This window comes from Pseudomonas sp. MYb541, from assembly GCF_037479595.1.
In the GTDB taxonomy this organism is placed as follows: domain Bacteria; phylum Pseudomonadota; class Gammaproteobacteria; order Pseudomonadales; family Pseudomonadaceae; genus Aquipseudomonas; species Aquipseudomonas canadensis.
On record NZ_JBBGYS010000004.1, the window covers coordinates 114,655 to 172,325 of the forward strand.

Genomic DNA, 57,671 nt, shown 5'->3' on the forward strand with positions numbered 1-57,671 from the left:
TTACAGGTGGTCATTTTATTTTGCTGAGCGGTGGCAGCAAAGCCTTGGGAACACAGCAGCAGGCCCATCATCAACAGCGGGATTCGCAGCATCTTCATGGAGTTTTCTCCCTGTTACCGCACCGAAGGGCACGGACTACCCAGCAGTGTAGTCAAAGCCTGTTACAACTTCACCGGGTACGGATATGCGTCCGTCGATACTGCTCCGGCGTACAGCCCGCCTGGCGCTGGAACATGGCGATAAAGGCCGAGGCGGTGCTGTAGCCCAGGTCAAACGCCACATGTTGCACGCTGCGTGGGCTGTCGAGGGCTTCGATGGCCGCCAGGTAGCGCAGACGCTGGCGCCATTCGCCGAAGCTCATGCCCAGTTCCCGCACAAACAGGCGCGCCAGGGTGCGTTCGCTCACGTGGACTTGTTCGGCCCAGTGCGCCAAGGGGCGGTTGTCGGCGGGGTCGGCCTGCATGCCTTCGAGTACGCCGAGCAAGCCAGGGTGGCGGGCGTATGGCAGGAAGCATTCATGGATCGGCGCCTGCTTGAGCTGGTCTACCAGCACCTGGGCCAGGCGGATGTCGGACTCGGTCTGCGGCATGTTCACGTCACGCTGGGCAAAATCGCTGAGGATGGCCTTGAGAATGTCGCTGATGGCCAGGGTGCAAGGCTGCTGGGGCAGTTGCTCACAAAGTTCCGGCGCCAGCCCCACCGAGTGATAGACGATCGCCTCGGCATTGTAGGAGCTGTGTTCGGTGTGAGGTGGCACCCACACCGCGTATTGCGGCGGCGACATGAAGCGGTTGCCGGCCACTTCCATGCGCATCACGCCGCTGGCCGAGTAATCCAGCGAGCCCCAGAAATGCTGGTGCGGCGTGCATTCGGTGTCAGGCGCGAAATCCGAATAACGGAAGTACACCGGGCTCGGCAACCGGGGGAAATCCGCAAGACGTACGTTGTGCTTGGCCATATTGTCTGGATACAGAGGTGGTTTGTCTGGATCGCAGTATAGGCTTCGATCCAGACAATGGATAATCCTGCCTCATCAACACACTTGGTTACTTTCGATGCAATACGCTTATCCCTTGCTGGCCATTTTCATCTGGGCCGGCAACACCGTCGTCAACAAGCTGGCTGTGGGCGCACTGTTCCCGGCGGAAATTGGCTTTTACCGCTGGTTGCTGGCGGCGCTGCTGTTCACGCCGTTCATGATCAAGCCGGTGATCGCCAACTGGGCGCTGATCCGTCCGAACCTGGGCAAGGTGTTCATCCTCGGCGTGTTGGGCATGGCGGTTTACCAAAGCCTGGCGTATTACGCCGCGTCGCTCACCACCGCGACCAACATGGGCATCATCCTGTCGTTGATGCCGTTGATGGCACTGACGGCGGCGATCATCAGCCTCGGCCAGCGCCTCACCTACGGCGCGATGACCGGTGCCGTGCTGTCATTCGCTGGCGTGGTGGTGGTGGTTTCCGCCGGCAGCCTCGACGCACTGCTGCAGCACGGGGTCAACCTGGGGGACGGCATGATGCTGGTCGCGACCCTGGCCTACGCGGTCTACAGCACTCTGCTGAAAAAATGGCAGCTGCGCCTGCCGCCGCTGGTGTTGCTGTATCTGCAGGTGCTGGTGGCGGTGGTGGTGCTGTTCCCGCTGTTTCTGTTTTCGGCGAAGGCTGGCTTGGGTTGGGCGAACACTCCACTGGTGCTGTATGCGTGCCTGTTGGCCTCGATGGTCGCGCCGCTGGCGTGGATGCATTCGGTGAAGACCTTGGGCCCGAGCCGCACCACGCTGTTTTTCAACCTGCTGCCATTGATCACCGCGCTGATTGCGGCGGTGGTGTTGAAGGAAGAGTTGGCGCTATACCACCTGGTGGGCGGCCTGCTGACCTTGGGCGGGGTAATTCTGTCGGAGCGTTGGACCACGCCGGTGCGTTAAACCCCGGCTTCCTTCAGGCGCCGGGCATGCTCGACAAACAGTCGGATCGGCTCGGCGCCCTTGCCCACCAGCCCCAGGGACTGGTTGACGATATCGAAGTGGTCCAGGGGGTAGTCATCGCCGATCACCAACCCCAGGTGTGAACTGTAGCGCCCGACCATGCCGTCACACTGGCCCTTTTCGCGCACGAAGCTGCGGGCGAACAGGCGGCAACTGCGGTTCGTACCATCGAACAGGTTACGACCGCGGTCGGTAATGCCCGGCTGCAAGGTGCCGGACCATGAGTAATAACGCACGCCATTGACCTCTTCGGGCCCCTGCCCACCCCATGTCTGCGGCAGCCCCTGTGGATAATGCTGATTGAACAGCGCCACGCCCGCACTGGTCAGCGAGTGATGGGAGGCCTGCAGATCCGCCTTGAAGCGTGGCCCGCGATAGCCGGTTTCCAGCACGCCCATCAGCCAGGCGACTCCGTGAAACAGCGCGCTCATGATCCGCCCCTTCACGCCATCCACCGGGTAATTGAGGTGAATGTGGTCCGCCAACTCCGAGCCGTGGTTGGGCCCGGCCACGGACGTCACCGACGCCACCCATTCCGGGCGCTTGGCCGCCGCATACCGGGCGGTGAGCGAGCCCTGGCTGTGGCCGATCAAGTTGACCTTGTCGGCCCCCGTTTCACGGCGGATGCGCTCGATCTGCACCAGCAATTGCTCGCCGCGCACTTCGCTGGAATCCAGCGGCGCCACCTGCACGGGAAACACCTGCGCCCCGCCCGCCCGCAGCGCGGGGACGATACCGTACCAATAAGGAAACCACCCCAGGCGCACGAACCCGAGCATGCCAGGGACCAGCACCAGGGGGTAACGCGTGGCTAACGACTGCGGCATGGGCCGAACGTCCTTGATCAGGAAAGACTCACCAGAGGCTAGCCCAGTCCCGCGACGCAGTGATGACATAAATCCGATAAAACTTTTTGCGTGACGCAGGACTCACAACTTGGAGCGATCACGCCGGCAGAGCGTGGCGCAAAACCGGATTAGTACCAGGAGATTGAGATGACCGAAGCAAACTTGACTGACGTTGCGACCCTGCGCAGCCGCGCCCGCCAGAACGTCGAAAACGGTGCAGTGACCGAAGGTTATGACGCCGACCGCGAAGAAATCATCCGCCTGCTCAACGCATCGCTGGCCACCGAACTGGTCTGCGTGCTGCGCTACAAGCGCCACTACTTCATGGCCAGCGGCATTAAGGCTGCAGTCGCCGCGCAGGAATTCCTCGAGCACGCTACCCAGGAAGCCGAACACGCCGACAAGCTCGCAGAGCGCATCGTGCAGTTGGGCGGTGAGCCGGAGTTCAACCCGGACCTGCTGTCGAAGAATTCCCACGCACAGTACGTGGCAGGCAATAACTTGAAGGAAATGGTCTACGAAGACCTGGTCGCCGAGCGGATTGCCGTGGACAGCTACCGCGAAATCATCCAGTACATTGGCGATAAAGACCCGACCACGCGTCGCCTCTTCGAAGAAATCCTGGCCCAAGAAGAAGAGCATGCGGACGATATGGCTGACATCCTAGAAAGCCTGTAATCCCGCGACATGCAATCCCATGTGGGAGGGGGCTTGCCCCCGATAGCGGTGGATCAGTCAATTGAGATGTCGACTGGTCTGCCGCCATCGGGGCAAGCCCCCTCCCACATTTGCAGTTAGCCTTTCACAGTCTTGGGCGCCTTGCCTTCCTTCATCTGCTGCAGCAACGGCGCACATTCATTCGGCTCTCCGCCACTGGGCGCAACCAATGCCAGCAACCCGGCCGCCGGCCCGGCGATGACACCCAGCGCCACCATGCCAGCCCCCCGCAGCGCCAGCGGAATGGCTTTCACACCCGCATTCGGCTTGATAAACGGTCCATTGACGTACAGCGGTGAACGCAGGGAGAACAGGCGGAAGCCTTTCGATTCCGGGGTAATGGTCAGGTCCAGCTGCTCTGTGGCCATGTTCGCCGTGCCGTCGATGTAGATGATGGCGTTCTCGGTGTCGAACAGAAACAACCGAGTGGTCGCCAGGCCTGTCTTGATGCCGAAGTCCGCCGCCGCGCAGTTGATCTTCACTTCCTTGTCACCAAACAGTCGGCCTACCACGTAGTTGCCCACGTTGAGCCCGGCGATTTCCATCAGGCTGCGGCTGATGGCACCGTCGTTGATCAGCATCTTCAGGTCACCGTTGGAGCTGCCCAACAGGGCCGCCACGGAGTTGCCGCGACCGGCAATATCCGCGTCGCCATTGAGCTCACCAAAGCTGGTTTTCATCGGTTCGAAGGTTGGGAACAGCTGCTTGAGCTTGAAGTTGCGCGCGGTAAGTTTGGCGCGGCCTTCCATTGGCGTGATGCGGCCGTTGAGGCGGATCTGCGCATCCAGCTTACCGCCGGCCACGCCGAAACGCAGGGGTTCGAGGCTCAGTTCGCCGTCATTCAGCACCAGGTGGGTGTAGAGGTCGGTAAACGGCAGATCGGCACTGTGCACGATGCGCTTGCCGGTGAATTCCACGTCGGCATCCATGACGCGCCAACGCTCGGTGCGGAATTCTTCCACCGGCAACACTTTGGTTGCCGGCTGTTTGCTGTCGCCGCCACGGGCTTTTTGTTTGGCGTTGGAGTCGGCGCCGATCAGCGGTGCGAGGTCGGTCATCAGCAGTTGGTTGGAGACCAGCGCGCCGCTGAGCTTGGGCCGTGGCTGGCTGGCGACGTAGGCAAGGTTGCCGTGGATATCGCTGTTGCCGATCTTGCCGTTGAAGTTGTCATAGCGGAAGGACGCGCCATTGGCTTCGTGCAGCTTGGCGATCAGATGACCATCGGTGGAGTAGGCCGGCGAATCCGGCAGGGTCACGCCAGTCAGGGGGTAGAGATTGCCCAGGCTGGAACCGGCGAGTTTCAGGCGCAGGTCGAGCGCGCCCAGGTTCAGCGGGTCGGTCAGGGTGCCGGCCAGGGCGATGCTGGTGTCGGCGATCTTGACCTGGGCTTGCAGCGGGAACGGCTTGGCCGCGTCCTGCAGGGCCAGCAGGCCACCGATCTTGCCGCTGCCGTCGAGTTTCTGGCCGTGATACTGGCCTTTGACCTTGAGGCCGAACGCATAATCCTGCGGTGCGGAGCCTTTCTCCAGGGCCTTCTTGGCATCGGCATCGCCGACGATTTCGCCGAACGGGATGGGTTTGCCCAGCGGGTCGATGATCACATCCAATTGGGTCTTGAGGGTTTGGTCGTCGAGGGTCACGTGGCCTTTGTCGAAGCCGATGGCACCGATGTCCACCACCCAGTTGGAAGGCTCGGCGTTCGGGTCCTTGGGATCGAACTTAAAGGTCCAGTTGGCGCGGCCATCGGCCAGGCGCTGCAACTGCGCGCTCGGCTCGGTGAGGTCGATACGCGGGATCACCACGCGCTGCACCAGCAACGCCAGGGGCGAAATGCGCAGTTCCACCTTCTTGAGGGTGACCATTTGCGGGTTTTTCGACCAGTCCGGGTTGCCCAGGTTCAGGTCTTCGGCAATCACATGCGGCCACGGCACCCAGGCGCGCCAGCCGCCTTCATCGGGCTCACGCGCCCACACCACCGCCAGGTTGCCGTTGATGGCAAACGGTCGATGCAATTCTTCGGAGACCTTGGCATTGAGGGGCGGCTTGATGCGGTTCCAGTCAAAGAACACCAGGACCAACACCACCACGGCGATTAACACAACGAAGCTGGCGCAGCTCCAAGCGACGATTTTACGAGTGCGCGTCATTGCACAGGACTCCTGAATACGACTGGCTGGGTGACAGCCTTTAAGGACAGCTTATAGAACTACGACTGGCAAACCGCCTGGGGGTTTAACCCGATCCCCGATTTGCCTGGAAAAACCTCAATTTCTGACCACTTCGACAGATTCCTCCTACCACGGCGCACCATTGTTACCCACGCGCGTGTCGAAAATACCCACACCAGTGCAAAACCGCGTGCTTGAGAGGCCCGTTCTAGAGCCTCCGCCTAGAACAATCAATTCTGTTGATTATTACCATTGTGTTTATGAACTTTTATATCGACTTATCGAGAGTAGCATTAGTCCTGTACCCACTTTATCGCCCTCCCAAGGAGCAACCCATCATGAAACGCCAATTACTCGCTACCGCCCTGTTATCCATCCTGGCTTCCAGTGCCTTTGCCCTGCCAGCCGCCGAACAAGCCACTCCACAAGTCAAAGCTGACGCCGTTCCTTTCAGCCAGACCGTCGCTCGCAGCGGTTCGCAAGAAGAAGAGAATCGTGACTACGCCAAAGGCGCTGTAGCTGAAAATGGTTCGGAACAAGCCAACAAACGCGCTTACACCGAAGGCCTGACCGAAAACGGCCGCAACCGCCTGGAAGAAAAAGGCCTGGTTGAAGGTGGTGCTGATCGCCTGCTGGAACGCAACGCTGTTGCCGAAGGTGGCCGTGATCGTCTGGAACAGAAAGGTCTGGTCGAAGGCGGTGCTGAACAAGCCAATAAACGCGCCTACACCGAAGGCGTTGCTGAAGGCGGTGCTGACCGTCTGCAAGAACTGCATCAAGCACAGAGCTAACCCCGTGGTGGCCGAGAAAAAAGCCCGATCTGTCGATCGGGCTTTTGCTTTCCTGTAGATCGCGTCACGCCCGCCCCCCGCCAAGTTCGACGCCAACAGACCTGTTTTGCTAGAGTGCGTCGCTGTACTTGCCAACAAAGCCCGCCCGCCAATGCTGCCCCGCGCCGAACAGAAGCAACAGACCCGCCTCGCCCTGATGGACGCAGCCCGCCATTTGATGGAGTGTGGCCGTGGGTTTGGCAGCCTGAGCCTGCGTGAAGTGGCGAAGACCGCCGGTATCGTGCCCACCGGTTTCTATCGGCATTTTGCCGACATGGACCAGTTGGGGCTGGTGTTGGTGAGTGAAGTCGGCCAGACCTTCCGCGCCACCATCCGCCTGGTGCGCCATAACGAATTCGTGATGGGCGGCATTATCGATGCCTCCGTGCGGATCTTTCTCGATGTGGTCTCGGCCAACCGTTCGCAATTCCTGTTCCTGGCCCGCGAGCAATACGGCGGCTGCCTGGCGGTGCGCCAGGCGATCGGTGCATTGCGTGAAGACATCACCCGCGACTTGGCGGCCGACCTGACGTTCATGCCAAAACTGCAGCACCTGGATGCCGAAGGCCTGCATGTGATGGCCGACCTGATCGTCAAAAGTGTGTTCGCTACCCTCCCCGACATCATCGATCCGCCGGCCCAGGCCCTGCCTGACCACCTCACGCCGCAGGCGAAAATCACCCAGCAATTGCGCTTTATCTTTATCGGCTTGAAGCACTGGCAAGGGCTGGGCAGCACCGAATAAAGCCATCAGCCTGCCGTGTGAAAACGTTTAGCCGTGGTGTAGTGCTTGTTCCAGTAGCTGTTGCTTAATGAATCGATGCGGATGTTCTTGCCCGTACGTGGCGAATGAATGAATTTGCCTTGGCCTATATAAAGCCCCACATGGCTGACTTGACCGCGCCCATTTGCCTTGAAAAACACCGCATCGCCGGGCTTGAGTGCGTTGCGCTTGATGGTCGGAGCCGTGGAGCGGTGCATGGCGGCGGTGGTGCGTGGTATCTGGATATTGGCTTCGGTCTTGAACAGGTAAACCAGGAAGCTGCTGCAATCGAAGCCTTGCTGCACCGAAGAGCCACCCCACTTGTACGGCGTGCCGAGCAGTTCATGGGCACGGTCAACCACATCGTCAATGGCGGCTTCTTGGACTGAAGCGCTGAACGTGGGGCGGGGCTGCAGAGAGGCTGAAGCTGATGAAATGGCAAAAGACAGGCTGACAATGACTAAACAACACAATGATCTAAACATGATAAACGTCGCAGTGGGTTGAACACGGCGCACAGACTAAAGACACAGCAGGTAACTACTTGAACGGCGAATCCTCAAGCTACGTAGGAAAAATCCGAAAACGCCCATAGCGAGTGCGTCAGCCCAGCCAGCGCACCATTTTTGCTCACACCAAAAATCTTCCTACGCCCTATTTAGTGGCGTTACCGTCCCTGCTGACAGGGAATTCCTACTCTCCAGCCGGGTTGGCAAGCCCCTTGCTCTAGCACTTGCATCGCTCATAGCTGGAAGCTTCCTGATGCTGGTGATCCACCGCCGAATCGCCCCCCAAGCCCTCTGGGCCGCCGAGTTGCTACTGAATTTCGAAGCACGCAGCAAAAGCCGCCTGCGCTGTTTCAGTGCCGACGGTGAAGACGTCGGCCTTTTCCTGGAGCGCGGTCAGCCACCGCTGCACGATGGCGAATTCCTACAGGCTGAAGACGGACGAGTCGTACGCGTGTGCGCCCGGCCTGAACAACTGCTGCATGTCACCTGCAGCAGCGCATTTGAACTGACGCGCGCGGCGTATCACCTGGGTAACCGGCACGTGGCGTTGCAGGTGGGCGATGGCTGGCTGCGCCTGCTCGATGACTATGTGCTCAAGGCCATGCTCGAACAGCTGGGCGCGCAGACGCAGACCATCGAAGTGCCGTTCCAGCCGGAATATGGCGCGTACGGCGGCGGGCATCATCACTCGCGCCATGGCGATGAAGATTTCAACTACCCGCCCAAGCTGCACCAGTTCGGCGTGCGCCTGTGAACCCAGCCTGGGCGCTGTTGCGTCTGGCCAGTCCGCAATTGCCGATTGGTGGCTACAGCTATTCCCAGGGCTTGGAAATGGCGGTGGAGAACGGTCGCGTCAACGACGCTGCCAGTGCGCGACGCTGGATCAGCGATCAGTTGCTGCTCAACCTGGCGCGCTTCGAAGCGCCGGTGTTGCTCGCCCATTGCCAAGCAGCCTGTGAGGCCGATTGGCCGCGCCTGGCCCAGCTGTGCGAAGAACATCGCGCTAGCCGTGAGACCCGCGAGCTGTATCAAGAGAGCCGACAGATGGGCTACTCCCTGCAACAGTTGCTCAATGGTTTGCCGGAACTGGACGGCGGCGCCCGCGAATTTCTTGAGCAGTGCAGCGAGCCCCATCTCGCCCTGGGCTGGGCCCTCGCCGCACGCGCATGGAACATCAGCCCCGCCGACGCCCTCGCCGCCTGGCTGTGGAGCTGGCTGGAAAACCAATTGGCCGTGCTGATGAAAACCCTGCCCCTGGGCCAACAAGCCGCCCAACGCCTGACCAGTGAACTGCTGCCGTTGCTGCAACAAGCCCAGCAGGACGCCAGCCGCATCGAACCCCACCATTTCGGCAGCGCCGCGTTTGGCCTGTCCCTGGCCTGCATGGCCCACGAGCGCCAATACAGCCGCCTATTCCGTTCCTAGGAGAAAAGCACATATGAACACACAACCTTTGCGTGTCGGCATCGGCGGCCCGGTGGGCTCCGGCAAGACGGCCCTGACCCTGGCCCTGTGCCTCGCGCTGCGTGATCGCTACAACCTCGCGGTGGTCACCAACGACATCTACACCCGCGAAGACGCCGACTTCCTGGTGCGCAACCAGGCCCTCGCGCCGGAACGCATCATCGGCGTGGAAACTGGCGGCTGCCCGCACACCGCGATCCGCGAAGACGCCTCGATCAACCTGGAAGCCGTCGACCAGCTCAACCGCCGCTTCCCCGGCCTGGACCTGATTCTGGTGGAGTCCGGGGGCGACAACCTCTCGGCCACCTTCAGCCCGGAGTTGTCGGACCTGACTATCTACGTGATCGACGTGTCCGCCGGCGACAAGCTGCCGCGCAAGGGCGGGCCTGGCATCTGCAAGTCCGACCTGCTGGTGATCAACAAGATCGACCTGGCGCCCTTGGTCGGCGCGTCGCTGGAGCTGATGAACAGCGACACCACTCGCATGCGCAACGGCAAACCCTTTGTGTTCAGCAACCAGAAAACCGGTGTCGGCCTGGATGAAATCGTCGCCTTCATCGAACGCCAAGGCCTGCTGACCGCCGCCTGATCAACCCATAAGGAACCTGTCCATGAGCCTCAAGAAACTCTTCACCGCCGCCGCCCTGCTGCTGGCCCCAGCCCTGGCTTTCGCTCACCCGGGCCATGGCGACAACGGCCTGGTGGCCGGCATCAGCCATCCCCTGGGCGGCATCGACCACTTGCTGGCCATGGTCGCCGTCGGTTTGTGGGCCGCCCAACAAAAAGGCGCCGCACGTTGGGCCCTGCCATGCACCTTTGTCGGCACCATGTTGATTGGCGGCGTGTTGGGTTTTGAAGGCCTGGCGTTGCCGGCGCTGGAAAGCGGGATTGCCGCGTCGGTGTTGGCCCTGGGCCTGGCGGTGGCGCTGGCGGTGCGTCCGCCGTTGTTCATGGCGGTGGGGGCGACGGCCTTATTCGCGCTGTTCCATGGTGTGGCGCATGGTCTGGAGCTGCCGGACATGTCCAGCCCGTGGGCGTATGCCGCGGGTTTTGTCGGTGCGACTGCCGTGCTACACGCGGCCGGTTACGCGGTGGTGCGCTTCCTGCCGGCTGCGGCGGCGCCATTGGTGCGGATTGCTGGGGCGGCTTCGGCGGCGACTGGGGTCTGGTTGTTGGCAGGCTGATTTGCGGCGTATTTGACGGCCTCATCGGGGGCAAGCCCCCTCCCACCTTTATTTGTGAACATGGTCGAATGTGGGAGGGGGCTTGCCCCCGATAGCGCTAGACCAGACACCACAGAACCCAAGCCTGATACCATGCGCGCCTACACCCCTGCCGTGACGACGCCAGCCAATGCCCAGCGCTTCCCAACCCTCCTTGAACACCGTGCTTACGCACTTCCACAGCCTGATCGTGCCGCTCTGGCAAGGCCCGGGCTGGAATGCCGACCTGGCATTGCCCTATGAAGCGCTGGACGCCGACCATCACCCGCTGCCCCCGCAACGCTACCGCGCCATGGCCTGCGCCCGGCAGTTGTACCTGTTTGCCAGCCTGATCGGCGAGCCCGACGCAGCCTTCGCGCAAGAGCGCGCAGCGGCACTGTTCCGGTCACTGCAACGGCACTTCCACGACGCCGAACACGGCGGCTGGTTCTACAGCATCGACCCATCCGGCCAGCCGCTGGACAAGCGCAAAGACCTCTACACCCACGCCTTCATCATCTTTGCCTGCGCCCATTACTGGGCCAAGGTGCGCGAGCCATTGGTGGAGTCGGTCCTCAATGCCGCCCTGGAAGTGGTCGCCGAGCGATTTTCCACAGGCGACGGCCTGTACGAAGCCGTGCTGGAACGCAACTGGTCATCGCTCAAGTCAGGCCCGCTGCAAAACCCGCTGATGCACCTGGCCGAAGGTTTCCTTGCCACCCTCTCGGTGCGTGAAGACGCCAGCGCGCAAGCCGCCCTGCTGGCGCTGGCGACGGCCATGCAGCAGCGTTTCATCGACCGCCAGCACGGCGTGATGATGGAAAAACCGCTGGACGCTGTGGATAACTGGTTCGAGCCGGGGCACCAGTTCGAATGGTTCTTTTTGCTGGAGTCTTCGGATGTGCTGCGCGGTACGCCGCTGCATGCGTCGCTGACCCGGGCTTTCGCCTACGCAGAACTCAAGGGTGTGGATAACCTCAGCGGTGCAGTCAGCGGCATGCTGGCGCTGGACGGTACGGTGCGCGACGGCACCCAACGCATCTGGGCACAGGCCGAATACCTGCGGGCACTGACCTTGCGACCCAACAGCGAAGCGGTGCTGCACCGCCAATTGCTGGCGCTGCAACAACATTTTCTGCATGCAAAAGGCTGGAATGAATGCCTGGATGCCCAAGGTGTGGTGAGTCGGTGGGATATGCCTTCGACTACCCCTTATCATTTGGCGACTTGCTACCAGGGTCTGATCCAGCATCTTGGGTGAATGCCAGGGCTTGCTCGCGAAGGCGTCAACTCGGTCTCACTGACCTCACGCAATCCACTTGCGATCTCCGGTAAAGCTGATCGTCAGCCAACGCGCCGCATCCGGCGCACCGAGCCCTGTGGATATCTCTTCGCGCAGACGGTCCAGCGTCGCGACGTTATCCACCGGGTAATCCGCCGGCAGCACCACATGAATCTCGATAAACCGCGCCCGCCCGTGCTTTTGCACGTACGACACGTAGTCGTCGAAACCATGTTTGGCCTGCGCCGCTTCCATCACTTCGCGCACTGTGTCGTCCAACTGGTCCGGCGCGATTCCCAGCACCTCGCGCAACGCTGGGCGCAGGATCTTGAACGCCGGTGCCAGCATGCTCAGGGCCAGCAGGATCAGGATCAATGGGTCGACATACACCGCCCACTCGCCGTAGCCTTGGGACTTGAGCAACAGCGCCGCCAGGAAGCTGATCAGCAAGCCCACCGACAACATCGCGTCCACCAGCCAACTGATGTTGTCGAACTGGATCAGCGATGATTTCAGCCGGCGATTGCGATAACGCACGTAGAAGAAGTAGGCGAACTCGACGACGGTAAACACCGCCGCGTAGATGATCACCAACCCCAACTCGATCTCGCGGCCGCCATTGATAATGCCGAACACGCCGTTGAGGAACGCATAGATGGCGATCAGCAAGAGGAAACTGCCTTCGATCAGCAGCACCATCGGCTCCAAGTGCCAATAGCCGAACTGGAAACGCTCGTTGCTTTTCTTGGCGATCAGCTTTGCCGTGATCAGCATCAACACCTTGATGGCGGTGGCGATCAGCGAGAAAAAGCCGTCGAACAGAATGGATTGGGCGCCAGAAATCACACCCGTGACAATCCCGGCGATCGCTACGGCGAACATCAGGATGGTCGATTGTTTGAGCAGTGCCTGCTCATCTCGGTTACTCACATTTCCTCCCGTCAAAACCTCAAATCCGCACGGTGCGGAGGGGTTTTATCGGGTGGAGTGTACCTTATGTCGTGTTTTGGCCGATTTGACGCATGATTACCGGTAAAAACCTGATCCTGTGGTGAGCGGGCTTGCCCCGCGCGAGGCAAGCTCGCTCACCACAAAAACCAGCAGGACGGAGCGTCAGCCCTTGGCGCCACGCTCGATAGCAAACCCAGCCCAAGTCTGGCTCACCGGCATCAGCTCCAACCGATTGATATTCACATGCGCCGGCGTATTCATGACCCAGAAGATCGTGTCGGCAATATCCTGCGGCTGGATCGGCTCGGCACCCGCATAAGTCGCGTCATACCGCGCCTGGTCACCGCCAAAGCGCACCAACGAGAACTCGCTCTCGCACAGGCCCGGTTCGATGTTGGTCACGCGCACGCCTGTGCCTTGCAGGTCGCAACGCAGGTTCAGCGAAAACTGCTTTACGAATGCCTTGGAACCGCCATACACGTGGCTGCCCGGATAAGGGTAGTTACCCGCGATGGAACCCAGGTTGATGATGCCCGCACCACGACCGTGAGCGATCAGGCGTGGCAGCAGCAGGTTGGTGGTGGTCAGCAGGCCCTTGATGTTGGTGTCGACCATGGTTTCCCAATCGTCGAGGTTGCATTTGGGCGCAGGGTCGGTGCCCACGGCCAAGCCGGCGTTGTTGATCAGCCCGCGCAGCTTGGCGAACGACGGAGGCAGATTGGCGATGGCATCTTCCATGCCTTTGCGATCCCGCACATCCACGACCAGGCCATGCACTTCAGTCTGCTTGGAAAGCTCTTCGACCAGCGCATTCAGGCGGTCGGCACGACGACCGGTGAGCACCAGTTTCCAGCCAGCTTGGGCAAATCGACGGGCGCAGGCTTCGCCGAAACCTGAGGTTGCGCCAGTAATAAACAGCGTGTCGGACATGGTGTTCTCCTTGCGGGCATCGGGGAAAAAATCAGCCAGCAGAATGCCCGTACGCCGCGATGGCGGCAACCGCTAAGCACACAACTTGATACACGCCTGATCGTTTTTTAACCATATTCCGCAAGGCTATACAAACCGTGGCTTGTAGCCATATGCACGCAGGTTATCCACAAGAGCGCCCACAGTCTTTGGGGGCAAGTACACAATGCTTCAGGCCGCTATACACAAGGGCTGCAGGCAGTTTTAGAAAGTTTTTTGCTTGACCTTGGCTGGGACGTATGTAGGCGTGTCGCCGATCGCAAAATCAGAACGATGGCTCCAGGCCAGTCAATCCGGCCGCTGCGGCGGTCTTTCCAGAGTTTAGTCACAGACTTATCCACAGGCTGGCGGGACATATTTCGGTCATATACCTGTGTCTTTAAACAGGTTGACAAAGGGCCCGACTGGCAACCAAAAACCCACTGATCAAAAAACAACCGCTGCGCTGCAAGCCACGGATTCATTGGCTTCCAGCCAGCTACTCCCACGTTACCCACAGCCGGTTCCACAGCGGATGGGGACAAGTCAAAACTGTGACAAAACAGGGATTTGCGGCGGCTATATGTCGCGCTTTGGAGGGAGGCTGGATTTGTTTTCCACAATTTGGCATCGGCCTTGTGAAACCCACAAAAACAAATGTGGGAGCTGGCAAGCCAGCTCCCACATACAGCAGGCACCTACAGCAGGCCTGCATCAAGTTTTACATCAATGCCCGCCGAGGTAGGCGTTGCGCACTTCCTCGTTCACCAGCAACTCCTTGCCGGTGCCGGTCAGGCGAATCTCGCCGTTGACCATCACATACGCGCGGTCCGACAAGCGCAGCGCATGGTTGGCATTCTGTTCCACCAGGAAGATGGTCATCCCGGTGGAGGCCAGCTCGCGCAACGTCGAAAAGATCTGCTTCACCACAATCGGCGCCAGGCCCAGGCTCGGTTCATCCAGCAGCAACAGCTTGGGCCGGCTCATCAGCGCGCGGGCGATGGCGAGCATTTGCTGCTCGCCGCCGGACATGGTCATGGCGCGCTGGTTACGCCGCTCCTTGAGCCGTGGGAACAGCTCGAACATGCGCTGCATGTCTTCCTGGGCAAACTTGTCGCCAATGGGGATGGTGCCCATCAACAGGTTTTCCTCGACGGTCATGTCGGGGAACACCCGCCGGCCTTCCGGCGACTGCGCGATGCCGTTGGACGCGATGTAGTGCGACGACTTGTGGGTAATGTCGACACCGTTGTAGAGAATCTGCCCCGACTCGGCACGTGGCTGGCCGAAGATCGACATCAGCAGCGTGGATTTGCCCGCGCCGTTGGAGCCAATCAGGCTGACAGTTTCGCCTTCGTTGATGTGCAGCGAGACTTTTTTCAGGGCCTGGATCGGGCCGTAATACACGTCCAGGTCCTTCATTTCGAGGATAGGTGCACTCATACCAACTCCTCTTCGTCAGCGCCCAGGTAGGCGGCAATCACTTTCGGGTCGTTGCGGATCGCATCCGGGCCGCCCTCGGCGATCACGTTGCCGTGGTCCAGCACCACGATGTGGTCGGAAATACTCATTACCATGCCCATGTCGTGTTCGATCAGCACCACCGTGAGGTCGTGTTCGTCGCGCAGCAGGCGAATCATCGCGCTGAGGGCTTCGGTTTCCTGGGGGTTGAGGCCCGCAGCGGGTTCGTCCAGACAGATGATCTGCGGCCGCGTGCACATGGCGCGGGCGATCTCCAGGCGGCGCTGCTGGCCGTAGGAGAGTTCACCAGCCAGGCGGTTGGCGCAGTCCACCAGGTCCACCACTTCGAGCCAGTAGAACGCGTGGTCCAACGCGTCGCTTTCGGCCTTGCGATAGCCCTTGGTATTGAGGATGCCCGCGAGCATGTTGCGGTTGACCCACATGTGCTGGGCCACCAGCAGGTTTTCCACCACCGACATTTCCTTGAACAGGCGAATGTTCTGGAACGTCCGCGCCAGTCCGGCGCGGTTCACCAGGTGGGTGCCGCCGAACATCTTGTAGTACACCCGGCTGAGGAAGCTTTTGGGCGACACGAAGTCGGTGGGCTGGAAGCGCTCGCCGAGCAACTGGATCACGTCGGTCTGCTTGCCGCGAAGGTTGAGTTGGATCTTGCCGCCGCTGGCTTTGTAGAAGCCGGTGAGGCAGTTGAACACCGTGGTCTTGCCGGCGCCGTTGGGGCCGATCAAGGCGAAGATCGAGTTGCGTTCGACCTTAAGGCTCACATCGCTCAAGGCCTTGATGCCACCGAAGTGCATCATCAGGTGCTCTACGGAAAGGACGACTTCCTTGCTCATGGCGCCACTCCTTTACGTGGGGTCACACCGGTACGGCTGATGCGGATCAGGCCGCGTGGTCGCCAAATCATCATCACCACCATCAACACGCCAAACAGCAATACGCGGTACTCGGAGAAGCTGCGCAGCAGTTCCGGGGCAACGGTCAATACGAATGCCGCAATCACCACACCCACCGTCGAACCCATACCGCCCAGGACCACGATGGCCAGGATCAACGCCGACTCGAAAAAGGTGAACGACGACGGGTTGACGAAGCCCTGGTAGCTGGCAAAGAACACCCCGGCCAAGCCCGCCGTCGAGGCACCGATGGTGAACGCCGAAAGCTTGACCAACACGTGGTTCAGGCCCATGGAGCGGCAGGCGATTTCATCTTCGCGCAAGGCTTCCCAGGCGCGGCCGACCGGCATGCGGGTCAGGCGATGCTTGATGTACAGCACGGCCAGCACCACCAGGAACAGCACGATGTAGATGAACAGGAATTTGATGTTGGGGTTGTAGTCGATGCCGAAGAACTCATGGAAGGGAACCCCGCCATCCTTCGCGCGCTTGCCGAACTCCAGGCCGAGGAAGGTCGGCGAGGGCACCGGCATGCCGTTGGGGCCGCCGGTAAACGACAGCCAGTTGTTGAGCACCAGACGGATGATTTCACCAAAGCCCAGGGTCACGATGGCCAAATAGTCACCGTGCATTCGTAGCACCGGGAACCCGAGTATGCACCCCGCCAACGCTGCGGCGATGGCCGCCAGCGGCAGCACCGTCCAGAAACCCAGGCCGAGGTATTGATAACCCAATGCCAGGCCGTAGGCGCCGATGGCGTAGAACGCCACGTAACCCAGGTCGAGCAGGCCTGCCAGGCCGACCACGATGTTGAGGCCCAGGCCGAGCAACACGTAGATCAGCCCGAGGATCACCACGGTGAGCAGGTACTTGTTGGCGAAGATCGGGAACACGATGGCGATCACGATCAGTGCCGGGATGATCCAGCGCAACCGCGACTTGTAGTCCGGCGCCAGGACGTGCACGCCAGAGCCGGTGCTCTCAAAACCCTGCAGGATCTTCAGGCCCTTGGGCGTTTGCAGGAACAGGCTCATGGCAAAGCGGCCGACCATCACGATGGCCACCAACAGGGCCACGCGGGCCGGTTCCAGGTTGAAGCTGTAGCCGTCGAGGACCACGCCGACGATCGGACCGAACACGACCAGTGAAATCAGCCCGGCGAGGACTGTATCGACCACACTTTTCTTGATATCGATGGGTTTGGCAGCAGACATGTTTACACCTTCGCCACAAGTGGGCGACCAAGCAGGCCCTGGGGACGGAAAATCAGAATCACCACCAGCAGGGAGAAACTGAACACGTCTTTGTAATCAGAGTTGATCAACCCCGAGAACAACGACTCGGAGATACCGAGGATGATCCCGCCCAACATCGCCCCAGGCAGGGAGCCGATGCCGCCGAGTACCGCTGCGGTAAACGCCTTGATGCCGATGATGAAGCCGGCATAGAAGTCGAAGGTGCCGTAGTTGAGGGTGATCAACACGCCAGCCAATGCCGCCATGGCGGCGCCGATGACGAACACATAGGAGATCACCCGGTCGGTGTTGATGCCGAGGATCGACGCCATCTTGCGGTCTTGCTGGGTGGCGCGGCACATGCGGCCGAGCTTGGTGTATTTGATGATGTAAGTGAGCAACGCCATGCCGGCAAACGCCGCCACGAGGATGAACACCTTGGTGTACGTCAACTGAACGAAGCCTGTGCCGATATCGACACGCCAGGCCCCGGCCAGCAGGGTGGGAATGCCTTGTTGCTTGGCGCCCTGGGCGATCTGCGCGTAGTTCTGCAGGATCAGCGAGATACCGATGGCGCTGATCAGCGGTGCCAGTCGGGTGGAGTTGCGCAGCGGTTTGTAGGCGACACGCTCGATGACCCAGCCGTATACGCCAGTGACGACGACGGTGAAGATCAAGGTGCCGAGAATGAGCAGCGGGAAGGATTCGATGCCGAAGTAAGCCAGCAGTGCCAGACTGATCGCCGCGAGGTAAGCGGAAATCATATAAACCTCGCCGTGGGCGAAGTTGATCATGCCAATGATGCCATAGACCATTGTGTAGCCGATGGCGATCAGGCCATAGACCGACCCGAGGGTCAGGCCGTTGACCAGTTGCTGCAGGAAAATACCATCCATAACGCAATCTCACGCGGTGAGCACCTGCACACCGGTGGGTGTGCGGCGCTTCTGGAGGAAAAAACAGAGTCGTTGCTGGACACGATGCAGTTAGCAACCTCGATCCCCTGTGGGAGCTGGCTTGCCTGCGATAGCGGTTTCACATTCAACACAGGTGTCGACTGTCAGTCCGTCATCGCGGGCAAGCCCGGCTCCCACAGTGGCTCTGTGGTGCCTGCGTGGTCGCGTTAATGCTTACTTCTGTTTTTCCAGCTGGTGGTATTTGCCGTCTTTATCCCACTGGTAAACCACGTAGTCGGAGATCTTCAGGTCACCCTTCGAATCCCAGGCTTTTTCGCCCATGACGGTTTTTACCGGGTGAGCCTTGAGCCACTTGGCGGCGTCTTCGCCTTTGTTGGACTTGGCGCCGTTGAAGCCGGCGGCCAGGGCCTGGACCGACGCGTAGGCGTACAGGGTGTAGCCTTCCGGCTCGGTGCCGTTCTTGCGGAACTCTTCCACCACGGCCTTGCTGTCTGGCAGCAGGCGCGGGTCGGCGCCGAAGGTCATGTACACGCCATCGACGTATTGCTTGCCGCCAGCAGTGGCAACCAGTTCGTCGGTTACTACGCCGTCATCGGACATGAACTTGACGTCTTTCAAACCGGCTTCACGGATCTGGCGAACCAGTGGACCGGCTTCCGGGTGCAGGCCGCCGAAGTACACGACGTCAGCGCCAGTAGAACGGATCTTGGTGACCAGGGCGCTGAAGTCTTTCTCGCCACGGGTCAGGCCTTCTTCCAGCACCGGCTTGACGCCGCGCTTGGTCAACTGGGCAGCGGTGGCGTCAGCCAGGCCTTTGCCGTAGGTGTCCTTGTCGTTGATGACGGCGACTTTCTTGCCCTTGAGCACGTCAACGATGTAGTCACCGGCGACGATGCCTTGCTGGTCGTCACGCCCACACATGCGGAACATGGCGGCCAGGCCGCGTTCGGTCACTTGTGGGTTGGTGGAGCCTGGGGTGATAGCGATGATGCCAGCTTCGTCATACACCTCGGAGGCCGGGATGGTGTTGGAAGAGCAGAAGTGCCCGACCACGCCGATCACTTTGTCCTGGTCAGCCAGGCGGTTGGCCACGGCCACGGCTTGTTTGGGTTCGCAAGCATCGTCACCGGCCACCAGCACGATTTTTTCGCCGTTGATGCCGCCGGCCTTGTTGATCACATCGGCTGCCGCCTGGGCACCCTTCATGTACTGCTCACCGAAAGCGGCGTTGGCGCCCGTCATGGGCCCCGCGACGCCGATCTTCACATCAGCTTGAACAAACGTAGAAACACCCAGCGCCGCTGCAACGGCGAGGGCCAGAAAACCTTTCTTGTAAAACGTCTGGGACATGAGTGGTGCTCCGATATTTTTGATTTTTGGCACGACAACTTGCATTCAAACCTTTCACTGAAAGCCCAGAGCAAGGCGCGTGCCATTACGTTTTTATTCTTCAAAAAGACACGGTGTCATTGTTATTGCAGGCGTTTCGCCTCCATTCGCCAGGACGTGCAACCCTCTAGCGTCTATAGGTGCAACCAATGGATCGGAAAAGTACAACCGCGACAGGTCGCACCTGCAACCAAGCCTATAAACGACAGTTCCTGGCGCTGTAACAAACGGCGTAACGGAACTGCACATTTACAGTGCGTGATTGCTACGACTTGCACCAATACAGATTAGTAGCCTGCTAAGAAAATGCAGGCTTTTGAGCGGTATTTCGCTGATCAGATCACGATCCTCAGGCATTGGCCGGCGTGATACAGCGAGAAGCCGGCTTCATACAGACAGCTGCGCAGGCCCACTCCGGCCAGCGGTTGCATGGGAGCGAACGGAATCGGCAGCGCCTGGGGATTCTGGTGACACAGGTAGTCGGCAAATGCCTTGCCGACCACACTGCCGGTGGTTACGCCGCGGCCGTTATAGCCCGTCACTGCTACGAGGCCGGGCGCTGGTTCGAACAGGCGCATCAAATGGTCTGGGGTGAAGGCGATACAGCCGGTCCAGGTGAACTCCCACTGCACCGATTTGAGGTACGGGAAGTAGTGCTGCTGCACCCGATCGGCCCACGCCTTGAGGAACCAGGCGGGTTTCTGATTGCCGTTGCCCAGGCTGCCGAGTAACAGACGGCCATCGGCATCGCGGCGAATGCTGCTCAGCACCTGGCGCGTATCCCATGAACCCTGGCCACCGGGCAGGATCTGTCGGGCGGCGTCGCCCGTGAGCGGAGCCGACGCGACCTGATAGTAATAGCCGGGGAAAAAATTGCGCCGCAACTCGGTCCATTCGCCCTCGGTGTAGGCGTTGGAGGCGATCACCACCTGTGCAGCCTGCACTGAACCCTGAGCGGTCTGCACCGACCAGTGCGAGCCTTGGCGCTCAAGCTGAGTGACCGGTGAGTGATCAAACAACTGCCCGCCAAGCCCGGCAGCAGCATTGGCCAAGCCACTGGTGTAGGCCATCGGGTTCAAGGTGCCAGCGCGCCGGTCCAATAAGGCGGCGGCGATCTTTTTGGTGCCGGTGGCCTGTTCGCAAGCCTGGCCGGTAAGCAGCTCCACTGGCGCGCCCCGGCGTTTCCATTGTGCTTCACGACTGCGCAAATCCGCCTCGCCACGGGCGTTGTGCGCCATGTGCAAGGTGCCTTCACGGCGCAATTGGCAATCGATGGTGTATTTGTCGATCAGGCTGAACACCAGGGACGGCGCCGCACCCAACATGCGGTTGAGCTGGCTGCCCACCGCCTCGCCGAAACCGGCTTCGATCTCGTCCGGCGGGATCCACATGCCGGCGTTGACCAGCCCCACGTTGCGCCCGGAACCACCATGGCCGGTGCGATGGGCCTCCAGCACGGCGACGCTTTTGCCCTGTTCCAGCAAATGAATGGCCGCCGACAAACCGGTGATCCCGGCGCCGATCACGCACACATCCACCTTGACTTCGCCCTTGAGCGCGGCACGGTCCGGCCGGCTGGGGGTGAGGTGCTCCCACAAACATGTTTCGCGTAGTGCCATTGCCAGACTCCGGGATGAAACCTAACAAACAACTGTTATTTTGAATTGCAAACCCAATCAAATGTGGGAGCTGGCTTGCCTGCGATGCAGGCACCTCGGTGTATCAGGTACCCCTGGGTGATGCTATCGCAGGCAAGCCAGCTCCCACATTGACCGCGCTTCGACTTCAGGAATCAGTCGAACGTGATGCCCTGTGCCAGCGGCAACTCCAGCGAGTAGTTCACAGTATTGGTCTGGCGACGCATGTACCCACGCCACGCATCCGAACCCGATTCACGCCCGCCGCCGGTCTCTTTCTCGCCGCCAAACGCGCCGCCGATTTCCGCGCCGCTCGGGCCGATGTTGACGTTGGCGATGCCACAGTCGCTGCCCACTGCCGACATGAATTGCTCGGCTTCACGCACGTCGGTGGTGAAGATGCACGATGACAGGCCTTGAGGCACGGCGTTGTTCAGACGCAGGGCTTCGTTGAAGTCGGTGTAGCCAATCACATAGAGGATCGGCGCGAAGGTCTCGGTGCACACCACGTCGCTTTGCTCGGGCATTTCCACAATCGCTGGCGATACGTAGTAGGCATTCGGAAACGTGTCTTCCAGTTGGCGCTTGCCGCCGAACACCTTGCCGCCTTCGCTCAAGGCTTGCTCCAGGGCGTCCTGCATGTTGTCGAAGCCGTGCTTGTCGATCAGCGGGCCGATCAGGTTGCCTTCCAGCGGGTGGCCGATGCGCACTTTGGAATAAGCGGCCTTGAGGCGGGTGACGATTTCTTCTTTCACCGACTCATGGGCGATCAGCCGACGCAGGGTGGTGCAGCGTTGGCCGGCAGTGCCGACGGCGCTGAACAGGATGGCGCGCACGGCCATGTCCAGGTCGGCGCTCGGGCCGAGGATCATCGCGTTGTTGCCGCCCAGTTCGAGGATGCTGCGGGCAAAACGTGCGGCGACTTTCGGCGCCACTTCGCGGCCCATGCGGGTGCTGCCGGTGGCGCTGATCAGGGCGACACGCGGGTCGTCCACCAGTGCAGCACCGGCGTCGCGGCCGCCGATGATCACTTGGCTCAGGTATTCCGGGGCGCCATCGAATTTCTTCAGCACGCGCTCGAACAACGCCTGGCAGGCCAGCGCAGTGAGCGGGGTCTTTTCCGAGGGTTTCCAGATCACGGCGTTGCCGCATACCAGCGCCAGGGTGGTGTTCCACGCCCACACGGCGACCGGGAAGTTAAAGGCACTGATCACGCCAACCACGCCCAGCGGATGCCAGGTTTCACGCATATGGTGGCCTGGGCGCTCGGAGGCGATGGTCAAGCCGTACAACTGGCGCGACAAACCGACAGCGAAGTCGCAGATGTCGATCATTTCCTGCACTTCACCCAGGCCTTCCTGGGTGATCTTGCCGGCTTCCCAGGACACCAGCTCGCCCAGGTCGGCCTTGTATTCGCGCAATACGTCACCGAACTGGCGCACCAGTTCGCCACGGCGCGGTGCTGGCACTTTGCGCCAGGCCTCGAATGCATGCTCGGCGCGACTGACCTGTTGCTCCACCTCGGCGGCACCTTCCCAGTGCACACTGCCGATACGGCTGCCATCAATCGGCGAATGCACGGGCTGCTTGCCCGACTGGTACAGCGCCGGGTTTACCCCGAGACGATCAAGCAATGCGGCAACCATGGGTCACTCCTTCAATCTCAAACAGAAAATTCGCGCCGCTGGCGACACGGCGATCCAGAGCTTATTTGTAGCTGGCCCAAGACTTGCCAACAAACGACGATTAGGCGAGATATCATTCCGTTTATTCATGCAAAGAATAAAAAAGAGGCGTGCCGTGCTGAACAAAAGACATTTGCCTTCGATCACCGCCTTGCAGTGCTTCGAAGCCGCCACCCGCCACCTGAGCTTCACCCGCGCCGCCGAGGAACTGAACCTCACGCAGAGCGCGGTGAGCAAGCAGGTGGCGCAGTTGGAAGAGTTGCTGCAGCACTTGCTGTTCCGCCGCGTGCGCCGGCGCTTGCAGATGACCCCAGCGGGTGACTTGTACCTGGTGGAGGTGCGCAAGATCCTCACGCAGGTGGAGATGTCGACTCACTACCTGCGCTCCTACGGTGGCGAAACCGAAGTGCTGCGGGTCTCCACGCCCTACACCTTCGGCGCGCGCTGGCTGGTGCCGCGCCTGAAGGGCTGGCGACTGCGTCACCCGCAGATCCACCTGGACCTGTGCAATGAACAGGAGCCGGATGAGTTGCTGCAAGGCAAGGCCGACATGGCGTTCTACTTCGGCCAGGGTTCACGCCCCGGCACCGAGAGCCTGAAACTGTTCAGCGAAGAGCTTGTACCGGTGTGCGCGCCGGAGAGCCTGCCGGCGCAGCCATTCTCTGACCCCACGCAATTGAGCAACCTGGTGCTGCTGCAAAACGCCTCGCGCCCCCAGGGCTGGCATGACTGGTTCGCCAGCCAGGGCTACCAGACCGAGCACAGCTATCACGGGCCGCGGTTCGACACCTTTTATATGTGCATCCGTGCCGCGCAGGTGGGTTGTGGCGTGGCGCTGCTGCCGCGCTTTCTGGTGGAAGAGGAACTGGCCGATGGCAAGCTGGTGATCCCCTGGCAGCATGCGATGCCCAGTCAGGATGCATATTACCTGGCGTATCCGGAGCATTCGGCGGAGGTGCCCAAGGTGCGCGATTTTGTGAAGTGGATGATGGAGCAGGTGGATGGCTGACTACCGCCATCGCCGGCAAGCCAGCTCCATATTTCAAGGTAGGAGCCGGCTTGCCGGCGATAGCGCCAGTAGCCTCGACAAAAAAATCACTGGCAAACCGACCCGCGTCTATGCGCCACTAGCCCCCTTCCTTAATTGTGCGTAAAGGTCGGCGCCCATCGCCGACCCGTCTGGAGATTCCCGTTATGAGCGAGAGTGTGTTTGCCGATCGCATCGTGCAGAACTTGCTCGACACCGACTTCTACAAGCTGACCATGATGCAGGCGGTGCTGCACAACTACCCCAACGTGGAAGTTGAATGGGAGTTCCGCTGCCGTAACAGCGAAGACCTGCGCCCTTACCTGGCGGAGATCCGCTACCAGATCGAACGCCTCGCCGAGCTGAGCCTGAGCCCCGACCAGTTGGGTTTCCTGGAACGCATCAGCTTCATGAAGCCGGACTTTTTGCGCTTCCTCGGGCTGTTCCGCTTCAACCTGCGCTACGTACAGACTGGCATCGAGAACGGCGAACTGTTCATCCGCCTGCGCGGGCCGTGGCTGCATGTGATCCTGTTTGAAGTGCCGATGCTGGCCATCGTCAGCGAAGTGCGTAACCGCTACCGTTACCAGACCGTGATCCTCGAACAGGCGCGGGAGCAGCTGTACCGCAAGTTCGACTGGCTGACGGCCAACGCCAGCAGCGATGAACTGTCGGAGCTGCAAGTGGCCGACTTCGGCACGCGTCGGCGCTTTTCGTACCGGGTGCAGGAAGAAGTGGTCAGCGTGCTCAAGCACGACTTCCCCGGCCGTTTCGTCGGCACCAGCAACGTGCACCTGGCCCGCGAGTTCGATATGAAGCCGCTGGGCACCATGGCCCACGAGTGGATCATGGCCCACCAGCAACTCGGACCGCGCCTGATCGACAGCCAGATCGCCGCGCTCGACTGCTGGGTCCGCGAATACCGTGGCCTGCTGGGCATCGCCCTGACCGACTGCATCACCACCGACGCGTTCCTGGGCGACTTCGACCTGTACTTCGCCAAGCTGTTCGACGGCCTGCGCCATGACTCCGGCGATCCCGTGCAATGGGCAGAAAAAGCCATCGCCCACTACCACAAGCTCGGCATCGAGCCGATGAGCAAGACGTTGGTGTTCTCCGACAGCCTGTCACTGCCCAAGGCCCTGGAGATATTCCGCGCCCTGCGTGGTCGCATTAATGTGAGCTTCGGCATCGGCACCAACCTGACCTGCGACATTCCAGGTGTTGAGCCGATGAGCATCGTGCTTAAAATGACCGCCTGCAATGGCCAACCCGTCGCGAAGATCTCCGATGAAGCGGGCAAGACCCACTGCACCGACCCGAATTTCGTCGCCTATTTGCGTCATGTTTTCAAAGTACCTGCCATCTCTAGCAAGGAGTGAATCATGCAAGCCGTACAGCGTGAGATTGCTGAACAGCTCAAGGTCCAAGCGCCGTTCAACGACCAAGCCGCCCTAGAGGCCGAGGTTGCCCGCCGCGTGACCTTTATCCAGGACTGCCTGCGCAATTCCGGGCTCAAGACGCTGGTGCTGGGCATCAGCGGTGGCGTCGACTCCCTGACCGCAGGCCTCTTGGCCCAACGCGCGGTGAAAGAATTGCGTGAGAACAGCGGTGATGAGGCTTACCGCTTTATTGCGGTGCGCCTGCCTTACGAAACCCAGTTCGACGAAATCGATGCCACCGCCTCGGTGGACTTTATCGAGCCGGACGAGCGCCACACCGTGAACATCGGCCCGGCGGTCAAGGCGCTGGCCAATGAAGTGGCAGCGTTTGAGGGCAAGGCTGCGGTATCCCGGGATTTCGTGCTGGGCAACACCAAGGCGCGCATGCGCATGGTGGCGCAGTACACCATCGCAGGCGCAGCCGGTGGCCTGGTGATCGGCACCGACCATGCAGCGGAAGCGGTGATGGGCTTTTTCACCAAGTTCGGTGATGGCGCATGCGATTTGGCGCCGTTGAGCGGCCTGGTGAAGAACCAGGTGCGTGCGATCGCGCGGCACTTTGGCGCGCCGGAGTCGTTGGTGGAGAAGATTCCGACTGCCGATCTCGAAGACCTGTCGCCAGGCAAGCCGGACGAAGCGTCACATGGCGTGACCTACGCCGAGATCGATGCGTTCCTGCACGGCGAGCCGGTGCGTGAGGAAGCGTTCAAGATTATCTGCGACACCTACCGCAAGACCGAGCACAAGCGGGTCATGCCGTTTGCGCCATGAGGTGAGACAGGTAGTTTTGTATTGATTGCCTGATCGCCATCGCAGGCAAGCCAGCTCCCACAGTTGACCTAGTTCCAGCATGAGAATGCGGTCAACTGTAGGAGCTGGCTTGCCTGCGAAGAACGATAACGCGGTGTTACTTCAGGGTCACAGAGCCTTTCATCATCGAGATGTGGCCTGGGAACGAGCAGAAGAATGCGTAGTCAGTGCCCGCCTTCAGCTTCGACACATCGAAGGTCACCGAATCTTTCTCGCCAGCACCGATGATCTTGGTGTGGGCGATGATGCGTGCGTCGCCTTCCTTCAGGTAGTCCTTATCGATACCGGCAGCCATGCCGTCGGTGGCAACCGGCTGCATGTCAGCGGCGCTGGTCAGCACCCAGTTATGGCCCATGACGTTTTTCGGCAGGTTGCCGGAGTGAGTCAGCTCAACGGTGAACGTCTTGCAGCTCTTGTCGATTTCAATGGCTTTGGTGTTGAAGGACATTTGGTCGGTGGAGTCGACAGTGACCTTGCACTCTGCAGCAAGCAACTGGCCGCTCGCCAGAGTCAGCAGGGAAACAGCAACGAGTTTGGCAAACATGTGAATCTCCAAGGCAGGGTTTAAAAAACGCGTATTGCGACAAGGGTGCCTGAATCAGGCAGGAATTCTTATGATCTGAATCAACAGATTGTATACAACTTTAGGCTATCAGACTTATCAACACAATCTACCAGCCAAAGTACAACCCCCTGACTATGATCGACTCATCACCCATCGGAGTTCGAGCCATGCACCTCAACCAACTGTTCAACGGCCTTCTGGCCGCCTACGCCTGCGGTAAGTGAAGGCCAAGCGCACCCTGAAGCTGCTACCATGTCGTCCCAAGGCAGCTGCGCGCCGCCACCCTCACCTTCGACCCTAGAGGATCGCCCATGGCCAAACCTAATTACTCCTTCGCCAAACGTCAGAGAGACTTGGCCAAGGAGCAGAAGAAAGAGGAAAAACTGCAACGCAAGAAAGCCGCTGCAGAAGAAGAGGCCAATGGGCTGAACGCCGATGTTGATGGTGAAGAAACGAGCGACGAGACCGAAACACCAAAAGATCCGGCTGAATAAATTCCTTTGTGCTGAGCCGGCCCGCCCGGCTCGGCACAATCCACCGTTATTCCAGCGGCATCACCGTTACCCTCACCTCCGGGTCATGGCTCCCTCCCCCCAGAATCACCCCTCGCAACGGCGACACATCGGAAAAGTCCCGGCCCCAGGCCAGGGTGATGTGCTCCAGTGCCGGCTGCACATTGTTCGTCGGATCGAAATCCACCCAGCCCGAAACCGGGCAATACACCGAGACCCACGCGTGGGACGCATCGGCGCCGATCAGCCGTGGCTGGCCGGGCGGTGGCTGGGTAAGCAGGTAGCCGCTGATATAGCGTGCCGCGAGGCCCCGCGAGCGTAGGCAGGCGAGCATCAGGTGGGCGAAGTCCTGGCACACGCCGCGACGGCGCTCCAGCACTTCCACCAGCGGCGTGGCGACTTGGGTGGCCTCGGCGTCGAAGGTAAATTCGCTGAAGATCTTTTCCATCAGCGCCTGCACGCCCAGCAGCAGCGGTTTGCCGGGAGGAAAGCAGCTTTCGGAAAATTCGACGAAGGTTTTCTTCAAGTGCACGTAGGGCGATTCGAAGCGGTAGCGGCAGGCTTCGATCAATTCACCGGACATAGGCTGGCTGCTGTAGGTCAGGCTGTCGCGGGTCTGGTCCCAGGCGGGCGACTGCTGGAAATCCAGCGCCGGCCGCGCCAGCACTTCCACGGTCAGCCCGGCGTTTACCAGCAATTCATCATGAGGCCGCTCGAATGCCAGGCGCGTGATCGGGTTGCCAAACACGTCCAGCTCATCGCGGCGCGAGGTCGGTTCCGGGCTGATATCCAGTTGCTGCAAGCTGCAACGCTGCCAGGCGCACGGCCGTGGCCACAAATGCGCCAACTGCTGGGCCAGGGACACCGGGCTGTCATAGTGGTAATGGGTATCGTGGAAAATCTGGTAGCGCGCACTCATCACACCGACACCGTTTGCTGGCTGACATCATCCACATGGGCAAAGTGACGCAAGGCCAGGCGGTCCGACACTTGCCCACTCTCATCGGCGACTGCTTGCAGCAGGTCCGCCAGGCCGTCCAATGCGGCACGCACGCTGGCCTCACCAAACAACGGGTTCTCCAGGCAACCGAGGTCGAACCGCGCCAGGCGCTCCACCAACGGGCCGAGACCGGTTTCCCGTGGCACACCAAAGTCGTCATTGAGACGCCGCAGCGTGCGGCTCACCAACTTGAGCTGGAACAACACCGCATGGGGGTTCTGCTCGTCCAGCAGCAGCAAGTCGAGTACCGGGATCAGTTGCGGCACCGCAAGGTAACGCGAACGGTAGGTGATGCTGCTGTTGCCCAGTTCCAGCAACCACTCCAATCCCGCCTGGTCAAACACCGCCACGCCGCGCAGGAACGCCGCCAGGCTGCTGCTCAGGAATTGCAGGCGCTCGATACGCCGGCCCATCATCAAAAAGCGCCAGCCTTCGTCACGGGTCATGTCATCCAGGGCAAACCCGGACAACGCCGCCAGGGACATCACCAGACGGTTGAGGAAGTCCAGCAACTCGCCAAAATCCGGTGACTCGCTTTCCAGCTCCACGGCTTCGCGCTGCAGCTCCACCAGGGCCTGCCAGTTCTCCCGGGACAGTTTGCCGCGTACCTGCGACGCCGCCCACTGCAAGCGTTGCAGGTTGGCGCGCAGGCTCGACGGCCAGTCATCGCCGAGCAGCGCCGCCAGCAGGCGTTCGGGCAACTCGCCCTCTTCCGGCAGCAGCCGCAGGTTTTCACCCAGCTCGACAGCCGCCTGCAGGGCCAGCGGGTCGTCGCCATCCACATAACGCGCCAGCACGATACGCAGCCAACGCGCGCTGTCGTCGCAGCGTTCGCAGTAACGGCCAAACCAGAACAGGTTTTCCACTACGCGGGACGGTAGATAAGGATCGCGGCGTACCAGGTCATGGGCGCCAATCGCACGCTGTGCACGCCAGTGTTCGCCACCGGCGGCGCGCTCGCCGAGTACCCAGGTGTCCTTGCTGGCACCACCGCGTTGCATCGACACCACTTCGGCATCGGCTTCGGCCGCTACGCGCGTCAGGCCACCGGGCAGCACACGGTAACCGTCGTCACTGGCCACGGCGTATACGCGCATGCCGATGGCGCGGTGTTGCAGGTGGTCATCCACGGTGTGCCATACCGGCGCCTGGGACAATTGAGCCAGCTCCTGGGCGACGTAGGCGTAGGGCCGCGCGCGCATGCGCTCGGCCAAGGCCTGGCGTTGTTCGTCGTTGAGGTCGCGGCCGAATACCGGCGCAAAACTCTGCGACGGAAACGCGGGTTTGATCAGCAACTCCGGCAGTTTCTCCAGCGCTTCGGCCAGCACCGGCGCCTCACCGCACCACCAGGTGGCGATGGACGGCAGAATCAGTTTTTCGCCAAACAGGAATTCGTTGATCTTCGGCAGAAAGCCCAGCAAACCGGGGGACTCCAGCACGCCGCTGCCCAGGGCATTGGCCACCAGCACATTGCCTTGGCGCACGGCATCCAGCAAACCCGGTACGCCGAGGGCCGAGTCAGTGCGCAGCTCAAGCGGGTCGCAGAAATCATCGTCGAGGCGACGCATGATCGCGTGCACCCGGCGTAGGCCGCTGAGGGTTTTCAGGAACACAGTGCTGTCGCGCACGGTGAGGTCGCCGCCCTCCACCAGCGGGTAGCCGAGCTGGCGGGCGAGGTAAAGATGCTCGAAGTAACTTTCATTGAACCGGCCGGGCGTCAGCAGCACGATCAGCGGCGGCTGGTCATCACCGGGCGCCTGGCGGGCCAGGGTTTCCTGCAAGGTGCGGAAGAACCCGGTGAGATGCTGCACCTGCAAGTCACGGTAAAGATCCGGGAAGGCGCGGGACACGATGGTGCGGTTTTCCAACGCATATCCGGCACCGGACGGCGCCTGGGTACGGTCGGCGGTGACCCACCAGCGACCATCCGGCGTGCGCGCCAGGTCCACGGCATAGAGGTGCAGGAACGCACCGTCCGGCGGCTGGATGCCCTGGCACGGCCACAGGAAATTGTTATGTCCGAATACCAGCTCAGCCGGCAGCAAGCCTTCCTTGATCAGGCGTTGCGGGCCATAGAGATCGGCCAGTACGGCATTGAGCAGGCGTGCACGTTGCGCGATACCCGCCGACAGGTGCTGCCATTCATCAGCGGCCAACACATGGGGCAGTAGGTCCAGCTCCCACGGGCGGTCGGCGCCCTTGGGGTCGGCGTAGACGTTATAGGTCACGCCGTTTTCCTGGATCTGCCGGGTCAACAGCGCCTGGCGCTGGGCCAGTTGCGCGGGCGTGCTGCGTTGCAGGTGATCCAGCAAGCGCCGCCAATGGGCACGCACCGCGCCGCTGTCATCCAGCAGTTCGTGATAAGTGCCCGCGGTCAGCGGGTAACGGTCGAGCAAGTCGGACATGGAACGCTCGGCAGAGGCAAGGGGGCTCAGATTAACTCAACAAACACTGCAAATCCCCTGTAGCCCCCGGCTTTTGTGGTGAGCGGGCTTGCCCCGCGCGAGGCAAGCTCGCTCACCACAAAAGCTAGCGTCCACAGGGGATCGCATTCAGTCATTTTTATTGGGGAAACGCCGTAGATCCAGGGTCATCGGCAATTCGTCGTTAATGACAACCGTCGGCACGTCGAGCTTCCCTGGGCTATGCCCCAACCGGAAAAACCGCGCCATGCGCCGGCTCTCTGCCTCGTTGGCATTCACCGGCAGGCTGTCGTAGTTGCGCCCACCCGGATGGGCGACGTGGTATTGGCAGCCGCCCAGCGAACGCTGCATCCAAGTGTCCAGCAGATCGAACACCAGCGGCGCATGCACCGGGATGGTCGGTTGCAGGCAGTTAGCCGGTTGCCAGGCGCGGTAACGCACGCCAGCGACGAACTCACCGACTCGCCCAGTCGGTTGCAGCGGCACCGGGACGCCATTGCAGGTCAGCAGGTAGCGCTGCGAGGGCAGCCCGGTCAATTTGACTTGCAGGCGCTCAAGAGATGAATCCACATAACGCACTGTGCCGCCGACCGCGCCCTCCTCGCCCAGGACGTGCCAGGGTTCCAGAGCCTGACGCAGCTCCAGCTCGATCCCGCTGACGGCGTAGTCACCCACTTTGGGGAAACGGAATTCCAGGTGCGCGGCAAACCACTCGGCGCGCAGCGGATAGCCGGCGCTGTTGAGTTCGACGATCACGTCGGCAAAGTCTTGCTCGATGAAATGCGGCAGCAGGAAACGGTCGTGCAGCTCTGTGCCCCAACGTGCCAGCTTCGGCGGCGCGTAGGGTTCGCGCCAGAATCGCGCGACCAAGGCGCGCAGCAGCAATTGCTGGGTCAGGCTCATGCGGGCATGGGGCGGCATTTCAAACGCGCGCAGTTCCAGCAGGCCGAGGCGGCCGGTGGCGCCGTCCGGCGAGTAGAGTTTGTCGATGCAGAATTCGGCGCGGTGGGTGTTGCCAGTCACGTCGATCAGCAGGTTGCGCAGCAGGCGGTCCACCAACCACGGCGGGCATTCCTCACCGGGTTCTGGCATTTGTGCGAAGGCGATTTCCAGTTCGTACAACGCGTCATTACGCGCCTCGTCCACCCGTGGAGCCTGGGAAGTCGGGCCGATGAACAGGCCGGAAAACAGGTAGGACAATGACGGATGGTTGTGCCAGTAGCTGATCAGACTGCGCAGCAGATCGGGTCGGCGCAGGAACGGTGAGTCCTTGGGCGTTGCACCACCGAGTACAAAGTGATTACCGCCGCCGGTGCCGGTGTGACGCCCGTCGATCATGAATTTTTCGGTGGTCAATCGCGTTTGCCGCGCCTCTTCGTAGAGAAATTCGGTGCGTTCCACCAATTCGTCCCAAGTGGCGGACGGCTGCACGTTGACCTCAATCACACCCGGGTCCGGCGTGACGCGGAAGTTACTCAGCCGCGTGTCGGCCGGCGGCTCGTAGCCTTCCAGCAATACCGGGCAGTGCAGCTCTTCGGCAGTGGCTTCAATGGCTGCCACCAGTTCCAGATAGTCTTCGACGCGCTCCAGGGGCGGCATGAACAGATAGAGGCGCCCTTCCCGTGCCTCAGCGCACAGAGCGGTGCGAGTCAGCCAGTCGGCGGACTCGTCCACCTTGGGCACACGCTCCTCGCTCGGCGCGGCCTCATCATGGTGTTGCAGTTGCACAGTGGACGGCAGCTCCGGCTGATCCTGATTCGGGTCAGTCGGGTGCACAAACGGATACTCCGCCGCCGTCACCCATGGCTGCGAGGCCAATGGCAGGCGATAACCCAGCGGCGAATCCCCCGGCACCAGGCGGCAGTGGTTGTCGCGCAAATACCAGCGCCCGCTTTGCCAGCGGTCATTGGCTGCCGTACGCGCCAACGGCAGCACTTGGCCGATGACTTTATCCAGGCCCTGGCTGAACACCTTGCGCAGGCGTTCGCGCTCCAGATCGTCGCTCAGCCGCGGATCTTGGGCGGTGACGTTCTGCGGCAGCGCACCCTCGCGCCACAGGTAGTAGAAGTTGTCTTCGAACGCCGGGAACACAAAGCGCGCCGGTAATTTGAGGCGCTCTGCGACGCCGGCCAGGAAACGTCCGGCCAGCGCACCGTCAGCGCCGTAGTCCGCCTGCTCATCGGCAATCAACGCGCTGTTGTGCCAGATCGGCACACCGTCGCGGCGCCAGTAGCAGTTGAGCGACCAACGCGGCAGTTGCTCGCCGGGGTACCACTTGCCCTGGCCGAAGTGCACCAACCCCTTGGGTGCGTAGTGCTTGCGCATGCGCTGGAACAGCTCGGCAGACAGTCGGCGCTTGTCCGGACCTAAGGCGGCGGTGTTCCACTCGGCGCCGTCGGGATCGTCGATGGAAACGAAGGTCGGCTCGCCGCCCATGGTCAGGCGCACATCGTCCTTGAGCAGGTCGCCATCGATCTGACGGCCCAAGGCCTGGATCGCCAGCCATTGTTCTTCGGTGTAAGGCTTGGTGACGCGTGGGGCTTCCCAAATCCGCTCAACCGACATTTCGTGGGTGAATTCGCACTCGCAAGGCTCCACCAGCCCACTGATCGGTGCGGCGGACGATGGATCGGGACTACACGCCAACGGAATATGGCCTTCACCGGCGAACAACCCGGACGTGGCATCCAGGCCAATCCAGCCGGCGCCGGGCAAATACACTTCGCACCAGGCGTGCAGGTCGGTGAAGTCCACTTCGGTGCCGGAGGGCCCATCGAGGGCTTTGACGTCAGCCGTGAGCTGAATCAGGTAACCGGACACGAAACGTGCTGCCAGCCCCAGATTGCGCAGAATCTGCACCAGCAACCAGGCCGAGTCGCGGCATGAGCCAGAGGCGTTTTCCAGGGTGAACTCTGGGGTTTGCACGCCTGGCTCCATGCGGATCAGGTAGCCGATATCGGCCGCCAAGCGCTGATTGAGGCCCACCAGAAAGTCCACGGCCGGCAAGGGTGTGCGGTCGATACCCGCCAGGTACGCGGCGAACTTCGGCGTCAACGGCAGGGTTTCCAAGTACGGCGCCAGCTCACGCTGCTCGTCGGCGGCGTAGCTGAAGGGGATTTTCTCGGCATAGGGCTCGAGGAAAAAGTCGAAGGGGTTGAACACCGCCATTTCAGCGACCAGGTCGACTTCGATGCGCAGCTCGTCAGTCTTTTCCGGGAACACCAACCGCGCCAGGTAATTGCCCTGGGGGTCCTGCTGCCAGTTGATGAAATGCTGCTCAGGCAGCACTTTCAGCGCGTAGGACAAAATCCGCGTGCGGCTATGGGCTGCTGGGCGCAACCGCACGATTTGTGGGCCGAGCTCGACAGCGCGGTCGTAGCGGTAATGCGTAACGTGGTGCAACGCGACATGAATCGACACGGCGGCCTCCTGCGAGCCAGGGCATGGGAACAAAGCGCGCAAGACTTATGCCAGAGCGGCGGTCATTGCGCTTTATCGTAAGACCCGGTGCAGTACAGCACCAAAACGGCGCCAACGGCGGTGCCATGGTGCAAGTGACGCACATATTTGTGGCGCCGGTGTGAAGGCGGGTGGGGAATCTACCCAATCAGCCGGTTTTGCGCTTGGCGATCGCGGCTTGGCGCAGGTGGCGGATCTCAAGCAGCTTCTGGCGCATTTCGCGATGGCGCTTGCTGTTGAGCAGCAACAATCCAAGCAGCGGGAAGAGCACAGCCGAGCCATAGACCAGCGTGTGCAGGTCGTATTGAATCATTGGCAGTACGAACAACAGGCAAGCGCCGAGATAGCCCGCCACCAGTTTCGTCGCCCACGGATAGCCGCGCGCGATCATGACGTTGCCAAATACCAGCACCGCGACCAGCATCAGGATCGCAGCGCCCGAACAGCCGGATTTAAGCGCGGGATCAGTGTCGCGCAAATAGGTTACGCCCGCCGTGGAAACCGCAGCGGAGCCGGAAAAGATCGCCATGAAAATCGTGCCCATGAACACGGGGAAATAGCGCGCGAGAAAACTGCCCATGTCGGGAAAGCCTTTCATTCCGTCAGGTCCTCGTACAGGCCGATGGCAATGGTCTCGGCAGTGCCGACGTGACCTGTTCGATGGCTGCCCCATATTCCCAAGAGCCCGCCCAAGGCATCCTTGAGTTGGGTCAGGGTGGCATGGCGGATCTCCGTAGAGCTGTAGCTCTTGGTGAGCTTGCCGGCGCGTTGCTGCAATTTGAGTAGCTTGGGCGTCAGGCTGGGGTCCCGAAGGCTCAGCAATTCCTTGGTCAATTTCTTGCGCTCCTGGCGGCTCAAACCCTTGAGCAGCTCGTACCAACTCTTGCCCAATGCCGCGGCCTTATTGGCCTTGAGCAGCCTTACGGTGGTCAGCGCGCCCGTGCCGATGCCCACTAATGAGGCCGCATCCAGGATGGGTGAAACTGCGCCATACCACTCGGCGTCGTCCATGCGGTCGTTGGCATCCGGATCCAGTATTTCGTTATAGGTGCGCGCCACGCCGAACCCGCATTGTGCGCTACTGGCCAATGCCGCCGTGACACCAATGCCCACCACAAACGCACTGGCGCCGGCCGTGAATGGTACGGCTACGCTACCGCTGAACACCACAACCCAGCCGATGATCGCTGCGCCGCAAGAAAGCCCCATATCAAAAGCCTCTTTTTGAAGACGCCCTTCACGGGGGTCAGTCTTCACCTGCTCTACAAACTGCGCAGGCGAGATGTACTTCTGCGCCTCGCGCAAGATGATGCGCTTGGGTCTGATACTGCAGATGGGCTTGAATTCGCGCAGGGTGACCACGTTGAAATCAGCGTCAATGTACACGACGCCTGCACCGACAATACCGGGGTCGCCATCGATGGCGGCGAACAGGCGCGGCAGGTTGATCTGGCTTTCGATGCGCTGGCGCGCCATGAACTGAGAGCGGTTGGAGTCCATGCCGATGCCAGCAAGGGGGTTACCCATGAGTGTTCTTCCTTGAAGTCGAGGGCGGCCAGACTGGCCTCATCGCGGGCAAGCCCGGCTCCCACAGTTGACCGGGTTTCAACGCTGGAATGCGGTCAACCGCGGGCTTGCCTGGGATGGCGACAACATCATAGCCCAAGCGGGAATTGGAGGAGATCACCATCAGATCGTCCCCATGAGCTGGAAAATAGCGCGCGAAAAAACCGGTTATCGACGGCGACTCCTTCACATGCGGCTACTCGACCCAACGGTTGATTTGACAGATTGCCGAATGCGACGGATTCCCACCAGTTTTGCACGCATCTCTCGTTGAACCTTGCTGTTAAGTATAAACAATCCAAGGAACGGGAATAACAGCGCCAACCCATAGAGAACTTTATGAGGCTGGTACTGAAGCATTGGGACGACAAACAATAGACAGACAACGTAGATACCGACCATTACCCACACCCAGGAGGGTCGGCCCCGCAAAATCATAAAGTTGCTATGGACCGTCAACAGAATGAGCAGCGCCCCGGCAGACATGATCTTGAGCCCCACTTGAGCAATGGGCGCATCACGAAAATAGGTGATGAACGCCAGCGCCACAGCCAACGCCAAAGAAAAACACGCAGCAAATACGCCGCCCATAAACGTCAGAAAGTATTGCCTGAAAAAGTCGCGTAGCGTCATTAACTCGTTCATTCGTTTATTTCCTCGTACAACCCAATCGCGATGGTATTGACGTTTCCGGAGTACGCACTCCCGCCAAATCCTATGGTTGCGCCGAGGACGTCTTTGATCTGGGTAGTGGTGCTGTGCTTGAGCTGCGTAGGGGTGAAACGCTTGGTGAGTTCGCCCGACGCCTGCCTCAATTTGATCATCTTCGCGGTCAAGCTGGGATGGTTGATGCTCAGCAGCTCTTTCGTCAGCTTGGCTCTTTCCTGGCGATTCAAACCGCGAAGCACATCACGCAGGCTCTTGCCCGTCGATGCTTTGGCGGCCCTGACCAGCTTGACCGTCGTCAGGGCCGAAGCGCCCACACCTGCCAGTGATACGGCGTCCAGCACGATGGACGCATTCTGGTACCAGCCTTCACTGTCGAGCGAATCCTTGACCTCAGGTTTGGCGACTTCCAGCGCTGTTCGGGCAATGCCGTTAAAGCACTGAAGCATACTCGCGCCGGCAGCCGCATACCCCACCACAACGATGACGGAACTGGCGCCAGCGCTGAAAGGCACCAGAATGGTTCCACTGGCAATCGCAGCCCAACTGATGACAGCCCCAAAGCAGGAGATTCCGGTATTTACGGCCTCGCCAATCAGTCGCGACTCTCGAGGATTGCTCACGACATGTTGAGCAAACTGCGTTGGCGCAATGTACTTCTGCGCTTCACGCAAAATGATGCGCTTAGGCTTGATGCTGCAGATGGGCTTGAATTCGCGCAGGGTAATGATGTTGAAGTCAGCGTCGATATACACCACGCCTGCGCCGACAATCCCGGGGTCGGCGTCGATAGCCGCGAACAGGCGCGGCAGGTTGATCTGGCTTTCAATGCGCTGGCGCGCCATGAACTGCGAGCGGTTGGAGTCCATGCCGATACCGGCCAGGGGGTTACCCATGGGGTGTTCTTCCTTGAAATGGGTGGTGACTGAACTGACGCCTTCGCGAGCAAGCCCGCTCCCACATTTTGATTTGCGAATACATTCAAGTGTGGGAGCGGGCTTGCTCGCGAAGGCGATTTAATGGTCGCCACCTTAACAAACAGGCTCGCCACCGAATAGAAAGCAAAACGCCAGCACAAGGCTGGCGTTTTACATGTTCAGACTGCGATCAACGCGGCACGACCGGCTTGCGCGCAGGCTTGCCGCCCTTGCCCTTGGCCGCATCGGCGCGCTCCTTGGCGGCCTGCTTGTTGCGCGCCTGGGCCGCGGCCTTGGCTTGCTCACGCTTGTCCCACGGGTTGCTGCCGTCGCTGCCGCGAGGAGGCAAACCGGTGTGCTGGGTGAGGATCTTCGTGGTGGTTTCCTTGGCGACCTTATGGCTGCCGGCCGGCGTCGAGTTCTTGCGACGCGCGCTCTGGTAGCTGTCGGTGCTCGGCTGGTGCAGCGGGATCAGTTGGTCCTTGCCTGGCCCGATCAAGTCGGCACGGCCCATGCGGGTCAGTGCTTCACGCAGCATTGGCCAGCCTTTCGGGTCGTGGTAACGCAGGAAGGCCTTGTGCAGACGGCGCTGCTCTTCGCTCTTGACGATGGTCACCGCGTCGCTCTTGTAGGTGACCTTGCGCAGCGGGTTCTTGCCCGAGTGGTACATCGCGGTGGCGGTGGCCATCGGCGACGGGTAGAACGCCTGCACCTGGTCGGCGCGGAAGCCGTTGCCCTTGAGCCACAGGGCCAGGTTCATCATGTCTTCATCGGTGGTGCCCGGGTGGGCGGCGATGAAGTAAGGAATCAGGTACTGCTCCTTGCCCGCTTCCTTGGTGTACTTCTCGAACATGCGCTTGAACTTGTCATAGCTGCCAATGCCCGGTTTCATCATCTGGTTGAGCGGACCTTCCTCGGTGTGTTCCGGGGCGATCTTCAGGTAACCACCGACGTGGTGGGTGACCAGCTCTTTCACGTATTCCGGCGACTCGACGGCCAAGTCATAGCGCAGGCCGGAGGCGATCAGGATCTTCTTCACACCCGGCAATGCACGCGCGCTGCGATACAGCTGGATCAACGACGAGTGATCAGTGTTCAGGTTCGGGCAGATACCGGGGAACACGCACGATGGCTTGCGGCACGCGGATTCGATTTCCGGGCTCTTGCAGGCGATGCGGTACATGTTCGCGGTCGGGCCGCCGAGGTCGGAGATCACGCCGGTAAAGCCCGGCACTTTGTCGCGGATCTCTTCGATCTCGCGGATGATCGACTCCTCGGAACGGTTCTGGATGATGCGCCCTTCGTGCTCGGTGATCGAGCAGAAGGTGCAGCCACCAAAGCAGCCACGCATGATGTTCACCGAGAAACGGATCATGTCGTAGGCCGGGATCTTTTCCTTGCCATACGCCGGGTGCGGGACACGTGCGTAAGGCATGCCGAACACGTAGTCCATTTCTTCGGTGGTCATCGGAATGGGCGGCGGGTTGAACCACACGTCCACTTCACCGTGCTTCTGCACCAGGGCACGGGCGTTGCCTGGGTTGGTTTCCAGGTGCAACACGCGGTTGGCGTGGGCGTAGAGCACGGCGTCGCCACGGACCTTCTCTACCGAAGGCAGACGGATCACGGTCTTGTCGCGGGTCATGCGCGGGCTGGCGAGGATCTGGACGACCTTGGCTTCTTCCGGGTCATCCACCGGCCCCTTCTCTTGCTCGATAGCGCAAGCCTGGGTGTCTTGAGTGTTGACGTACGGGTTGATGATCTTGTCGATCTTGCCCGGACGGTCGATCCGCGTGGAGTCCACTTCGTACCAGCCCACCGGCGTGTCACGGCGAATGAACGCGGTACCACGCACGTCAGTGATGTCTTCGATCTTGTGGCCCCACGACAGGCGCTGGGCGACTTCGACAATCGCACGCTCGGCGTTGCCGTACAGCAGAATATCGGCGGTAGCGTCGATCAGGATCGAGTTACGCACGCGGTCCTGCCAGTAGTCGTAGTGGGCGATGCGGCGCAGGGAGGCTTCGATGCCGCCAAGTACGATCGGCACGTTCTTGTAGGCTTCCTTGCAACGCTGGCTGTACACCAGGCTCGCGCGGTCCGGGCGTTTGCCGGCCATGCCGCCGGGGGTGTAGGCGTCGTCGGAACGGATTTTCTTGTCGGCGGTGTAGCGGTTGATCATCGAGTCCATGTTGCCGGCCGCGACGCCGAAGAACAGGTTCGGCTCGCCGAGCTTCATGAAGTCGTCTTTGGACTGCCAGTTCGGCTGGGCGATGATCCCGACGCGGAAGCCCTGGGACTCCAGCAGCCGGCCGATGATCGCCATGCCGAACGACGGATGGTCAACATACGCATCACCGGTGACGATGATGATGTCGCAGGAATCCCAGCCAAGCTGATCCATCTCCTCCCTGCTCATCGGCAGGAATGGCGCTGGACCGAAACATTCGGCCCAGTACTTGGGATAGTCAAATAACGGCTTGGCTGTTTGCATGACGGTGACCGGTGTTGAGATGGAAAATCGCGGGCGCGGAATATAGCACAAATTTTGACCAATTCCGACGGTAATGGTCGGAATTGAGCAGACGGGTTATTCGTCGTCGTCGAAGTTGTAGCTACCTGGTGCGAGGTTTTCGAAGCGGGTGTACTTACCAATGAACGCCAGGCGGATAAAACCGATCGGCCCGTTCCGCTGCTTGCCGATGATGATCTCGGCGATGCCTTTGTGCTCGGTTTCGGGGTGGTATACCTCGTCGCGGTACACGAACATGATCACGTCGGCGTCCTGCTCGATCGCACCCGATTCCCGCAAGTCGGAGTTCACCGGACGCTTGTTGGGACGTTGCTCCAGGGAACGGTTGAGTTGGGACAGAGCCACGACCGGGCAGTTGAACTCCTTTGCCAAGGCCTTCAGGGACCGGGAGATCTCGGAAATCTCGTTGGTCCGGCTGTCACCGCTGGAACCCGGGATCTGCATCAACTGCAGGTAGTCGATCATGATCAAGGCAATATCGCCGTGTTCACGCACCAGGCGGCGGGTGCGTGCACGCATCTCCGAGGGGCTGATGCCCGCAGTGTCGTCAATGAACAGCTTGCGGTCATTGAGCAGGTTGACCGCCGAGGTCAGGCGCGGCCAGTCGTCATCTTCCAGCTGGCCGGAACGCACCTTGGTCTGGTCGATACGGCCGAGGGACGAGAGCATCCGCATGATCAGCGATTCACCGGGCATCTCCAGGGAATACACCAGGACGGTCTTGTCGCTGCGCAACACGGCGTTTTCGACCAGGTTCATCGCGAAGGTGGTCTTACCCATGGAGGGACGACCGGCGACGATGATCAAGTCGGACGGCTGCAGGCCGCTGGTCTTCTCGTCGAGGTCGGCGTAGCCGGTGGAAATACCGGTGATGGCCGCGTCGGTGTTGAACAGCGTGTCGATACGGTCGATGGCCTTGGTCAACAGCTCGTTGACGCCTACCGGGCCGCCGGTTTTCGGGCGGGCCTCGGCGATCTGGAAGATCTGGCGTTCGGCTTCGTCGAGGATCTCTTCGGCGGTACGCCCTTCCGGGTTGAAGGCGCTGTCGGCGATCTCGGTGCTGATACCGATCAGTTGGCGCAGCGTGGCCCGCTGGCGAACAATCTGGGCATAGGCCTTGATGTTGGCGACGGACGGCGTGTTCTTCGCCAGTTCACCGAGGTAGCCAAGGCCGCCGACCTGGGAGGTCTGGCCTTCCTTGTCTAGCTGCTCGGCCAGGGTTACCACGTCGATCGGTGAGTTCTGGTCGGCCAGCTTGGCGATGGCACGGAAGATCAGGCGGTGGTCATGGCGATAGAAGTCACCGTCCGAGACTTGATCCAGCACGCGTTCCCAGGCGTTGTTGTCCAGCATCAAACCACCGAGCACAGCCTGTTCGGCCTCGATGGAATGCGGCGGCACCTTCAGGGCAGCGGTTTGCAGATCGTATTGCTCAGGAGCTGAAATATCGTTCATGGCCACTTGGAATTTGGGGTGTGTAGAAAAACAAAAGGCACGACCTGTAAACAGGATCGTGCCCGATGTTAACTGGCTGACACGCGAGGTGCCAGTCAGTTAGGTGCTGCTTAAGCTGCTACCACGATAACGCGTACGGTGGCTTCAACTTCGGCGTGCAGGTGCACGGCTACGTCGAATTCACCTACGTTACGGATGGTGCCGTTCGGCAGACGAACTTCGCTCTTCTGCACTTCAACGCCGGAGGCGGTCAGTGCATCAGCGATGTCGTGGGTGCCGATCGAACCGAACAGCTTGCCTTCGTCACCGGCGGTGGCAGTGATAGTCACTTCCAGCTCAGCCAGTTGGGCAGCGCGAGTTTCGGCCGAAGCTTTTTTGTCTGCTGCTGCTTGTTCCAGCTCAGCACGACGCTCTTCAAACGCAGCCAGGTTGGCAGCGGTTGCAGCGGTGGCTTTGCCGTATGGCAGCAGGTAGTTACGACCGTAACCGGCCTTAACGTTCACTTTGTCGCCCAGGTTGCCCAGGTTGGCGACTTTTTCCAGAAGGATCAGTTGCATGTGAAAATCCTCTAACTTTTAACCTTCACCGTTCGCGTTATCGGCGTCTTTCGGCGCCAGACGACCGCGAAAATCAATCAGGCCGTCGACAATGGCCAAAACCACGAGTAACGGATAGATCAGTTGCATGAACACCAGCATCGTTACGTACATCCCCACCAGCCAGAACTTGGCCAGGCGCTTCTGCGCGACCAGCCCATGAATCAGGGCCAGTCCGGAAAACACCAGCGGTACGCTGCAAAACAGCATCAGCAAGGTGGCTTGTGAACCGAAGTACGGTCCGACCACCATGAGTGCCAGCAGCAACATCGCCGGGCCCACGGCGATTCTGATACTGCGAAATTCGCGACCAAAACCACCCGGGTTGTACAACAACGCCTGCCAATAACGCCCAAGCATCAGGCTCAGCAAACTGACGATCTGCATCATTACCGCCATCAGGCCGATCAGGGCCGGTGCAATCAGCGTTGCCAGTCGCGCTCGCTCTTCTACCGACAGCTGTTGGTAGAGTTCCCCGAGGGCCATCGGCAGGATCTTGACGATCTCTTGCGACAGCGCCTCGATCTGCGGGCGGAAAGCCGCGTCAATCAACACCGAAAACACCAACCCCAACGCCACGCTGACCAGCAGCGTGCGGACCCAGGACTCACTTGCGCGCAAAACCAACGCAAGGCTCGACGACCCCAGCAGCACCAGAAGCACTTTGGGTTCGCCCAGTTGCAACCACCAGATCAAGGCGGCTACGACTCCCAGGGCCAGGATGCCAACGGCATCCTGCAAACCGCGCCGCAGGAGCACAAGGCATCCAGCGGCAGCAGCCAACCAATACAACAACGGCAATGCTGCACATCCAGCCACTACCAGAGTGGCCTGCACACGACCGCGCATGATGAACTCAGCTAAGGCGCGCATGCATTCAATCCCTTACTACTTGTCGACTGCCCGGTCTCAGCGGCCGTGGCTGTCGGTGTAGGCCAGCAGGGCCAGGAAGCGGGCGCGCTTGATAGCGGTGGCCAGCTGACGCTGATAACGTGCTTTGGTACCGGTGATACGGCTTGGAACGATTTTGCCGGTCTCGGATACGTAGGCTTTCAGAGTGTTGAGATCTTTGTAATCGATCTCTTTCACGTCTTCAGCGGTGAAGCGGCAGAATTTACGACGACGGAAGAAACGTGCCATTTGATAGGCTCCTTAAAAGGTCCGTGGATTACTCGTCAGCGTTATCGCTGTTGTCGCTGTCATCACTATCAGCGCTATCAGCGCCTTCGTGCTCAGGACGGTCGCGACGCTCACGGCGCTCACTGCGGTTTTCTTCAGCCTTGAGCATCTCGGATTGGCCGGTAACGGCTTCTTCGCGACGGATGACCAGGTTACGGATCACAGCATCGTTGTAGCGGAAGTTGTCTTCCAGCTCGGCCAGGGCCTTGCCAGTGCACTCAACGTTCAGCATCACGTAGTGAGCCTTGTGAACATTGTTGATTGCGTAGGCCAGTTGACGACGGCCCCAATCTTCCAGACGGTGGATTTTGCCGCCGTCTTCTTCGATCAGCTTGGTGTAACGCTCAACCATGCCGCCGACTTGCTCGCTTTGATCCGGGTGGACCAAAAAGATGATTTCGTAATGACGCATGAATGCTCCTTACGGGTTGTAGCCTGCCGCTCAAAAACGGTCAGACAAGGAGTGAATGACACTTATGGATCTTGCCGCAGGGAGGCACATCGGTGCCTGCCAGGAAGGCAAGGGGCGCAATTGTAGAGAAGGGGGAGGAAGCGTGCAAGGTGATTGGTGATTATTTGAACAATCTCCCAAACACCACAAATCAAATGTGGGAGTCGGGCTTGCCCGCGATGCAGGCACCTCGGCGTATCAGTGATACCGAGGTGATGCTATCGCAGGCAAGCCAGCTCCCACATTTTGACCTGAGCCAGACTTGGCTACTTCTTCGGCTTGGTCTTGGCCTTGGCGCCACGCTGACGCTGGGCTTCAAACAGGCACACGCCGGTGGCGACCGACACGTTGAGGCTGCTGACGCTACCGGCCATCGGCAGATGTACCAGGTAATCGCAATGTTCGCGGGTCAAGCGACGCATACCTTTGCCTTCGGCGCCCATGATCAGGATGGTAGGGCCGGTGAGATCCTGGTCATAAATGCTGACCTCGGCCTCGCCTGCCGTACCCACGACCCACAGGCCACGCTGCTGGAGTTTCTCCAGGGTGCGCGCCAGATTGGTCACGGCCACCAGCGGAATCACTTCCGCCGCGCCACAGGCGACTTTACGCACGACCGGCGTCAAGGTCGCAGACTTATCTTTAGGCACGATCACCGCCAGCGCGCCGGCAGCGTCGGCCGAACGCAGGCAAGCGCCGAGGTTGTGCGGATCGGTCACGCCGTCCAGCACCAGCAGCAACGGCGCACCTTCGGTACGGTCGAGCAGCTCGTCGAGCATCGCTTCGCCCCAGACCTGGCTCGGGCTGACGTCCGCGACCACGCCCTGGTGGACGCCTTCGACCCACACATCCATCTCGCGACGCTCGGCCTGGCCGATGGCAACCTTGTTTTGGGTCGCCAGTTCAACCAGCGCTTGTACGCGCGGCTCGCTGCGGCCTTCGGCCAGCCACACTTGCTTGACGCGTTTCGGGTGGTGACGCAGCAGTGCTTCTACGGCGTGGACGCCGTAGATTTTTTCCAGACTCATGACTTGGCCTTAGGTTTGCGCGACCCGCCGCTCTTGGCAGGGCCCGAACCCGCTTTGGGCGGGCCTTTACGGTGTTTACTGGGTTTGCTCGACGGCTTTTCCGCCCCGTGGGACTTTCCCCCAGACGCCGCTTTACCACCGCTTTTGGCTTCGTTGAGCAACTGCTGCTTCAACTCGCGACTCTTGCGCAGCTCGGCGTTTTTCGCCGCAGCATCGCTTGGGCGGTAGGCTTCAGGGGCCTTTTCCTTGGTTGTCGAGCGACGGCCAGTTTTGGCTGGCGCAGGCTCGGCGGACGCCGCTTTCGCAGGCGCGGCTTTGCCTTTGCTGGTCGGTTCGCTGCCACGTTTTTTACGGCTGCCCGGCGATTCGGCTGGCTTGTCGGACATGCCGAAGTCGATCTTGCGCTCGTCGAGATCGACGCGCATGACCTGCACTTCCACGGTATCGCCCAAACGGAAGCTGCGACCGGTGCGCTCGCCCGCCAGGCGGTGGTGCACAGGGTCGAAGTGGTAGTAGTCACCCGGCAAGGCGGTGACGTGCACCAGGCCTTCGACGTAGATGTCGGTCAGTTCGACAAACAGGCCAAAACCGGTCACGGCAGTGATCACGCCAGGGAAAGTCTCGCCTACGCGATCCTTCATGAACTCGCACTTGAGCCAGTTCACCACGTCACGCGTGGCTTCGTCGGCACGGCGCTCGCTCATGGAGCACTGCTCGCCCAGCTGTTCCAGGGCCGCTTCGTCGTACGGATAGATCCGTGCTTTCGGAATGGTCATGGCACCGGCGCGCTTGACGTGCGGGGTGTTCTGCTTGGAGTGGATCACGCTGCGGATTGCGCGGTGCGTGAGCAGGTCCGGGTAACGACGGATCGGCGAGGTGAAGTGGGTGTACGCCTCGTAATTCAGACCGAAGTGGCCCTGATTGTCGGCGCTGTACACCGCCTGGCTCAGTGAGCGCAGCATGACGGTCTGGATCACGTGGTAATCCGGACGGTCCTTGATGCTAGCGAGCAGCGCCTGATAGTCCTTCGGCGTCGGGCCGTCCTTGCCTTTGTGCAGGGACAGGCCGAGCTCGCCGAGGAAGGCGCGCAGTTTTTCCAGACGCTCCGGCGGCGGGCCATCGTGCACGCGATAAAGCGCAGGAATCTCATGCTTCTTCAGGAATTCCGCGGTGGCCACGTTGGCCGCCAGCATGCATTCCTCGATCAGTTTGTGCGCATCGTTACGCGTGGTCGGGGTGATCGCAGCGATCTTGCGCTCGGAACCAAAGACAATCCGGGTTTCCTGGGTTTCAAAATCGATAGCGCCACGCACGTGACGAGCGCCCAGCAACACCTTGTATAGCGCATAAAGCTGCTTGAGGTGCGGCACCACGCCAGCGTATTCAGTACGCAGGGCCTTGGCTTCGCTGGTCTTCGGCGCTTCCAGGATAGTGCTGACCTTGTTGTAGGTCAGGCGCGCCTGGGAGTGGATCACCGCTTCGTAGAACTGGTAGTCGGTCATTTCGCCGGTTTTCGAGATGGTCATCTCGCACACCATGGCCAAACGGTCGACTTTCGGGTTCAGGGAGCACAGGCCGTTGGACAGCTGCTCAGGCAGCATCGGGATCACGCGCTCCGGGAAGTACACGGAGTTGCCGCGCACTTGGGCCTCGTTATCCAGGGCCGAACCGATCTTCACGTAGCTGGATACGTCGGCAATCGCGACGAACAACTTCCAGCCACCGGAGAACAGGCGCAGCTTGCCCGGCTTGGCTTCGCAGTAGACCGCATCGTCGAAGTCGCGGGCATCTTCGCCGTCGATGGTGACGAACGGCAGATGGCGCAGGTCGATGCGTTTTTCTTTGTCTTTCTCCTCCACTTCAGGCTTGAGCTTGCCGGCTTCTTTGAGCACAGCTTCAGGCCAGACGTGAGGAATATCGTAGGTGCGCAACGCAACGTCGATTTCCATGCCCGGCGCCATGTAGTTGCCGACCACTTCAACGATATCGCCCTGGGGCTGGAAGCGCGCCGTTGGCCAGTGAGTGATCTTCACCTCGACGAACTGGCCGACCTTGGCGGCGCCATTGCGGCCCGGGGTGATCAGCACTTCCTGCTGGACCTTCGGGTTATCCGGCACGACAAAGCCAATGCCGCCTTCCTCGAAGTAACGGCCGACGATGGACTCATGGGCACGGGACACCACTTCGACGATCACGCCTTCACGGCGACCGCGACGGTCCAGGCCGGAAACGCGCGCCAGGGCACGATCGCCATCGAACACCAGGCGCATTTGCGCCGGGCTCATGAACAGGTCATCGCTGCCGTCGTCCGGGATCAGGAAGCCGAAACCGTCACGATGGCCGGCAATGCGGCCCAGGATCAGGTCGAGCTTATCCACAGGCGCGTAAGTGCCACGGCGGGTGTAGATCAGTTGAGCATCACGCTCCATGGCACGCAAACGGCGGCGCAGGGCTTCGAGTTGGTCTTCGGTGGTCAGACCGAATTCTTCAACCAACTGCTCGCGGCTAGCAGGCGACCCCCGATCGGCGAGGTGCGCCAGGATCAGTTCGCGGCTAGGAATAGGGTTTTCATATTTTTCCGCTTCACGAGCGGCCTCGGGATCGAGGGACTGCCAATCGGCCATTAGAGAGTTTTCACCTTGTCTATATGCGGGTTAGTTTGGCATACGCGTATTGAAACGGGAAATTTCAGACGCCAACAAGCCTTTTAAAGCCCTTTGCAGCCCCCGGCGGACACCTTGCACGACCATTGGCGAAATTTTCCAGGCTTTTTTCATGGCAGGGCTTTACAGCTTAAAATCCCCTCCGTATAGTGCGCGCCATCGACGACGGCAACGTTGTCTGATAATGCCCAGGTGGTGAAATTGGTAGACACGCCAGCTTCAGGTGCTGGTGATCGCAAGGTCGTGGAAGTTCGAGTCTTCTCCTGGGCACCAAATTCAGATCAAACCCGCGAAAGCGGGTTTTTTCGTTTCCGGGGTTTGAAAAGCCTGACCTGAATCTTTCCCAGCGATTTGCCCCCTCGCCCGCACCTGAGAAACTTTATCGTTTATCCTTGTAAGTATTTGTTGCATACAAGTGAGGAACAACCCGGATGATGATCCGCGATACCCATCTCAAGACATCCCTTCTGCGCGGCCTGACCATCACTCTGCTCGGCCTGACCCTGCTCTCGCCCACCGCCTACTCCGCCGACAAGGTTTCCCTGACCCTGTACAACGGCCAGCATAAAGAAGTCGGCGATGAACTGGCCAAGGCCTTCGAAGCCAAGACCGGTATTCACGTCAACGTGCGCAAAGGCAGCAGCAACCAGCTCGCCAGCCAAGTCGTGGAAGAAGGCGACCGCTCGCCTGCCGACGTGATCTACACCGAAGAATCGCCACCGTTGAACAAACTCGGCGAACAAGGCCTGCTGGCCAAGATCGACGCCAGCACCCTCGACGTATTGCCCAAGGATTATGTCGGCACCCATGGCGACTGGATGGGCGTGACCGCACGCACCCGCGTCGTGGCGTTCAACCCGAAATTGATCGCGGAAAAAGACCTGCCGAAATCGGTGCTGGATTTTGCCGGCCCCGAATGGCAAGGCAAGGTCGGCTTCGTACCTACCAGCGGCGCCTTCCAGGAACAGGCCGTGGCGATCATCAAGCTGCACGGGCGTGAAGCCGCCGAAGAATGGCTGACCGGCCTGCGTGCCTTCGGCAAGGTCTACAGCAACAACATGGTCGCCCTCAAAGCCGTTGAAAATGGCGAAGTGGCTACCGTGCTGGTGAACAACTACTACTGGTTCGCCCTGAAGAAAGAAAAAACCAACCTGGATTCCCAACTGCATTACTTCACCGATGGCGATGCCGGTGGCTTGATCACCGTATCTTCGGCGGCGGCGCTGAAATCCAGCAAGCATCCGAAAGAAGCCCAGCAACTGCTGGCGTTCATGGCCAGTGAAGAGGGCCAGCGCGTCATCACCAACACCTCGGCTGAATACCCGCTGCGTAAAGGCATGGAATCCAGCCGTGGCCTCAAGCCGTTCAGCGAGTTGCAACCGCCGAAAGTCACCCCCGCAGACCTGGGCAACGCCGAAGAAGCCCTGGACCTGGAACGTGATGTTGGCTTGAACTGATGAACCCATCGTTACCCGCCCCCGCCCTGCGCGGGGGTTTCAGCCCAAGGCGCAAGCGCCCGTCGATCTGGTTGTTGCTGCCCGTACTGTTGCTGGTCGGCTTGAGCTTGCTGCCGCTGGCCTATGTCGGGCTCAAGGCGTGGCAAGCCGGTTGGGCGGAGGCGGTGCACCTGCTGTGGCGGCCGTATGTGTTCGGGTTGCTGCGCAATACCTTGGCGCTGATGATCGGGGTGACGGTGACGTGTGGCGTGATCGGCCTGTCCCTGGCCTGGCTGCTGGAGCGCAGCAATCTGCCGGGACGACGTATCTGGGGCGTGATCCTGTGCCTGCCGTTTGCGGTGCCGGCGTTTGTCAGCAGCTTTACCTGGGTATCGCTGAGCGCCAGTTTCGAAGGGCTTGGCGGGGCCATCCTGGTGATGAGCCTGTCGAAATACCCGCTGGTGTTTCTGCCGGTGGCAGCGACCCTGCGCAATCTTGACCCGTCCCTGGAAGAGTCGGCCCGCACCCTCGGATTGAATCGCTGGGGCGTGTTCTTTCGCATCACCTTGCCGCTGCTGTGGCCTTCACTGCTGGCCGGAGCATTGTTGATTGCGCTGCATATGCTGGTGGAGTTTGGCGCGCTGTCGATCATCGGTTTGCAGACCTTTACCACCGCGATCTACCAACAGTTCGAGCTGGAATTCAGTAACGCGAATGCCGCGATGCTCTCGGCTGTGCTGCTGGTGATGTGCCTGACTCTGCTGTGGCTGGAGTTGCGCGTGCGCGGCAAGGGCCGGCATGTGCGTATCGGCCAGGGCGCGGCGCGACATGCGGAGCAGGTTCGACTGGGGAAGTGGACGCCATTGGGTCAGGTTTATTGCCTGGCGCTGGCGATCATCGGCAGCGGGATTCCGCTGGGGATGCTCGGTTATTGGTTGGCAGTGGGATCTTCTGCCGCCTTCCCAGTAGCAGAGATCGGTGAAGCGTTGCTGTCCTCGTTGGCGCTGTCCCTCGGAGGCGCCGCGCTTTGCCTGGTGCTCGCGGTGCCGGTCGGTCTGCTGGTGGTGCGCTACAAAGGCCAACTGGCGATCTGGGCCGAGCGCCTGCCGTACCTGCTGCACGCCCTGCCCGGCTTGGTGATTGCGCTGACCCTGGTGTATTTCGCCCTGCACTACGTGCCGGCGCTGTACCAGACATCAGCGCTGCTGTTGATTGCTTATGCGCTGCTGTTCTTGCCGCTGGCCCAGGCGCCGATTCGCACCGCGCTGAACAAGGCAGCGCCGCAGCTTGAAGAAGCTGCGCGCACGCTGGGGGCTTCGTCGTTCAGTGCGTTTTGCCGGGTGACCTTACCGATTATTTTCCCGGCATTGGGGGCGGCGTTTGCGCTGGTGTTTCTGGATGCGATGAAGGAATTGACGGCGACATTGCTGCTCAGTCCGACAGGGTTGAATACATTGGCGACAGCGGTGTGGGCGCACACCTCGAATGTGGAATTCGCGGCGGCGGCGCCTTATGCGGCGCTGTTGATATTGGTGTCGGGGTTGCCGGTTTACCTGCTCACAACACGGATGTATTTGAGCCGCTGAAACCGCTATCGGGGGCAAGCCCCCTCCCACATTTGCCTGCATTCCAACGTTGGAACTCGGTCATCCGTGGGAGGGGGCTTGCCCCCGATGAGGTCGGCACAGGCGATACTAGGCCCTGAACTGCCCCAGGCTCGCCTTCAACTGCGCCGCCAACCCATCCAGCACCTTGCCACTAGCGGTGGTCTCAACCACCGCCTGGGCGGCACGTTCGGCCTGAGCATGGATTACCTCAACCCGCCCACGCACCGCATGGGCACCCTGGGCCTGATGCTCAGCGGCACGGGTTGCCAAGCCTATTGCGGCATGCACCTGCTCCACCGAAGCCTGCACCGTCTGTTGCAGGCGCACGCTGTCGCGCAGCACCAGCAAACCTTCACTGGCCTGGCGCCCGGCCTTGCCGATGGTTTCCACCGCCTCCCGCGCGCCTTGCTGCAGCGCCACGATATGCGCCTGAATATCGCCCGTGGAGCTTTGCGTCTTGCTGGCCAGCGCACGCACTTCATCCGCCACCACCGCAAAGCCGCGACCGGTCTCACCAGCACGCGCCGCCTCGATGGCCGCGTTGAGCGCCAACAGATTGGTCTGCTCGGCGATGCCGTGAATCACGGTCAGCACCACCTCGATCTGCTGGCTTTGCTGGGCCAGGCGCTCGATGACCGTGGAGCCCGCTTGTACTTGGCCCGCCAGCGCCTCGATCAAACTGCCGACCTCAGCCGAGGTCCGCGAGTTCTCATCCGTGGCCTGGCGAATATCCACCACCTGCTGCAACGCCGCCTGCATCGCATGGCTCTCGGCCTGCGCCTCGTCGGCCATCTGCGACAGTGCGCGCAAGCTCTCGGCCACTTCATCGCGCTGTAAACCGGCTGCAGCGTCAGCACCAGCATTGCGCAAGGTCATGGCGCCGATTTCCACGCCAGTACGCTGGGCCACATCCCCCGCCTCGCGCACGATGGGCTGCAACTTATCTACAAAACGATTGACCGCCGAAGCCATGTCGCCGATTTCATCCTTGCTGCTGATTTGCACACGCTTGGTGAGATCACCCTCGCCCGCCGCCAAGTCGTCCATGGCCGCGATCAGCAGCTTCAGGCGATTGACCACACGGCGCCCGAGCACGATGGCGATCAACAGCAACACGCCCAAACCGACCAGCGCCAGGCCCATGCCGATGCGCCAGCGCAAGGTGCCGGCGGCGTCCTGGACGGCGCTGGTGGTGTTGGCGGTCATCTGTGTAGCGGTGGCTTGCGCGGATTGCAGGCGCGCGCCCATGGCGGCAGCGCTATCGGCCGCTGCGCCCTTGAGGCTGTCGCCCACCAACTGGTCACCGCTGGCGATCAGTGCGGCGAAGCGCTTATCCAGCGCGGCCAGATCAGCCTCCACTGCGGTCGTGGACACCCCCATGCGCACCTTACCGATCTCCACGCCGTTGGGGCTGATGGACGCTTCAACATAGAACACCGAAGGGTCATCTTTCGCCGCATCCAACACTTTATCCAGGGCGCGGTCACCCTTGCCTTTTTCCAACAGCGCCTGGTTAATCGGGTTTTCACGGTTGAGGTAGCGGGTCAGATGCTCACCCGCCGCGTCGTCATAGACCACGAACAGCACGTTGGGGTTGCGCTGGGCACGCCGGGCGAACTCCGACAGCGTCGGCACGTCGCTGTCCCACATAGCGCGGGGCGCCACCGAGGCCAGCAGCTGCGCCATGTCATTGGCAGAGTCTTTCAGGTCTTTTTCCAGGGTCGCACGCAGTTGCTTCTGCTCTTCCTGCAGGCGGGTTGAAAGCCCCGCGGTCAGACGCTGACGGGTACTCGTCGACAAGCTGTCCAGGCTGGACGTGACTTCTTTACCGGCCTGGGCCAATTCACCCGACAGTTTCTGGCTGTCGATACCCAGGCGATTACCCAAATCAGCTTCCAACGCTGTGACGGTGCTTCGCGTCAGGGCGACGGCAACCAACACTTGCACCAAAAGGGCGATACCTAGGGTAACGAACACCGGCCGCAACAGACGGCTTTGTAACAATGAGAGAACGGCAGACATCGGGAATCCCTCCACCACGGGTGCCATTAATTTGATAGCACCGCGAAAGAAAGAACCAAAGCAAGGGTCGTGCCGCCCAGGCGACAGAAACGACAAAGGGCTCCCGAAGGAGCCCTTTGCTTTTTACATCAACAGCTTATTAAGCGAACGGGTGACGCAGAACGATGGTTTCGTTGCGGTCCGGACCTGTCGAAATAATGTCGATCGGCGCACCGATCAGCTCTTCAACTCGCTTGATGTAGGCACGGGCATTAGCTGGCAGCTCTTCCAGGGTCTTGGCGCCCACGGTCGATTCGGTCCAGCCCGGCACTTCTTCGTACACTGGCTGCAGACCTACGTAGCTGTCGGCGTCGGTCGGAGCAACGTCCTTGCCTTCGGCATCTTTGTAGCCGATGCAGATATTGATGGTTTCCAGGCCGTCGAGTACGTCCAGCTTGGTCAGGCAGATGCCCGAGATGCTGTTCACATCGATAGCGCGACGCAGGATGACGGCGTCGAACCAGCCGCAACGACGAGCACGGCCGGTGGTCGCGCCGAATTCGTGACCTTGCTTGGCCAGGTGAGCGCCGACGTCGTCGAACAGCTCAGTCGGGAACGGACCCGAACCTACGCGAGTGGTGTAAGCCTTGGTGATGCCCAGGATGTAGTCCAGGAACATCGGGCCAACGCCCGAACCGGTCGCAACGCCGCCAGCGGTGGTGTTGGAGCTGGTCACGTACGGATAGGTGCCGTGGTCGATGTCCAGCAGGGAGCCTTGGGCGCCTTCGAACATGATGTCTTTGCCGGCACGACGCAGGTCGTGCAGCTCGGCAGTCACGTCCAGCATGAGTGGCTTGAGCAGCTCAGCGTATTCCTTGCACTCGGCCAGGGTCTTTTCGAACTCGATGGCTGGCTCTTTGTAGTAACCGACCAGCATGAAGTTGTGGTAATCCACCAGTTCACGCAGTTTGTCTTCAAAGCGCGGCATGTTGAGCAGGTCGCCCACACGCAGGCCACGACGTGCAACCTTGTCTTCGTAGGCTGGGCCGATGCCGCGACCGGTGGTACCGATCTTCAGCTCGCCACGGGCCTTTTCACGGGCCTGGTCCAGCGCAACGTGGAACGACAGGATCAGCGGGCAGGACGGGCTGATACGCAGGCGCTCGCGCACCGGTACGCCTTTCTCTTCCAGCTTGGTGATCTCACGCAGCAAGGCGTCAGGTGCAACCACCACGCCGTTGCCGATCAGGCACTGCACGCCTTCGCGCAGCACGCCCGATGGGATCAGGTGCAAGACGGTTTTTTCGCCATCGATGACCAGGGTGTGGCCAGCGTTGTGGCCACCTTGGTAGCGCACTACGGCGGCAGCATGTTCGGTCAGCAGATCAACGATCTTGCCTTTGCCCTCATCACCCCATTGGGTGCCCAGGACTACGACATTCTTACCCATAACACTTGTCCTCATTCGCGCAAACTTGGTGCCGGCGATGGCCGGCAGGAAAACTCAAGAAGCCAGTGGCGATACTTGCCAAAGCCCGTTCTGCAGAATCAATTGCCGGTCGCAGTCCGCATCACGGGCGGCGGCCAATGGCTGCCCAGGCAAAGCCTGGACGACACGCTGACCCTCACTGCGCAACTGGCAAACCTGCTGCCAGAGTGCTGCGTCCGTACTGTCGGGCATCCAAATGCCACCAGACGGTAGCTCGACCTCAGCACGCCCCAGGGTCACCAGGGTTTTCAAATCGGTGGAGAAACCAGTGGCCGGACGCGCACGACCAAAGTCGGCGCCGATATCGTCATAACGACCACCCTGGGCGATGGCTTGGCCAACACCCGGTACAAATACAGCGAACACCACACCGGTGTGGTAGTGGTAGCCGCGCAACTCACCCAGGTCAAAGTACAGCGGCAGCTCCGGGAAGCGCGCCGACAACTGCTCGGCAATCGCCAGCACGTCGTCCAGCGCAGCCAATACCGGCGCTGGCGCCTTGGCCAGGCGCTCACGGGCAGCCACCAGCACTTCACGGCCGCCGCACAGGTCGACCAGTGCACGCAGCATGTCAGCCAGATCGGCAGGCACACCCGCCGTCAGGGCAATCACTTCATCGATGGCCTTGCGTTGCAGGGCATCGAACAGCTGTTGTTCCACTTCACCAGACAAACCGGCCGCACGGGCCAGGCCACGGTAGATACCGACGTGACCCAGGTCCATGTGGACATCCGGCACGTCGGCCAGTTGCAGCATGGCCAGCATCAAGCTGATCACTTCAACGTCGCTGCTCGGGCTGGCATCGCCGTACAACTCGGCGCCCAACTGAATCGGGCTACGGGACGACGACAAGGCACGCGGCTGCGCATGCAGCACACTGCCGGCGTAGCACAGGCGGCTCGGACCTTCTCGGCGCAGGGTGTGCGCATCGATGCGCGCCACTTGCGGCGTGATGTCGGCACGGAAACCCATTTGCCGGCCCGATTGCGGGTCGATGACCTTGAAGGTGCGCAGATCCAGGTCCTGGCCCGCGCCGGTCAGCAGGGATTCCAGGTACTCGATATGGGGGGTCACGACAAACTCGTAACCCCAGCTCTGGAACAGATCCAACACCTGGCGGCGCGCTACTTCAATGCGCGCAGCTTCTGGTGGCAGTACTTCTTCGATGCCATCTGGCAGCAGCCAGCGGTCTACCGTTGCCATTACGCCATTCCCCTTTGATCCGGGCGGCCAGCCCTCGGCCGAGCCTTGAGTGAAGCAGAAAACACCCGCCCCCTGCATAAACCACGCGCAAGAGCGACGTGACGAACGGCCTGTAATCGGCCTCGTCGGGCACTTTCCTCGAAAAACCTGTCACGCCTGCCGAATCAAACATGCAGACGCAAAAAAGCCGGGAATTTCCCGGCTGCCGCATCATACACCCGTTTTCTGAAAGGATCACCCCGCCAGGCGTTTTAGCCGCCCGACGGGAGTGAAACCTACAGAATCACAGGCCGGTTACTTGGACTTCTCCAGGTAGCGGAAGAAGTCGCTGCTTGGATCCAACACCATGACGTCGGTTTTGTTCGCGAAGCTTTCACGGTAGGCGCGCAGGCTACGGTAGAACGCGTAGAACTCCTGGTCCTGGCCGTAGGCCTTGGCGTAGATCGCCGCAGCTTGAGCATCGCCATCACCACGGGCCTCTTCAGACTCGCGATAAGCTTCGGCCAACAGTACACGGCGCTGACGGTCGGCATCCGCACGGATACCTTCTGCCAGCTCGTTACCCTTGGCGCGGTGCTCACGGGCTTCACGCTCACGCTCGGTGCTCATACGCTCGAACACGCTGCGGTTCACTTCCTTCGGCAGGTCGATCGCCTTGACCCGGACATCAACCACTTCGATGCCCAGCTCTTTTTCCGCCATCGTGTTCAGCGAACGCGTGATGTCAGCCATCAGCGCGTCGCGCTCACCGGATACCACCTCATGCAGGGTGCGCTTACCAAACTGGTCACGCAGACCCGATTCCAGACGGCGCGACAAACGCTCGTCGGCAATCTGCTTGAGGCCGGAGGTCGCGGTGTAGAAGCGCTCGGCATCCTTGACGCGCCACTTGGCGTAGGCGTCAACCATCACGGCTTTCTTTTCCAGGGTCAGGAAGCGCTGTGTCGGTGCATCCAGGGTCATCAGGCGGGCGTCGAACTTGCGCACCTGGTTGACGTAGGGGACTTTCACATGCAGGCCCGGCTGGACATCTGCCTGGACCACGCGACCGAATTGCAGTAGCACCGCACGCTCGGTCTGAGCCACGATGTAGAAGCAGTTCCAGGCAGCGATGACCACGACGACGCCCACAATCAGGGCGGTCAGCGATTTATTGCTCATCAACGACTCTCCCTGGTACGTGTTTGCTGTTGCAGCAAGTCAGCGGCCGCACGGGCGCTCGCTTCGTTGGCAGCGGCATTGGAACCGGTGGACGGTGCGCTGGTGCTGCTACGACCACCTTCGATCATCTTGTCCAGCGGGAGGTACAGCAGGTTGTTCTGCCCACCTTTGCTGCCGGTCACGAGAACCTTGCTGGTGTTGCTGAAGACTTCCTGCATGGTGTCCAGGTACAGACGCTCACGCGTGACTTCCGGCGCCTTGCGGTACTCGGCGACCAGCTTGGTAAAGCGATCCGCCTCACCCTTGGCGCGAGAGACCACTTCGTCGCGGTAACCGTTGGCATCCTCGAGGATGCGCTGGGCCTGACCACGGGCTTCCGGCACGACACCGTTGGCGTAGGTTTCAGCCTGGTTGCGCGAACGCTGCTCGTCTTCACGGGCACGAATCACGTCATCGAAGGCTTCCTGTACTTCGCGCGGTGCAGCTGCGCTCTGTACGTTGACCTGGGTGACGGTGATACCGGTGCGATAGGTATCGAGGAACCGTTGCAGGCGTTCCTTGATCTCGCTGGCCATCAATTCACGACCTTCGGTCAGCACCTGGTCCATCGCGGTCGAACCAACGACATGGCGCAGGGCACTTTCGGTAGCGTGTTGCAGGCTGATTTCCGGCTGATCAACGTTCAGCACGAAGTCCTGCAGGTTGCTGATCTTGTACTGCACGGTCAGCGGCACTTCGACGATGTTCTCGTCTTCGGTCAGCATCTGGCCCTGCTTGGTGTAGGCACGCTCACGCGTGACGTTTTCCATGTACTTCTTGTCGATCGGCGGGAAGTAGATGTTCAGGCCAGGGCCGACAGTCTCGTAGTACTTGCCGAAGCGCAGCACCACGGCCTGCTCCTGCTCGTCCACCACGTACACGGCGCTGTACAGCCATACGGCCGCCAGCACGACAAGACCCAGGCCCAGCAGGCCATAGCCGCCGCCCTTGCTTGTGCGACCGCCGTCGTCACCACCCCGTTTTTTTCCACCACCGAACAACCCATTCAGGCTTTCCTGCAGCTTTCGGAAGGCCTCGTCGAGATCTGGTGGCCCCTTGCGGTCGCCATTATTGCGGCGTTTACCACCCCAAGGATCCTGATTATTCGAGTTGCCACCCGGCTCATTCCAAGCCATAGCGCTCTCCATCTGATAAAGCAAAGACGCACCCACGGCGCGCCGACCAATGCTACAGAATGCCTGCCACTGCGGCACAACCGCTTTAGGAGGCTTTTATTGCAAAGTGTGTTGTTCGATGAACTCTGTCGGTACAACGCCCTCACGGCTGACCAGCCGATTGAGCTCCGAGCGCGGCAATCGAACGGCCAGCAAGCTGACACCTTCTTCGTCGTGTTCTTCTTTCTGTACCGCGCCCAACTCGAAAAACTGTGCACGCAGTCGAGCAAAACGCTGAGGCAAGCGCAAGGTGCCAACGAACAAATCGCCGCCGAGCAACTCGGCAATGGCCTGTTCAAGCAACTCAAGGCCACTGCCATCACGCGCCGACAGCCAGACCCGCTGGGGCTTGCCGTTCTCATC

The 57,671-nt window shown here is 60.7% G+C and carries 51 protein-coding genes and 1 tRNA gene (2 of these 52 only partly in view); 16 read left to right on the forward strand and 36 right to left on the reverse strand.

The features are described 5' to 3' along the window. Positions 1-98, reverse strand: partial view of a PsiF family protein gene (locus WH299_RS03910; RefSeq protein ID WP_016976953.1) — the 5' end (the start) only. Its footprint begins 202 nt before the window's first position; 98 of the gene's 300 nt are visible here — the first part of the coding sequence; it begins with the start codon at positions 96-98; its stop codon lies off the left edge, out of view. Positions 99-169: 71 nt separating this feature from the next. Then, a complete protein-coding gene (locus WH299_RS03915; RefSeq protein WP_095014497.1) occupies positions 170-958 on the reverse strand; it encodes an AraC family transcriptional regulator in 789 nt (262 codons plus the stop codon). A 97-nt stretch (positions 959-1,055) separates the two neighbouring features. Between WH299_RS03915 and WH299_RS03920 the strand changes: the two genes are divergently transcribed. Continuing rightward, positions 1,056-1,925, forward strand: a complete 870-nt coding sequence (locus tag WH299_RS03920; RefSeq protein ID WP_122730620.1) for a DMT family transporter — start codon at positions 1,056-1,058, stop codon at positions 1,923-1,925. On the opposite strand, the gene WH299_RS03925 is transcribed toward WH299_RS03920, so the two are convergent. Further along, complete coding sequence (locus WH299_RS03925; protein ID WP_122730619.1) at positions 1,922-2,812, reverse strand: esterase/lipase family protein; 891 nt, start codon at positions 2,810-2,812, stop codon at positions 1,922-1,924. The genes WH299_RS03920 and WH299_RS03925 overlap by 4 nt on opposite strands. Before the next feature lie 168 nt (positions 2,813-2,980). Between WH299_RS03925 and WH299_RS03930 the strand changes: the two genes are divergently transcribed. After that, positions 2,981-3,511, forward strand: a complete 531-nt coding sequence (locus WH299_RS03930) for a ferritin-like domain-containing protein (RefSeq protein ID WP_028615542.1) — start codon at positions 2,981-2,983, stop codon at positions 3,509-3,511. A gap of 116 nt (positions 3,512-3,627) precedes the next feature. Here WH299_RS03930 and WH299_RS03935 read toward each other — a convergent pair whose 3' ends face one another. After that, complete coding sequence (locus WH299_RS03935) at positions 3,628-5,697, reverse strand: AsmA family protein (protein ID WP_339549642.1); 2,070 nt, start codon at positions 5,695-5,697, stop codon at positions 3,628-3,630. 359 nt (positions 5,698-6,056) lie between these two features. On the opposite strand from WH299_RS03935, the gene WH299_RS03940 reads away from it, so the two are divergent. Both WH299_RS03940 and WH299_RS03945 read left to right on the forward strand, forming a co-directional pair. Next, positions 6,057-6,509, forward strand: coding sequence for a hypothetical protein (locus tag WH299_RS03940; RefSeq protein ID WP_068935285.1), 453 nt, complete (start codon positions 6,057-6,059; stop codon positions 6,507-6,509). 151 nt (positions 6,510-6,660) lie between these two features. Further along, entirely contained in the window at positions 6,661-7,293 is a 633-nt protein-coding gene (locus tag WH299_RS03945; protein ID WP_025857330.1) for a TetR family transcriptional regulator, read from the forward strand. 5 nt (positions 7,294-7,298) lie between these two features. Here the strand turns inward: WH299_RS03945 and WH299_RS03950 are convergent, their stop codons facing one another. After that, the gene (locus WH299_RS03950) at positions 7,299-7,796 is read right to left on the reverse strand and encodes a C40 family peptidase (RefSeq protein WP_028615539.1); all 498 of its coding nucleotides are present in this window, start codon (positions 7,794-7,796) and stop codon (positions 7,299-7,301) included. Between the two features lie 277 nt (positions 7,797-8,073). Here WH299_RS03950 and ureE point away from each other — a divergent pair, with 277 nt between their 5' ends. The 5 genes from ureE to WH299_RS03975 all read left to right on the forward strand — a co-directional run bounded on the left by ureE (position 8,074) and on the right by WH299_RS03975 (position 11,747). Beyond that, positions 8,074-8,574: an urease accessory protein UreE gene (gene ureE / locus WH299_RS03955; RefSeq protein WP_339549643.1), complete on the forward strand. Its 501-nt coding sequence runs from the start codon at positions 8,074-8,076 to the stop codon at positions 8,572-8,574. Further along, a complete protein-coding gene (locus WH299_RS03960; RefSeq protein WP_028615538.1) occupies positions 8,571-9,245 on the forward strand; it encodes an urease accessory protein UreF in 675 nt (224 codons plus the stop codon). The genes ureE and WH299_RS03960 overlap by 4 nt, the downstream gene beginning before the upstream one ends. A gap of 13 nt (positions 9,246-9,258) precedes the next feature. Further along, positions 9,259-9,873 carry an urease accessory protein UreG gene (gene ureG / locus WH299_RS03965; RefSeq protein ID WP_028615537.1) on the forward strand — a complete coding sequence of 205 codons (615 nt, stop codon included), beginning with the start codon at positions 9,259-9,261 and terminating at the stop codon, positions 9,871-9,873. Between the two features lie 22 nt (positions 9,874-9,895). Further along, positions 9,896-10,468 carry a HupE/UreJ family protein gene (locus tag WH299_RS03970; RefSeq protein WP_028615536.1) on the forward strand — a complete coding sequence of 191 codons (573 nt, stop codon included), beginning with the start codon at positions 9,896-9,898 and terminating at the stop codon, positions 10,466-10,468. A gap of 169 nt (positions 10,469-10,637) precedes the next feature. Continuing rightward, entirely contained in the window at positions 10,638-11,747 is a 1,110-nt protein-coding gene (locus tag WH299_RS03975; protein ID WP_339549644.1) for an AGE family epimerase/isomerase, read from the forward strand. 45 nt (positions 11,748-11,792) lie between these two features. Here WH299_RS03975 and WH299_RS03980 read toward each other — a convergent pair whose 3' ends face one another. The 9 genes from WH299_RS03980 to amaB form a co-directional block, all read right to left on the reverse strand. Then, on the reverse strand, positions 11,793-12,698 hold the full coding sequence (locus tag WH299_RS03980) for a cation diffusion facilitator family transporter (RefSeq protein ID WP_339549645.1): 906 nt from the start codon (positions 12,696-12,698) through the stop codon (positions 11,793-11,795). Positions 12,699-12,881: 183 nt separating this feature from the next. Further along, entirely contained in the window at positions 12,882-13,649 is a 768-nt protein-coding gene (locus WH299_RS03985; protein ID WP_339549646.1) for an SDR family oxidoreductase, read from the reverse strand. A gap of 744 nt (positions 13,650-14,393) precedes the next feature. Next, a complete protein-coding gene (locus WH299_RS03990; RefSeq protein WP_010213569.1) occupies positions 14,394-15,110 on the reverse strand; it encodes an ABC transporter ATP-binding protein in 717 nt (238 codons plus the stop codon). After that, complete coding sequence (locus WH299_RS03995; RefSeq protein ID WP_028615532.1) at positions 15,107-15,982, reverse strand: ABC transporter ATP-binding protein; 876 nt, start codon at positions 15,980-15,982, stop codon at positions 15,107-15,109. Before WH299_RS03995 ends, WH299_RS03990 begins: the two co-directional genes overlap by 4 nt. Next, the gene (gene livM / locus WH299_RS04000) at positions 15,979-17,256 is read right to left on the reverse strand and encodes a high-affinity branched-chain amino acid ABC transporter permease LivM (protein ID WP_016976932.1); all 1,278 of its coding nucleotides are present in this window, start codon (positions 17,254-17,256) and stop codon (positions 15,979-15,981) included. Before livM ends, WH299_RS03995 begins: the two co-directional genes overlap by 4 nt. Positions 17,257-17,258: 2 nt before the next feature. After that, a complete protein-coding gene (locus WH299_RS04005) occupies positions 17,259-18,173 on the reverse strand; it encodes an ABC transporter permease subunit (protein ID WP_003188099.1) in 915 nt (304 codons plus the stop codon). 234 nt (positions 18,174-18,407) lie between these two features. Continuing rightward, positions 18,408-19,544 (reverse strand): branched-chain amino acid ABC transporter substrate-binding protein, encoded by a 1,137-nt coding sequence (locus WH299_RS04010; protein ID WP_339549647.1) that lies wholly within the window; start codon positions 19,542-19,544, stop codon positions 18,408-18,410. Positions 19,545-19,918: 374 nt separating this feature from the next. Then, on the reverse strand, positions 19,919-21,202 hold the full coding sequence (gene amaA, locus WH299_RS04015; protein ID WP_122730606.1) for an L-pipecolate oxidase: 1,284 nt from the start codon (positions 21,200-21,202) through the stop codon (positions 19,919-19,921). A gap of 173 nt (positions 21,203-21,375) precedes the next feature. Next, the gene (amaB, locus tag WH299_RS04020; RefSeq protein WP_016976929.1) at positions 21,376-22,866 is read right to left on the reverse strand and encodes an L-piperidine-6-carboxylate dehydrogenase; all 1,491 of its coding nucleotides are present in this window, start codon (positions 22,864-22,866) and stop codon (positions 21,376-21,378) included. 154 nt (positions 22,867-23,020) lie between these two features. Between amaB and WH299_RS04025 the strand changes: the two genes are divergently transcribed. The 3 genes from WH299_RS04025 to nadE all read left to right on the forward strand — a co-directional run bounded on the left by WH299_RS04025 (position 23,021) and on the right by nadE (position 26,145). Further along, the gene (locus tag WH299_RS04025) at positions 23,021-23,914 is read left to right on the forward strand and encodes a LysR family transcriptional regulator (RefSeq protein ID WP_339549648.1); all 894 of its coding nucleotides are present in this window, start codon (positions 23,021-23,023) and stop codon (positions 23,912-23,914) included. 185 nt (positions 23,915-24,099) lie between these two features. Then, positions 24,100-25,314, forward strand: coding sequence for a nicotinate phosphoribosyltransferase (pncB, locus tag WH299_RS04030; RefSeq protein WP_012721934.1), 1,215 nt, complete (start codon positions 24,100-24,102; stop codon positions 25,312-25,314). 3 nt (positions 25,315-25,317) lie between these two features. Next, on the forward strand, positions 25,318-26,145 hold the full coding sequence (gene nadE / locus WH299_RS04035; RefSeq protein ID WP_126569627.1) for an ammonia-dependent NAD(+) synthetase: 828 nt from the start codon (positions 25,318-25,320) through the stop codon (positions 26,143-26,145). 136 nt (positions 26,146-26,281) lie between these two features. Here nadE and azu read toward each other — a convergent pair whose 3' ends face one another. After that, the gene (azu, locus tag WH299_RS04040) at positions 26,282-26,728 is read right to left on the reverse strand and encodes an azurin (RefSeq protein WP_339549649.1); all 447 of its coding nucleotides are present in this window, start codon (positions 26,726-26,728) and stop codon (positions 26,282-26,284) included. 332 nt (positions 26,729-27,060) lie between these two features. Here azu and WH299_RS04045 point away from each other — a divergent pair, with 332 nt between their 5' ends. Next, positions 27,061-27,243 (forward strand): hypothetical protein, encoded by a 183-nt coding sequence (locus WH299_RS04045; protein ID WP_016976924.1) that lies wholly within the window; start codon positions 27,061-27,063, stop codon positions 27,241-27,243. A gap of 46 nt (positions 27,244-27,289) precedes the next feature. On the opposite strand, the gene WH299_RS04050 is transcribed toward WH299_RS04045, so the two are convergent. The 15 genes from WH299_RS04050 to rnr form a co-directional block, all read right to left on the reverse strand. Further along, complete coding sequence (locus WH299_RS04050) at positions 27,290-28,180, reverse strand: transglutaminase family protein (protein ID WP_016976923.1); 891 nt, start codon at positions 28,178-28,180, stop codon at positions 27,290-27,292. Further along, a complete protein-coding gene (locus WH299_RS04055) occupies positions 28,180-30,666 on the reverse strand; it encodes a circularly permuted type 2 ATP-grasp protein (protein ID WP_323623099.1) in 2,487 nt (828 codons plus the stop codon). Before WH299_RS04055 ends, WH299_RS04050 begins: the two co-directional genes overlap by 1 nt. A 147-nt stretch (positions 30,667-30,813) precedes the next feature. Next, the gene (locus tag WH299_RS04060; RefSeq protein ID WP_339549650.1) at positions 30,814-34,104 is read right to left on the reverse strand and encodes a transglutaminase family protein; all 3,291 of its coding nucleotides are present in this window, start codon (positions 34,102-34,104) and stop codon (positions 30,814-30,816) included. 187 nt (positions 34,105-34,291) lie between these two features. Then, positions 34,292-34,741 (reverse strand): hypothetical protein, encoded by a 450-nt coding sequence (locus tag WH299_RS04065; RefSeq protein WP_123474050.1) that lies wholly within the window; start codon positions 34,739-34,741, stop codon positions 34,292-34,294. Beyond that, the gene (locus WH299_RS04070; protein ID WP_122730591.1) at positions 34,738-35,670 is read right to left on the reverse strand and encodes an NAD synthetase; all 933 of its coding nucleotides are present in this window, start codon (positions 35,668-35,670) and stop codon (positions 34,738-34,740) included. The genes WH299_RS04065 and WH299_RS04070 overlap by 4 nt, the downstream gene beginning before the upstream one ends. Positions 35,671-35,895: 225 nt before the next feature. Further along, the gene (locus WH299_RS04075) at positions 35,896-36,354 is read right to left on the reverse strand and encodes a hypothetical protein (protein WP_339549652.1); all 459 of its coding nucleotides are present in this window, start codon (positions 36,352-36,354) and stop codon (positions 35,896-35,898) included. Further along, on the reverse strand, positions 36,351-37,271 hold the full coding sequence (locus WH299_RS04080) for an NAD synthetase (protein ID WP_123474052.1): 921 nt from the start codon (positions 37,269-37,271) through the stop codon (positions 36,351-36,353). Before WH299_RS04080 ends, WH299_RS04075 begins: the two co-directional genes overlap by 4 nt. Before the next feature lie 211 nt (positions 37,272-37,482). Further along, complete coding sequence (locus WH299_RS04085; protein ID WP_028615522.1) at positions 37,483-39,786, reverse strand: YgiQ family radical SAM protein; 2,304 nt, start codon at positions 39,784-39,786, stop codon at positions 37,483-37,485. A gap of 96 nt (positions 39,787-39,882) precedes the next feature. Further along, positions 39,883-41,280, reverse strand: a complete 1,398-nt coding sequence (dnaB, locus tag WH299_RS04090; RefSeq protein WP_016976916.1) for a replicative DNA helicase — start codon at positions 41,278-41,280, stop codon at positions 39,883-39,885. A gap of 110 nt (positions 41,281-41,390) precedes the next feature. Continuing rightward, a complete protein-coding gene (gene rplI, locus WH299_RS04095; RefSeq protein WP_016976915.1) occupies positions 41,391-41,837 on the reverse strand; it encodes a 50S ribosomal protein L9 in 447 nt (148 codons plus the stop codon). A gap of 18 nt (positions 41,838-41,855) precedes the next feature. Next, a complete protein-coding gene (locus WH299_RS04100; RefSeq protein WP_339549653.1) occupies positions 41,856-42,749 on the reverse strand; it encodes a hypothetical protein in 894 nt (297 codons plus the stop codon). A gap of 36 nt (positions 42,750-42,785) precedes the next feature. Further along, the gene (rpsR, locus tag WH299_RS04105; RefSeq protein WP_002551829.1) at positions 42,786-43,016 is read right to left on the reverse strand and encodes a 30S ribosomal protein S18; all 231 of its coding nucleotides are present in this window, start codon (positions 43,014-43,016) and stop codon (positions 42,786-42,788) included. A gap of 28 nt (positions 43,017-43,044) precedes the next feature. After that, the gene (rpsF, locus tag WH299_RS04110; protein ID WP_003236224.1) at positions 43,045-43,467 is read right to left on the reverse strand and encodes a 30S ribosomal protein S6; all 423 of its coding nucleotides are present in this window, start codon (positions 43,465-43,467) and stop codon (positions 43,045-43,047) included. Positions 43,468-43,772: 305 nt separating this feature from the next. Further along, positions 43,773-44,534 (reverse strand): 23S rRNA (guanosine(2251)-2'-O)-methyltransferase RlmB, encoded by a 762-nt coding sequence (gene rlmB, locus WH299_RS04115; RefSeq protein ID WP_320748674.1) that lies wholly within the window; start codon positions 44,532-44,534, stop codon positions 43,773-43,775. Further along, positions 44,531-47,158, reverse strand: coding sequence for a ribonuclease R (gene rnr / locus WH299_RS04120; protein WP_339549655.1), 2,628 nt, complete (start codon positions 47,156-47,158; stop codon positions 44,531-44,533). Before rnr ends, rlmB begins: the two co-directional genes overlap by 4 nt. 225 nt (positions 47,159-47,383) lie before the next feature. Between rnr and WH299_RS04125 the strand changes: the two genes are divergently transcribed. From WH299_RS04125 to WH299_RS04135, 3 genes are all read left to right on the forward strand, one after another. Beyond that, positions 47,384-47,470 (forward strand) — tRNA-Leu (locus WH299_RS04125). Positions 47,471-47,628: 158 nt separating this feature from the next. After that, complete coding sequence (locus tag WH299_RS04130) at positions 47,629-48,654, forward strand: iron ABC transporter substrate-binding protein (RefSeq protein WP_122730581.1); 1,026 nt, start codon at positions 47,629-47,631, stop codon at positions 48,652-48,654. Continuing rightward, a complete protein-coding gene (locus WH299_RS04135; RefSeq protein WP_028615519.1) occupies positions 48,654-50,219 on the forward strand; it encodes an ABC transporter permease in 1,566 nt (521 codons plus the stop codon). The genes WH299_RS04130 and WH299_RS04135 overlap by 1 nt, the downstream gene beginning before the upstream one ends. Before the next feature lie 108 nt (positions 50,220-50,327). Here WH299_RS04135 and WH299_RS04140 read toward each other — a convergent pair whose 3' ends face one another. From WH299_RS04140 to hflX, 6 genes are all read right to left on the reverse strand, one after another. Continuing rightward, positions 50,328-52,262: a methyl-accepting chemotaxis protein gene (locus WH299_RS04140; protein ID WP_028615518.1), complete on the reverse strand. Its 1,935-nt coding sequence runs from the start codon at positions 52,260-52,262 to the stop codon at positions 50,328-50,330. A gap of 139 nt (positions 52,263-52,401) precedes the next feature. Then, on the reverse strand, positions 52,402-53,691 hold the full coding sequence (locus WH299_RS04145; RefSeq protein WP_003217505.1) for an adenylosuccinate synthase: 1,290 nt from the start codon (positions 53,689-53,691) through the stop codon (positions 52,402-52,404). A gap of 54 nt (positions 53,692-53,745) precedes the next feature. Next, on the reverse strand, positions 53,746-54,933 hold the full coding sequence (locus tag WH299_RS04150) for an ATP phosphoribosyltransferase regulatory subunit (protein ID WP_028615516.1): 1,188 nt from the start codon (positions 54,931-54,933) through the stop codon (positions 53,746-53,748). A 294-nt stretch (positions 54,934-55,227) separates the two neighbouring features. Next, on the reverse strand, positions 55,228-56,094 hold the full coding sequence (gene hflC, locus WH299_RS04155; RefSeq protein ID WP_010213607.1) for a protease modulator HflC: 867 nt from the start codon (positions 56,092-56,094) through the stop codon (positions 55,228-55,230). Then, entirely contained in the window at positions 56,094-57,269 is a 1,176-nt protein-coding gene (gene hflK, locus WH299_RS04160; RefSeq protein WP_028615515.1) for an FtsH protease activity modulator HflK, read from the reverse strand. Before hflK ends, hflC begins: the two co-directional genes overlap by 1 nt. A 96-nt stretch (positions 57,270-57,365) precedes the next feature. After that, on the reverse strand, positions 57,366-57,671 hold the 3' portion of the coding sequence (gene hflX / locus WH299_RS04165; RefSeq protein ID WP_016976905.1) for a ribosome rescue GTPase HflX. 996 nt of this gene lie beyond the right edge of the window; only the last 306 of its 1,302 coding nucleotides appear in the window; its start codon lies off the right edge, out of view — the gene reads right to left on this strand; the stop codon is at positions 57,366-57,368.

What these genes read in the sequence shown, in the direction of transcription:
- WH299_RS03915 (WP_095014497.1), bottom strand. Translation starts at nt 958, where the DNA reads ATGGCCAAGCACAACGTACGTCTTGCGGATTTCCCCCGGTTGCCGAGC.
- WH299_RS03920 (WP_122730620.1), top strand. Translation starts at nt 1,056, where the DNA reads ATGCAATACGCTTATCCCTTGCTGGCCATTTTCATCTGGGCCGGCAAC.
- WH299_RS03925 (WP_122730619.1), bottom strand. Translation starts at nt 2,812, where the DNA reads ATGCCGCAGTCGTTAGCCACGCGTTACCCCCTGGTGCTGGTCCCTGGC.
- WH299_RS03930 (WP_028615542.1), top strand. Translation starts at nt 2,981, where the DNA reads ATGACCGAAGCAAACTTGACTGACGTTGCGACCCTGCGCAGCCGCGCC.
- WH299_RS03935 (WP_339549642.1), bottom strand. Translation starts at nt 5,697, where the DNA reads ATGACGCGCACTCGTAAAATCGTCGCTTGGAGCTGCGCCAGCTTCGTT.
- WH299_RS03940 (WP_068935285.1), top strand. Translation starts at nt 6,057, where the DNA reads ATGAAACGCCAATTACTCGCTACCGCCCTGTTATCCATCCTGGCTTCC.
- WH299_RS03945 (WP_025857330.1), top strand. Translation starts at nt 6,661, where the DNA reads ATGCTGCCCCGCGCCGAACAGAAGCAACAGACCCGCCTCGCCCTGATG.
- WH299_RS03950 (WP_028615539.1), bottom strand. Translation starts at nt 7,796, where the DNA reads ATGTTTAGATCATTGTGTTGTTTAGTCATTGTCAGCCTGTCTTTTGCC.
- ureE (WP_339549643.1), top strand. Translation starts at nt 8,074, where the DNA reads ATGCTGGTGATCCACCGCCGAATCGCCCCCCAAGCCCTCTGGGCCGCC.
- ureG (WP_028615537.1), top strand. Translation starts at nt 9,259, where the DNA reads ATGAACACACAACCTTTGCGTGTCGGCATCGGCGGCCCGGTGGGCTCC.
- WH299_RS03970 (WP_028615536.1), top strand. Translation starts at nt 9,896, where the DNA reads ATGAGCCTCAAGAAACTCTTCACCGCCGCCGCCCTGCTGCTGGCCCCA.
- WH299_RS03975 (WP_339549644.1), top strand. Translation starts at nt 10,638, where the DNA reads ATGCCCAGCGCTTCCCAACCCTCCTTGAACACCGTGCTTACGCACTTC.
- WH299_RS03985 (WP_339549646.1), bottom strand. Translation starts at nt 13,649, where the DNA reads ATGTCCGACACGCTGTTTATTACTGGCGCAACCTCAGGTTTCGGCGAA.
- WH299_RS03990 (WP_010213569.1), bottom strand. Translation starts at nt 15,110, where the DNA reads ATGAGTGCACCTATCCTCGAAATGAAGGACCTGGACGTGTATTACGGC.
- WH299_RS03995 (WP_028615532.1), bottom strand. Translation starts at nt 15,982, where the DNA reads ATGAGCAAGGAAGTCGTCCTTTCCGTAGAGCACCTGATGATGCACTTC.
- livM (WP_016976932.1), bottom strand. Translation starts at nt 17,256, where the DNA reads ATGTCTGCTGCCAAACCCATCGATATCAAGAAAAGTGTGGTCGATACA.
- WH299_RS04005 (WP_003188099.1), bottom strand. Translation starts at nt 18,173, where the DNA reads ATGGATGGTATTTTCCTGCAGCAACTGGTCAACGGCCTGACCCTCGGG.
- WH299_RS04010 (WP_339549647.1), bottom strand. Translation starts at nt 19,544, where the DNA reads ATGTCCCAGACGTTTTACAAGAAAGGTTTTCTGGCCCTCGCCGTTGCA.
- amaA (WP_122730606.1), bottom strand. Translation starts at nt 21,202, where the DNA reads ATGGCACTACGCGAAACATGTTTGTGGGAGCACCTCACCCCCAGCCGG.
- amaB (WP_016976929.1), bottom strand. Translation starts at nt 22,866, where the DNA reads ATGGTTGCCGCATTGCTTGATCGTCTCGGGGTAAACCCGGCGCTGTAC.
- pncB (WP_012721934.1), top strand. Translation starts at nt 24,100, where the DNA reads ATGAGCGAGAGTGTGTTTGCCGATCGCATCGTGCAGAACTTGCTCGAC.
- nadE (WP_126569627.1), top strand. Translation starts at nt 25,318, where the DNA reads ATGCAAGCCGTACAGCGTGAGATTGCTGAACAGCTCAAGGTCCAAGCG.
- azu (WP_339549649.1), bottom strand. Translation starts at nt 26,728, where the DNA reads ATGTTTGCCAAACTCGTTGCTGTTTCCCTGCTGACTCTGGCGAGCGGC.
- WH299_RS04045 (WP_016976924.1), top strand. Translation starts at nt 27,061, where the DNA reads ATGGCCAAACCTAATTACTCCTTCGCCAAACGTCAGAGAGACTTGGCC.
- WH299_RS04050 (WP_016976923.1), bottom strand. Translation starts at nt 28,180, where the DNA reads ATGAGTGCGCGCTACCAGATTTTCCACGATACCCATTACCACTATGAC.
- WH299_RS04055 (WP_323623099.1), bottom strand. Translation starts at nt 30,666, where the DNA reads ATGTCCGACTTGCTCGACCGTTACCCGCTGACCGCGGGCACTTATCAC.
- WH299_RS04065 (WP_123474050.1), bottom strand. Translation starts at nt 34,741, where the DNA reads ATGAAAGGCTTTCCCGACATGGGCAGTTTTCTCGCGCGCTATTTCCCC.
- WH299_RS04070 (WP_122730591.1), bottom strand. Translation starts at nt 35,670, where the DNA reads ATGGGTAACCCCCTTGCTGGCATCGGCATGGACTCCAACCGCTCTCAG.
- WH299_RS04075 (WP_339549652.1), bottom strand. Translation starts at nt 36,354, where the DNA reads ATGAACGAGTTAATGACGCTACGCGACTTTTTCAGGCAATACTTTCTG.
- WH299_RS04080 (WP_123474052.1), bottom strand. Translation starts at nt 37,271, where the DNA reads ATGGGTAACCCCCTGGCCGGTATCGGCATGGACTCCAACCGCTCGCAG.
- WH299_RS04085 (WP_028615522.1), bottom strand. Translation starts at nt 39,786, where the DNA reads ATGCAAACAGCCAAGCCGTTATTTGACTATCCCAAGTACTGGGCCGAA.
- dnaB (WP_016976916.1), bottom strand. Translation starts at nt 41,280, where the DNA reads ATGAACGATATTTCAGCTCCTGAGCAATACGATCTGCAAACCGCTGCC.
- rplI (WP_016976915.1), bottom strand. Translation starts at nt 41,837, where the DNA reads ATGCAACTGATCCTTCTGGAAAAAGTCGCCAACCTGGGCAACCTGGGC.
- WH299_RS04100 (WP_339549653.1), bottom strand. Translation starts at nt 42,749, where the DNA reads ATGCGCGCCTTAGCTGAGTTCATCATGCGCGGTCGTGTGCAGGCCACT.
- rpsR (WP_002551829.1), bottom strand. Translation starts at nt 43,016, where the DNA reads ATGGCACGTTTCTTCCGTCGTCGTAAATTCTGCCGCTTCACCGCTGAA.
- rpsF (WP_003236224.1), bottom strand. Translation starts at nt 43,467, where the DNA reads ATGCGTCATTACGAAATCATCTTTTTGGTCCACCCGGATCAAAGCGAG.
- rlmB (WP_320748674.1), bottom strand. Translation starts at nt 44,534, where the DNA reads ATGAGTCTGGAAAAAATCTACGGCGTCCACGCCGTAGAAGCACTGCTG.
- rnr (WP_339549655.1), bottom strand. Translation starts at nt 47,158, where the DNA reads ATGGCCGATTGGCAGTCCCTCGATCCCGAGGCCGCTCGTGAAGCGGAA.
- WH299_RS04130 (WP_122730581.1), top strand. Translation starts at nt 47,629, where the DNA reads ATGATGATCCGCGATACCCATCTCAAGACATCCCTTCTGCGCGGCCTG.
- WH299_RS04135 (WP_028615519.1), top strand. Translation starts at nt 48,654, where the DNA reads ATGAACCCATCGTTACCCGCCCCCGCCCTGCGCGGGGGTTTCAGCCCA.
- WH299_RS04140 (WP_028615518.1), bottom strand. Translation starts at nt 52,262, where the DNA reads ATGTCTGCCGTTCTCTCATTGTTACAAAGCCGTCTGTTGCGGCCGGTG.
- WH299_RS04145 (WP_003217505.1), bottom strand. Translation starts at nt 53,691, where the DNA reads ATGGGTAAGAATGTCGTAGTCCTGGGCACCCAATGGGGTGATGAGGGC.
- WH299_RS04150 (WP_028615516.1), bottom strand. Translation starts at nt 54,933, where the DNA reads ATGGCAACGGTAGACCGCTGGCTGCTGCCAGATGGCATCGAAGAAGTA.
- hflC (WP_010213607.1), bottom strand. Translation starts at nt 56,094, where the DNA reads ATGAGCAATAAATCGCTGACCGCCCTGATTGTGGGCGTCGTCGTGGTC.
- hflK (WP_028615515.1), bottom strand. Translation starts at nt 57,269, where the DNA reads ATGGCTTGGAATGAGCCGGGTGGCAACTCGAATAATCAGGATCCTTGG.